The organism is Citrobacter sp. Marseille-Q5395 (genome assembly GCF_947057495.1).
GTDB classification, from domain to species: Bacteria; Pseudomonadota; Gammaproteobacteria; order Enterobacterales; family Enterobacteriaceae; genus Citrobacter; species Citrobacter murliniae.
The window spans coordinates 1-42,493 of sequence record NZ_CAMSEL010000029.1; the positions used below are offsets into that span (position 1 = coordinate 1).

General features: G+C 50.4%; 39 protein-coding genes and 1 other RNA gene. 24 read left to right on the plus strand and 16 right to left on the minus strand.

Features of this window, described 5'->3' with window-relative positions:
* Positions 1 to 47: 47 nt before the first annotated feature.
* The 3 genes from OH663_RS23610 to OH663_RS23620 form a co-directional block, all read right to left on the minus strand.
* Positions 48 to 716, minus strand: a complete 669-nt coding sequence (locus tag OH663_RS23610; protein WP_045442237.1) for a methionine ABC transporter permease — start codon at positions 714 to 716, stop codon at positions 48 to 50.
* Entirely contained in the window at positions 709 to 1,731 is a 1,023-nt protein-coding gene (locus OH663_RS23615) for a methionine ABC transporter ATP-binding protein (protein WP_045442234.1), read from the minus strand. Before OH663_RS23615 ends, OH663_RS23610 begins: the two co-directional genes overlap by 8 nt.
* Before the next feature lie 154 nt (positions 1,732 to 1,885).
* On the minus strand, positions 1,886 to 2,122 hold the full coding sequence (locus OH663_RS23620) for a hypothetical protein (protein WP_045442231.1): 237 nt from the start codon (positions 2,120 to 2,122) through the stop codon (positions 1,886 to 1,888).
* Between OH663_RS23620 and ynhH the strand changes: the two genes are divergently transcribed.
* From ynhH to lpp, 3 genes are all read left to right on the plus strand, one after another.
* On the plus strand, positions 2,069 to 2,299 hold the full coding sequence (gene ynhH / locus OH663_RS26185) for a protein YnhH (protein ID WP_420808585.1): 231 nt from the start codon (positions 2,069 to 2,071) through the stop codon (positions 2,297 to 2,299). The two genes, OH663_RS23620 and ynhH, sit on opposite strands and share 54 nt — an antisense overlap.
* Before the next feature lie 7 nt (positions 2,300 to 2,306).
* A complete protein-coding gene (gene pykF / locus OH663_RS23625) occupies positions 2,307 to 3,719 on the plus strand; it encodes a pyruvate kinase PykF (RefSeq protein WP_045442228.1) in 1,413 nt (470 codons plus the stop codon).
* A gap of 309 nt (positions 3,720 to 4,028) precedes the next feature.
* On the plus strand, positions 4,029 to 4,265 hold the full coding sequence (lpp, locus tag OH663_RS23630; protein ID WP_003029373.1) for a murein lipoprotein Lpp: 237 nt from the start codon (positions 4,029 to 4,031) through the stop codon (positions 4,263 to 4,265).
* A gap of 69 nt (positions 4,266 to 4,334) precedes the next feature.
* Here the strand turns inward: lpp and ldtE are convergent, their stop codons facing one another.
* From ldtE to OH663_RS23670, 8 genes are all read right to left on the minus strand, one after another.
* Positions 4,335 to 5,339: a L,D-transpeptidase LdtE gene (ldtE, locus tag OH663_RS23635; RefSeq protein ID WP_048221573.1), complete on the minus strand. Its 1,005-nt coding sequence runs from the start codon at positions 5,337 to 5,339 to the stop codon at positions 4,335 to 4,337.
* 123 nt (positions 5,340 to 5,462) lie between these two features.
* The gene (sufE, locus tag OH663_RS23640) at positions 5,463 to 5,879 is read right to left on the minus strand and encodes a cysteine desulfuration protein SufE (RefSeq protein ID WP_045442222.1); all 417 of its coding nucleotides are present in this window, start codon (positions 5,877 to 5,879) and stop codon (positions 5,463 to 5,465) included.
* 12 nt (positions 5,880 to 5,891) lie between these two features.
* Positions 5,892 to 7,112 carry a cysteine desulfurase SufS gene (gene sufS / locus OH663_RS23645; protein ID WP_045442219.1) on the minus strand — a complete coding sequence of 407 codons (1,221 nt, stop codon included), beginning with the start codon at positions 7,110 to 7,112 and terminating at the stop codon, positions 5,892 to 5,894.
* Positions 7,109 to 8,380, minus strand: coding sequence for a Fe-S cluster assembly protein SufD (gene sufD, locus OH663_RS23650; protein WP_200011688.1), 1,272 nt, complete (start codon positions 8,378 to 8,380; stop codon positions 7,109 to 7,111). The genes sufS and sufD overlap by 4 nt, the downstream gene beginning before the upstream one ends.
* Positions 8,355 to 9,101 carry a Fe-S cluster assembly ATPase SufC gene (sufC, locus tag OH663_RS23655; RefSeq protein WP_045442214.1) on the minus strand — a complete coding sequence of 249 codons (747 nt, stop codon included), beginning with the start codon at positions 9,099 to 9,101 and terminating at the stop codon, positions 8,355 to 8,357. The genes sufD and sufC overlap by 26 nt, the downstream gene beginning before the upstream one ends.
* A 16-nt stretch (positions 9,102 to 9,117) precedes the next feature.
* Positions 9,118 to 10,605 carry a Fe-S cluster assembly protein SufB gene (gene sufB, locus OH663_RS23660; protein ID WP_045442211.1) on the minus strand — a complete coding sequence of 496 codons (1,488 nt, stop codon included), beginning with the start codon at positions 10,603 to 10,605 and terminating at the stop codon, positions 9,118 to 9,120.
* An 8-nt stretch (positions 10,606 to 10,613) separates the two neighbouring features.
* Positions 10,614 to 10,982 (minus strand): Fe-S cluster assembly scaffold SufA, encoded by a 369-nt coding sequence (gene sufA / locus OH663_RS23665; protein ID WP_048221575.1) that lies wholly within the window; start codon positions 10,980 to 10,982, stop codon positions 10,614 to 10,616.
* 475 nt (positions 10,983 to 11,457) lie between these two features.
* The gene (locus tag OH663_RS23670; protein ID WP_200011686.1) at positions 11,458 to 12,333 is read right to left on the minus strand and encodes a LysR family transcriptional regulator; all 876 of its coding nucleotides are present in this window, start codon (positions 12,331 to 12,333) and stop codon (positions 11,458 to 11,460) included.
* A gap of 124 nt (positions 12,334 to 12,457) precedes the next feature.
* Here OH663_RS23670 and OH663_RS23675 point away from each other — a divergent pair, with 124 nt between their 5' ends.
* Positions 12,458 to 13,309, plus strand: a complete 852-nt coding sequence (locus OH663_RS23675) for a Vmh family MBL fold metallo-hydrolase (RefSeq protein WP_045442202.1) — start codon at positions 12,458 to 12,460, stop codon at positions 13,307 to 13,309.
* Positions 13,310 to 13,376: 67 nt separating this feature from the next.
* Here the strand turns inward: OH663_RS23675 and OH663_RS23680 are convergent, their stop codons facing one another.
* From OH663_RS23680 to ydiJ, 3 genes are all read right to left on the minus strand, one after another.
* Positions 13,377 to 13,565 carry a YdiH family protein gene (locus tag OH663_RS23680; protein WP_045449579.1) on the minus strand — a complete coding sequence of 63 codons (189 nt, stop codon included), beginning with the start codon at positions 13,563 to 13,565 and terminating at the stop codon, positions 13,377 to 13,379.
* Positions 13,566 to 13,642: 77 nt separating this feature from the next.
* Positions 13,643 to 14,053, minus strand: a complete 411-nt coding sequence (menI, locus tag OH663_RS23685) for a 1,4-dihydroxy-2-naphthoyl-CoA hydrolase (protein WP_045442199.1) — start codon at positions 14,051 to 14,053, stop codon at positions 13,643 to 13,645.
* Complete coding sequence (gene ydiJ / locus OH663_RS23690; RefSeq protein WP_200011684.1) at positions 14,050 to 17,106, minus strand: D-2-hydroxyglutarate dehydrogenase YdiJ; 3,057 nt, start codon at positions 17,104 to 17,106, stop codon at positions 14,050 to 14,052. Before ydiJ ends, menI begins: the two co-directional genes overlap by 4 nt.
* Positions 17,107 to 17,317: 211 nt before the next feature.
* Here ydiJ and ydiK point away from each other — a divergent pair, with 211 nt between their 5' ends.
* From ydiK to OH663_RS23735, 9 genes are all read left to right on the plus strand, one after another.
* Positions 17,318 to 18,427: an AI-2E family transporter YdiK gene (ydiK, locus tag OH663_RS23695; RefSeq protein ID WP_045442195.1), complete on the plus strand. Its 1,110-nt coding sequence runs from the start codon at positions 17,318 to 17,320 to the stop codon at positions 18,425 to 18,427.
* A 184-nt stretch (positions 18,428 to 18,611) separates the two neighbouring features.
* Positions 18,612 to 18,719: antisense sRNA RprA (gene rprA / locus OH663_RS23700), an RNA gene on the plus strand.
* Between the two features lie 195 nt (positions 18,720 to 18,914).
* Positions 18,915 to 19,271: a YdiL family protein gene (locus OH663_RS23705; protein ID WP_045442192.1), complete on the plus strand. Its 357-nt coding sequence runs from the start codon at positions 18,915 to 18,917 to the stop codon at positions 19,269 to 19,271.
* A gap of 143 nt (positions 19,272 to 19,414) precedes the next feature.
* Positions 19,415 to 20,635 (plus strand): MFS transporter, encoded by a 1,221-nt coding sequence (locus tag OH663_RS23710; RefSeq protein WP_200011680.1) that lies wholly within the window; start codon positions 19,415 to 19,417, stop codon positions 20,633 to 20,635.
* A 241-nt stretch (positions 20,636 to 20,876) separates the two neighbouring features.
* Positions 20,877 to 22,112 carry an MFS transporter gene (locus tag OH663_RS23715; RefSeq protein ID WP_048221580.1) on the plus strand — a complete coding sequence of 412 codons (1,236 nt, stop codon included), beginning with the start codon at positions 20,877 to 20,879 and terminating at the stop codon, positions 22,110 to 22,112.
* Between the two features lie 21 nt (positions 22,113 to 22,133).
* Positions 22,134 to 23,000 carry a quinate/shikimate dehydrogenase gene (gene ydiB, locus OH663_RS23720; RefSeq protein ID WP_200011675.1) on the plus strand — a complete coding sequence of 289 codons (867 nt, stop codon included), beginning with the start codon at positions 22,134 to 22,136 and terminating at the stop codon, positions 22,998 to 23,000.
* 35 nt (positions 23,001 to 23,035) lie between these two features.
* Entirely contained in the window at positions 23,036 to 23,794 is a 759-nt protein-coding gene (aroD, locus tag OH663_RS23725) for a type I 3-dehydroquinate dehydratase (protein ID WP_045442184.1), read from the plus strand.
* Between the two features lie 278 nt (positions 23,795 to 24,072).
* Complete coding sequence (locus OH663_RS23730) at positions 24,073 to 25,668, plus strand: acyl CoA:acetate/3-ketoacid CoA transferase (RefSeq protein WP_045442181.1); 1,596 nt, start codon at positions 24,073 to 24,075, stop codon at positions 25,666 to 25,668.
* A gap of 13 nt (positions 25,669 to 25,681) precedes the next feature.
* Positions 25,682 to 26,833 carry an acyl-CoA dehydrogenase gene (locus OH663_RS23735; RefSeq protein WP_045442178.1) on the plus strand — a complete coding sequence of 384 codons (1,152 nt, stop codon included), beginning with the start codon at positions 25,682 to 25,684 and terminating at the stop codon, positions 26,831 to 26,833.
* Positions 26,834 to 26,887: 54 nt separating this feature from the next.
* Here the strand turns inward: OH663_RS23735 and OH663_RS23740 are convergent, their stop codons facing one another.
* Positions 26,888 to 27,778: an AraC family transcriptional regulator gene (locus OH663_RS23740; RefSeq protein WP_045442176.1), complete on the minus strand. Its 891-nt coding sequence runs from the start codon at positions 27,776 to 27,778 to the stop codon at positions 26,888 to 26,890.
* A gap of 508 nt (positions 27,779 to 28,286) precedes the next feature.
* Here OH663_RS23740 and OH663_RS23745 point away from each other — a divergent pair.
* The 5 genes from OH663_RS23745 to fadK all read left to right on the plus strand — a co-directional run bounded on the left by OH663_RS23745 (position 28,287) and on the right by fadK (position 33,363).
* On the plus strand, positions 28,287 to 29,051 hold the full coding sequence (locus OH663_RS23745; protein WP_045442173.1) for an electron transfer flavoprotein: 765 nt from the start codon (positions 28,287 to 28,289) through the stop codon (positions 29,049 to 29,051).
* Positions 29,052 to 29,072: 21 nt separating this feature from the next.
* Positions 29,073 to 30,008: an electron transfer flavoprotein subunit alpha gene (locus tag OH663_RS23750; RefSeq protein WP_200011662.1), complete on the plus strand. Its 936-nt coding sequence runs from the start codon at positions 29,073 to 29,075 to the stop codon at positions 30,006 to 30,008.
* A 56-nt stretch (positions 30,009 to 30,064) separates the two neighbouring features.
* Positions 30,065 to 31,354: an FAD-dependent oxidoreductase gene (locus OH663_RS23755; protein WP_045442169.1), complete on the plus strand. Its 1,290-nt coding sequence runs from the start codon at positions 30,065 to 30,067 to the stop codon at positions 31,352 to 31,354.
* A complete protein-coding gene (locus OH663_RS23760) occupies positions 31,351 to 31,644 on the plus strand; it encodes a ferredoxin family protein (RefSeq protein WP_200011659.1) in 294 nt (97 codons plus the stop codon). Before OH663_RS23755 ends, OH663_RS23760 begins: the two co-directional genes overlap by 4 nt.
* 81 nt (positions 31,645 to 31,725) lie before the next feature.
* The gene (gene fadK / locus OH663_RS23765; protein WP_200011657.1) at positions 31,726 to 33,363 is read left to right on the plus strand and encodes a medium-chain fatty-acid--CoA ligase; all 1,638 of its coding nucleotides are present in this window, start codon (positions 31,726 to 31,728) and stop codon (positions 33,361 to 33,363) included.
* A 52-nt stretch (positions 33,364 to 33,415) separates the two neighbouring features.
* On the opposite strand, the gene ppsA is transcribed toward fadK, so the two are convergent.
* Positions 33,416 to 35,794: a phosphoenolpyruvate synthase gene (ppsA, locus tag OH663_RS23770; RefSeq protein ID WP_045442162.1), complete on the minus strand. Its 2,379-nt coding sequence runs from the start codon at positions 35,792 to 35,794 to the stop codon at positions 33,416 to 33,418.
* Between the two features lie 329 nt (positions 35,795 to 36,123).
* On the opposite strand from ppsA, the gene ppsR reads away from it, so the two are divergent.
* From ppsR to OH663_RS23800, 6 genes are all read left to right on the plus strand, one after another.
* Entirely contained in the window at positions 36,124 to 36,957 is an 834-nt protein-coding gene (ppsR, locus tag OH663_RS23775; protein WP_045442159.1) for a posphoenolpyruvate synthetase regulatory kinase/phosphorylase PpsR, read from the plus strand.
* A gap of 126 nt (positions 36,958 to 37,083) precedes the next feature.
* The gene (gene aroH, locus OH663_RS23780) at positions 37,084 to 38,130 is read left to right on the plus strand and encodes a 3-deoxy-7-phosphoheptulonate synthase AroH (RefSeq protein WP_045442157.1); all 1,047 of its coding nucleotides are present in this window, start codon (positions 37,084 to 37,086) and stop codon (positions 38,128 to 38,130) included.
* A gap of 169 nt (positions 38,131 to 38,299) precedes the next feature.
* Positions 38,300 to 38,488, plus strand: coding sequence for a hemin uptake protein HemP (hemP, locus tag OH663_RS23785; protein ID WP_071828921.1), 189 nt, complete (start codon positions 38,300 to 38,302; stop codon positions 38,486 to 38,488).
* Between the two features lie 74 nt (positions 38,489 to 38,562).
* Positions 38,563 to 40,548: a TonB-dependent hemoglobin/transferrin/lactoferrin family receptor gene (locus OH663_RS23790; RefSeq protein WP_045442155.1), complete on the plus strand. Its 1,986-nt coding sequence runs from the start codon at positions 38,563 to 38,565 to the stop codon at positions 40,546 to 40,548.
* Between the two features lie 47 nt (positions 40,549 to 40,595).
* A complete protein-coding gene (gene chuS / locus OH663_RS23795; protein WP_045442153.1) occupies positions 40,596 to 41,627 on the plus strand; it encodes a hematinate-forming heme oxygenase ChuS in 1,032 nt (343 codons plus the stop codon).
* Positions 41,624 to 42,391 (plus strand): ABC transporter substrate-binding protein, encoded by a 768-nt coding sequence (locus tag OH663_RS23800; protein ID WP_263525883.1) that lies wholly within the window; start codon positions 41,624 to 41,626, stop codon positions 42,389 to 42,391. The genes chuS and OH663_RS23800 overlap by 4 nt, the downstream gene beginning before the upstream one ends.
* Positions 42,392 to 42,493: the final 102 nt, after the last annotated feature.

Here is a 42,493-nt window from a genome sequence, read left to right on the forward strand (position 1 = left end):
GCGAGTAATGTCAGTGATTTTTTCATGATTATGGTTTCCGTATTTTATTAGCGTTTATCTAACAGAGAGGTGATCACATCGCCGCAAAGCTGGATAATGAAGACGATGACAAGTATGGTCACCGTCGCCACCAGCGTGACGTCGCTGTGGTTGCGCTGGAATCCTTCCAGATAAGCCAAATTCCCTAAACCACCTGCACCAATCACACCAGCCATCGCGCTGTAACTAACCAACGCAATCAGCGTCACGGTGATCCCGGACACCAGAGCCGGTGATGATTCAGGCAGTAAAACCCGAAAAATAAGCGTACTCAGACGCGCGCCCATCGAGCGGGTCGCTTCAATGACACCCTTGTCCACTTCACGTAGAGCGATTTCGACCAGGCGTGCATAAAACGGCGCAGCGCCAACAATTAGTGCAGGTAACGCGGCATTGGCCCCGAGAATGGTGCCAACCATCGCTTTGGTAAACGGGATCAACAGCACGATCAGAATGATGAACGGGATCGAGCGGAAGATATTCACCACCAGTGAAATGGCGCTGTACACCGCACGGTTCGGAAATAGACCTCCACGAGCCGTCAGAAATAGCGCCAGTCCAAGCGCAATCCCCAGCACAAATGTCGCCACGCCGGACAGCGCGGTCATGTAGAGCGTTTCCTGGGTCGCGGCAAACAGTTGGTCCCATTTCAGATGGGGAAACAGATTTTCAACCATGTTGAATTACCTCCGCGTCGATGTCGCTGTGGCGCAGATCGGCCAGAATATTGCTGAGCTGTTCTTCGGTGGCCACAACGTGCACCCATAGCTGACCAAATGTGCCGTGGGCGGTTTGCGTCATCTTGCCGTGCAAAATGTTAAATGGCAGGCCGTAACGCAGAGTCAGTTCCCCAACAACAGGCCGGTGTGTGCGGTTTCCGGTAAAGGTTAATTTGATTACTACCCCGCCAAGTTCGCTTGCCAGCTGTGGGTTAAACTCATCCTCCTCAGCATACTGACTTACCTGACGGACAAACTGGCGTGTAATCGGCTGCTGCGGATGGGTGAAGACGCTAAGTACATCGCCCTCTTCAACAACTCTGCCGTTCTCCATCACTGCCACGCGATCGCAGATTTTGCGCACCACATGCATTTCATGAGTAATCAGCACAATCGTTAATTTGAAGCGGCGGTTAATATCGAGCAGTAGATCTAAAATCTGATCGGTGGTTTGCGGATCCAGCGCCGATGTGGCTTCGTCACACAGCAGCACGTCCGGATTGTTCGCAAGCGCCCGTGCAATCCCAACGCGCTGCTTTTGACCGCCGCTGAGCTGCGACGGATAAGCATTTTCACGGCCACTCAGCCCAACCAGCGTAATCAGTTCGGCAACCCGTGCTTTAATTTTCGCTTTCGGAGCGCCAGCAATTTGCATCGAGAACGCAATGTTTTCGAAAACGGTTCGCGACCACAGTAAATTGAAATGCTGAAAAACCATGCTGATCTTCAGTCGCGCCTGACGCAGAGATTCTCCGCTTGCTGCTGAGATGTCATGACCATTAATAATCACACTGCCGGATGTCGGTTTTTCGAGTCCATTAAGCAGGCGTATCAGGGTGCTCTTACCGGCTCCACTGTAGCCAATAATTCCGTAAATCTGTCCCTGTTCAACCGTCAGATTGACGTCATCGACAGCGGTTATGGAAAGCCTGCCTGGTGTAAACACTTTTGAAATATTTTTCAGGACAATCATGTCGTTTGGTATCCGCTGCTGCTTATCGTTATCCTGCTAGTGCCTTTAGCTGTTTAGCAGTATGGATGTCCAAACGAGTGTAATCAGTGAAGTTAGCTTTTAAAATGAATTAAAACGAATTTGATATAACTTTTAGAAATATGAAAAAATCACATTACCATGTACAGAAAACAGCCATTTCAGACGACAAATGTAGCTTGTTGCGCAACAAACCACGCCCGTGGGCAACCTCTTTATCCATACCGATGAACAAATGCGTGAATATTTTTTGTGAAACTGCACAGAACTCTTTTGAAACGCTGTTTCCATTTTCCTTTTTGATAATTTTCAGCGTATAATGCGCGCCAATTGTCTCTTGAATGGTTTCAGCACATTGACCTGTAATACTCAACGACTACAAAACTCACCTTCCCGTTGGGCTGAAACGCAAGCACACATTCCTCTGCACGCTTTATTGATGTCACCTATCCTTAGAGCGAGGCATCACAACTTTCGCAACTCAGGTTTAGCTTCCCGGCCGTGCGCGACGGAAGCCAGATTTCCATATCCTTCTCAACTTAAAGACTAAGACTGTCATGAAAAAGACGAAAATTGTTTGCACCATCGGTCCGAAAACCGAATCCGAAGAGATGTTAACCAAAATGCTGGACGCGGGCATGAACGTCATGCGTCTGAACTTCTCCCACGGTGACTACGAAGAACATGGTCAGCGCATCAAGAATTTGCGCAACGTGATGAGCAAAACTGGCAAAAAAGCAGCCATCCTGCTCGACACTAAAGGTCCGGAAATCCGTACCATTAAACTGGAAGGCGGTAATGACGTTTCTCTGAAAGCGGGCCAGACCTTCACTTTTACTACCGACAAATCTGTTGTTGGTAATAACGAAATCGTTGCTGTTACCTACGAAGGCTTCACCAAAGACCTGTCCGTAGGCAACACTGTGCTGGTTGACGACGGTCTGATCGGCATGGAAGTTACCGCTATCGAAGGTAACAAAGTTATTTGTAAAGTGCTGAACAACGGTGATCTGGGCGAAAACAAAGGCGTTAACCTGCCGGGCGTTTCCATCGCACTGCCAGCACTGGCTGAAAAAGATAAACAAGACCTGATCTTTGGTTGCGAGCAAGGCGTTGACTTCGTTGCAGCGTCCTTCATCCGTAAACGTTCTGACGTTATCGAAATCCGTGAGCACCTGAAAGCGCACGGCGGCGAAAACATCCAGATCATCTCCAAAATCGAAAACCAGGAAGGTCTGAACAACTTCGACGAAATCCTCGAAGCATCTGACGGTATCATGGTTGCTCGTGGCGACATGGGCGTTGAGATCCCTGTAGAAGAAGTTATCTTCGCACAGAAAATGATCATCGAAAAATGTATCCGCGCGCGCAAAGTCGTTATCACTGCGACCCAGATGCTGGACTCCATGATCAAAAACCCACGTCCGACCCGTGCTGAAGCTGGCGACGTAGCGAACGCCATCCTCGACGGTACCGATGCAGTAATGCTGTCCGGTGAATCCGCTAAAGGTAAGTACCCGCTGGAAGCTGTGACCATCATGGCTACCATCTGTGAACGTACCGACCGCGTAATGACCAGCCGTCTGGACTTCAACAACGACAGCCGCAAACTGCGCATTACTGAAGCCGTTTGCCGTGGCGCAGTTGAAACTGCTGAAAAACTGGACGCTCCGCTGATCGTAGTGGCTACCCAGGGCGGTAAATCTGCACGCGCAGTACGTAAATACTTCCCGGATGCCACCATCCTGGCGCTGACCACCAACGAAACTACCGCCCGTCAGCTGGTGCTGAGCAAAGGCGTAGTTGCACAGGTAGTGAAAGAAATCAGCTCTACCGATGATTTCTACCGTCTGGGCAAAGAAGTTGCACTAGAAAGCGGTCTGGCACAGAAAGGAGACGTTGTGGTGATGGTTTCCGGCGCGCTGGTACCAAGCGGCACGACCAATACTGCATCTGTTCACGTGCTGTAATAATTCCGACGTGAATTAATTTGCTAAAAAAAGCGCCCTGGTGGCGCTTTTTTTATTTTATCAATAGTCATGATTAATAAAAAATCAAATCGGATTTCACTATCTAATTAGAGATTATCTAAGATGAATCCGATGGAAGCTTTCTGTTTTCACACGGTTTTTTAGCCGTTTTTGCACAATTCGATGCTTCTTTGAGCGAACGATCAAAAATAAGTGCATTCCCATCAAAAAAATATTCTCAACATAAAAAACTTTGTGTAATACTTGTAACGCTACATGGAGATTAACTCAATCTAGAGGGTATTAATAATGAATCGTACTAAACTGGTACTGGGCGCGGTAATCCTGGGTTCTACTCTGCTGGCAGGTTGCTCCAGCAACGCTAAAATCGATCAGCTGTCTTCTGACGTTCAGACTCTGAACGCTAAAGTTGACCAGCTGAGCAACGACGTGAACGCAATGCGTTCCGACGTTCAGGCTGCTAAAGATGACGCAGCTCGCGCTAACCAGCGTCTGGACAACGCAGCTACTAAATACCGTAAGTAATAGTATCTGTGTAATAAAAATGGCGCACATTGTGCGCCATTTTTTTTGCCTTTAATTTACGCTTCCCTGTTACTGCGTTGTGCGCATTTCCTCTCCCGCGCCAGGCATTCCATTCTGCGCAGATTTAACTTCCACCCCGTTGGTGGTCTCTTGCGTCTGTCCGGCCGTTACGGTGACCGGATATCCCGCACGCCGATAAAGCGCGCGTTCCACCAGACTATGATCTACTGCATTACTTTCCTTGAACTGAGTAAAACCAGCCGGCAGCACATACGGCATGGTCTGAACGTTCTGTTCTTCTTCCGGCGATAATGGACGATGCACTTCCACGTACCGCATACCGTTTGGTTCAACGGAATATTTTATCGGCTCATTAATCACTCTGACCGGAGTTCCCGTTCTGACCTGAGCAAACAGGGCTTTGATGTCCGGCGCATTCATGCGGATGCATCCGGAGCTCACGCGCAGGCCAACGCTGTCAGGTGCGCTGGTTCCGTGAATAAGGTATTCACCGTTACCATGCGCCAGACGCAGTGCAAAGCGTCCTAGCGGGTTATTTGGCCCAGCGGGCACCACAGGAGGCAACGTAATACCACGCTCAAGAGAACGCTTACGAATGCCTGGTGTAGGTGTCCAGGTGGGATTAGGTATTTTTTGCCCGACCCGGGTTTCCATCACCGGAGTTTCCAGCCCCTGCAGACCGATGCCAATCGGGAAAACCTGAACAATATTTTCTCCCGGCGGGAAGTAATAGAGACGCAGTTCCGCCAGATTTACAATAATGCCTTCACGCGGGGCATCCGGTAACAGCAGTTGCGAAGGAATAGTAATCAGGGTTCCGGGTTTCGGTACGGGAGCGATGGTGTTATTGGCTTCGAGGATCAGCATCGCCGCGGTGTCGAACCGACGGGCTATTGCCTGTAAGTTCTTATCGCTCTCCTGCACGGTATAGGTTTGATTCTGCCCAACAAGACGACTGTTTGCCTGGGGCAAAGGATAATCGACCGCCCAGGCGGCCTGTATAGCGCTGTAAGCGCCGATCAGCATTAGAGTAATAATAGACGCGCGTTTCATACTCACTCACCCCCCTGGCGTTATTGCCGGATACCGGTGAATACCTTATCCGGCCTACGAGTCACTGCGTTGCTCTGTAAATAATCATCCGGGTCAACCTGAAGGATGATATGTTTTATCAGTTTAGCTAAGAGTTGCAGCTTTCGTGCGAATAGCGCGAATCATCGCTTCAAGCCCCTGTGAACGAGACGGTGTGAGATGCTGTGCGAGCGCCATTTTTTCAAACCACGGACGCACGTCAAAATTCACAATATCCTGGGCTGTCATCCGGTTATACAAAATGAATACCACGGCGATTAGCCCTTTCACAATTGCCGCATCACTGTCGCCCTGTAATTCAATAATACCGTCAGCATTCTGACGCATTACTATCCATACCTGACTCTGGCATCCCTGAATGCTGTTTTCCGGACAGCGATCGTCGGTATTTAATTCCGGCAAACGCTGACCCAATTCAATAATATACAGGTACTTCTCTTCCCAATTAGCGCAACGCAGAAAATTACGCAACAATTTTTCTTTATCCGGTAGCGCAGCCATAACGCCTCTCTATTAACCCAGTAAGTGATGAATACGTTTCAGTCCCGTCACCAGACGGTCCACTTCTTCATGGGTGTTGTACATGGCAATCGAAGCCCGACACATTGCGGGAACGTTATAGTACGCCATCAACGGCATGGCGCAGTGATGTCCCGTCCGCACGGCAATCCCGTAGTTATCAAGAAAACTGCCGACGTCGTACGCGTGATGCTTACCAAGATTAAACGCAATGACGCCCAGTCGGTCTTTAGGTCCATAGAGGATCAGGTCCGGGACGCTCGCCAGTTGCTCAAGCGCATAGCTCATCATGAACTGCTCATACTCGCTGATTTCCTCGAGCCCTAACGCACTGACATACTCGATAGCGGCTCCCAGACCGATAATCCCCCCGGTGTTAGGTGTTCCAGCCTCAAAGCGCCAGGGGGCTTTAGCCCATGTCGTCCCCTGGGTCAGGCTAACTGTCGCTATCATCGATCCCCCGCCTTCCCACGGCGGCATCTCTTGCAGCAGAGATTCCCTGGCATACAGCACGCCAATGCCGGTTGGGCCGTAAAGTTTATGCCCGGAAAAGACATAAAAGTCGCAATCCAGCGCCTGTACATCCACTTTGTGGTGCATCACAGCCTGCGCGCCATCCACCAGCACTTTCGCGCCGTGCTCATGCGCCAGCGCAATCATCTCCGACAACGGGTTTTCTGTCCCCAGCACGTTTGATACATGGGTAATAGCCAGCAGTTTGCTGCGGTCATCGAACAGCGTCGGTAGCAGATCCAGTTGCAACGTGCCATCAGTATTGAGAGGAATAATGCGCAGCTCTGCGCCTACGCGGGCGCACAACATCTGCCACGGAACAATGTTGGCATGGTGCTCCATCTCGCTAATGATAATGTTATCACCTGCCCGCACATTGCTACTGCCCCAACTGTTGGCTACCAGGTTAATACCCTCCGTCGTACCACGCACAAACACCAGTTCTTCGGCTGAACGGGCGTTAATAAACAGAGAAGCCAGCTTACGCACATTCTCCATTTTCTCCGTGGCCTGGGCGCTGAGCGTATGAATACCCCGGTGGACGGCAGCATAACTATGGCGGTAAAACTCAGCCTCGGCATCAATCACTTGATTCGGCTTTTGTGCACTGGCGGCGCTGTCCAGGTAGGCCAACGGCAAACCGTTCACTTCACGCGTCAGGACAGGAAAGTCAGCCCGCACTTTTTCAATCGGAAATGTCATGCTACGCCTCCCGGCAGGCGTTGAGCGATCCGCGCCAGAACCTGTTGTTTCAGCGTTTCATCGCGCAGGGCTTCTGTTAGCTCAGCGGCAAACGCATAGAGAATCATCTGTTGAGCATCCTGCTGGCCGATCCCGCGGGATCGGAGATAGAACATCTGTTCATCGTCGATCCGCCCTACCGTCGCACCATGACTACATTTCACGTCATCAGCGTATATTTCCAGTTGCGGCTTGGTGTCCACTTCCGCCAGTTTACCAAGCAGCAAATTATTGTTGGTCATTTGCCCGTCGGTTTTGATGGCATGCTGCGCCACATTGATCAGGCCATTGAACACTGCCCGACCTTTATCGCTGACGATCGTCTTATGTAGCTGACGACTATTGCAATAGCCCTTGTTATGCTCCAGCCACGTACGGGTATCGCAGACTTCATTTTTTACCGGCATCGCCAGACTGTTAATCCGCAGCGTGGTATTTTCGCCGTTCAGTTGAGTGCTGGTGTTGTGACGCAATACCGCATCGCCGAGCAAAAAGCTGTAGCTTATGGCCGTCGCATCCGCCCCTAACTGCATGTCGTTATGAGCAAAGTGATGACTGACCGGGTTTTCAAACGCCAGCTTGATGTGATGCAAATGGGCGTTTGCCGCCACGTTCATTGTTAAGCGTGCACCCGTAAAATGACGCGCATCGTTGAGGCTGACGTAATGTTCAACGACAGTGGCTTCCGCGCCTTCCGCCAGTTCAAGATGGTGACGATAATGCGCTGTATTGATCTCATCTCCCGCCAGTCCCTGGGTAATGTGCATGAGTAATAGCGGTTTCGTCGGGCGCTGATTACGCTTGACGTGAATGTGTGTCACGCTACGAGACAGGCTTTCAGTCAGATGCAGAAACACTTCAGGCTGAATCGGCGCCGGTAGCCCCAGGCGTGTGTCGTCAATACTCACGTCGAAACCGCTGCCGTCCACGCTGTCGCTGAGCGTCGGGCAAAACTGTCCATCGACAAAAACCAGACGGATGGCATCAATACCTGTCGACAACGCCTCGCACTGTGTCGAACTAATTTCTGAAAAACGACTGACAAACTGTCCGGTGGTTAATCCTTCCAGCGGGGTATATTTCCAGTCCTCATGTTTGCGCGTAGGCAGCCCCAGACGCAGCATCTGTTGCAGGTGCTGTTGCGCGTGTTGCGAACGATTTTCGCCCTGCGCCTCAAACAGATGGTGCCACTGTTGTAGCACATTACTGCTGTTCACTAAGCCAGCCATATCCTTGCTCCTCCAGCTGTTTGACCAGTGTGAAATCACCGGACTTCACAATTCGCCCCTGGTAGAGAACGTGAACGTAATCGGGTTTGATATAGTCCAGGATGCGCTGATAGTGGGTGACGATAATGAACGACCGCTTGCCGTCCCGTAGCGAGTTCACGCCATCCGCGACAATCTTCAACGCGTCAATATCCAGCCCGGAGTCGGACTCATCGAGAATGCACAGCTCCGGCTCCAGTACCGCCATTTGCAGAATATCGTTACGCTTTTTCTCACCGCCAGAGAAGCCCACGTTCACCGAACGGGTGAGCAAATCTTCCGGCATCTTTAACAACTCAATTTTTTCTTCCATCAAATCCTGGAAGTCAAAGCGGTCCAGAACCTCTTCCCCGCGGTAGCTACGCACCGCATTAAGTGCCGTTTGCAGGAAAAACTGATTGCTGACGCCCGGGATTTCCACCGGATACTGAAACGCCATAAATATGCCTTCTCCGGCGCGGTCTTCAGGTGACAGTTCCAGCAAATCCTTTCCGTTGAATTCAACCGTGCCACCGGTCACTTCATAATCTTCACGCCCGGCGAGCGTCGCAGACAGCGTACTTTTCCCTGAACCGTTTGGTCCCATAATGGCGTGCACTTCGCCGGGGCGAATCTCAAGGCTAAGCCCACGCAGAATCGCCTTATCTTCCACACTGACCTGTAAATCTTTAATACTTAACATGTGCTTTCCTTAAATTTTAGCCGACGCTGTGTTCAAGACTAATGGCGAGAAGTTTTTGCGCTTCCACAGCAAATTCCAGCGGCAGTTCAGAGAACACGTCTTTACAAAAACCGTTGACGATCATTGAGATGGCATCTTCTTCGCTGATACCGCGCTGCAGGCAATAGAACAACTGATCTTCACCGATGCGTGAGGTTGTAGCTTCGTGTTCAAGCTGGGCGCTGTTGTTACGACACTCGACATACGGGAAGGTGTGCGCCCCGCAGTCCGCACCAATCAGCATGGAGTCACATTGGGTGTAGTTACGGGCGTTGGTGGCGGTCGGCATGATTTTCACCAGACCGCGATAGCTGTTCTGGCTGTGCCCGGCGGAAATTCCCTTCGATATGATGGTTGATTTGGTGTTCTTGCCAATGTGTATCATTTTGGTGCCGGTATCAGCCTGCTGATACCCACTGGTCAGCGCGACGGAATAGAACTCACCGATAGAATTGTCACCGCGCAAAATACAGCTCGGGTATTTCCAGGTGATAGCCGAGCCGGTTTCCGACTGCGTCCAGGACATCTTGCTGTTCTCACCTTCACACAGCGCACGTTTGGTGACGAAGTTCAGGATGCCGCCTGTATTTCCATCTCCGGGGAACCAGTTTTGTACCGTCGAGTACTTCACTTCAGCATCTTTATGGATGATAACTTCCACCACCGCCGCATGCAGTTGGTAGCTGTCACGCACTGGTGCCGAACAACCTTCGATATAGCTGACGTAACTGCCCTCATCCGCCACCAGAATCGTGCGTTCAAACTGCCCGGTTTTTTCCGCATTAATACGGAAATACGTGGAAAGCTCCATCGGACAGCGCACGCCTTTCGGCACATAAATGAACGTACCGTCTGAAGCTACCGCCGCATTTAACGCGGCAAAGAAATTGTCATTACCCGGAACGACAGTACCGAGATACTGCCTCACGAGATCCGGGTGATCGTGAATGGCCTCACCGAACGAACAGAAAATAATACCCTGCTCTGCCAGCTTGTCGCGGTAGGTCGTAGCAACCGATACCGAGTCAAAAATGGCATCTACCGCCACTTCTTTACCTTCGCGGACCGGCACGCCAAGCTGTTCAAACGCGTCCTCAACTTCTTTGCTTAAAAACGCATTCGCGCCCGTCTGTTGCACCGCTCCCGGCTCCGACGCGCAGGTTTCATCACAATTACCGCAAGAAGGTGCAGAGTAATAGCTGTAATCCTGATAATTCAGTTTTTCGTAATGCGCTTTTAGCCAGTGCGGCTCTTCCATCGTCAGCCACGCTCGGAACGCGTTAAGACGAAATTCGAGCATCCACTCAGGCTCGTTGCGCTTCGCGGAAATCGCGCGAACCACCTCTTCGTTGATTCCTTTCGCGAGTTCATCGGTTTTTAGTTGGGTGAAGAACCCCTCTTTGTAATTGAGGTGCCCGCCAGACCAGGTGTTGACATCGTCAGTTGCTTCAGTGTTACGAGACATAGTACCGCCTATACCCCAAAACTTTCGCCACAGCCGCATTCGTTCTGTGCTTTCGGGTTATGAAATTTAAATAACTGATTTAATCCTTCACGAACAAAATCGACTTCAGTTCCGTCGATAAACGGCATCGCCTGTAACGCTACGTAGAGTCTGGCGCCATCCGTTTCAAATAGCAGGTCGTCTTTATCCGGTTGACTGACGGTGCCCAGCACATAGCCGAATCCCGCACATCCCGTTTGCTTCACGCCTAATCGGACGCCCAACATATCGGGCTGTTTTGCCACCAGCTCGCGAATATGTGCCGCAGCAGCGGGCGTTAACGTCAATCCACGCCATGCAAAGTCGTCCGGATCAAATGTTCCTGAATGCAATTCCATAGGGTTACCTCGAGTAATTAGCCTTCAAGCTATAACATCATGTTAGTGATAATGATTATCACTTCAACCCCTCAACAGCAGGGGCATTCGGGTTAACCGCCCTTTTTGGCTACTTTTATTAAGCATAGACCCTGCGGCGAGGGTTCACAGAGATGGATTATTTTGTTCAATGCATTGATAAATAATAGATTATGAAAACCAAATCGTTCAGGCAGGTCAAACACGAAAAGATGTATAGATAATGTCTATTTAAGGAATAGGAGAAGAATTGGATGCGGGTAAACACAGGCAATAAAAAACCCTTAAGGCTGCTGGTTAGCAGGCTTAAGGGTTCCGGCCCCATCCGGCGCTTATCTCCGGCACTCACGATGGCTTAGCTCTTGAAGGGGCGTTAGGAATAGTCTCATATCCCGGTGAGCCATTTTTAACACAAACTGCGATTCGCCTGTTTTATAATCTGGCTCACTTCACATTTTTAATTTTGTGTCTGATTGAGGGCATCCAGCAACAGACGCAGCCCTGCAGGCTGATGCTCACGCGAAAGGTATAATCCGTAAATCGGCAAGCGTCTCGGCTGCAACTGTGGCAGTAGTCGCACCAATTGTCCCTGCGCCAGGCCTTCTCTCGCCTCCTGCTCTGGTACCAGCGCGATCCCCATTCCCGCCAGCGCCGACTCGCATAAAAGCGAAGAGATACCCGCGCTCAAATTCCCTTTTATTGCCACAGAGACAACCTCGGCGTTCTCATTCTGAAAATGCCATGATTTTCCGGCAAATCCGCTGTAGTAGAGGCAATTATGTTGTGCGAGTTCTGCAACCGTGTGGGGAGTACCATGCAGACGAAGATAATCAGCAGAGGCACATAGCACCGACTCACAGTCTCCTAACCGACGGGCGATGTTTCCTGGCTCGGGATTGTCCGTGATACGGATCGCCACATCAATACGTTCCCCCACAAGGCTAACCGGTTGATTATTAATTTCAACCTCAATACGGAGTTCAGGATAACGCGCCAGAAAAGCGGGCAGCACCGGGGCAAGAATATGCATAGCGGTGAAATGTGCGCAGGCCACCCGTAACGTACCGGAAGGAACTTCGGTCACACTGGCGGCACCAATATCCAGCGACAATTGCGCCAGCGAGCGGGTTTTCACCAACGCCTCCTCACCGGCAGGCGTGATCGTTAACCGACGAGATGAACGGTGGATCAACCGTGCACCGGCCCATTTCTCCATCTCATCGAGATAGCGACTGACCATCGGTCTGGAAAGACCCAGCGCTCGTGCGGCGGCACTCAGACTGCCCAAATCACAAATATGATTAAATACTGTTGCCGCCATGACTCTGTCCATCGCATCCCATCCGATCGTTTTATGAAACTCAGCATGTCCTGATAGAGGAATTCTAACAGATCCGAATTTCCTTAAAATAAGAGACGTGCAAAAGACAATTTCATCTGCAAAAGGTTATTCCATTATGAAAGTTAAAAACCTGGCCCTGCTGTTGCCACTGTTCGCCTCCCCGGTATTTGCTGCCCCACTCCAGCTTGATGTTTACAACCCGCAGGAAAAGGCTATTTTCCCTGTCTCCTCAACGTTGGTGTCTGGTCCGAAAGAGGCCATTTTGTTTGATGCGCAATTCAGCACCAAAGATGGCGAAAAGCTGGTGCAGATGATCCACGCCAGCGGAAAAAAACTCAAAGCTATCGTAATTACCTCCGGCGATCCGGATTTCTATTTTGGCCTTGAACCGATTGTAAAAGCGTTCCCTGACGTAAAAATACTGGCAACGCCTCACGTGGTGGATCATATTCGCGCCACTAAAGAGGCCAAACTGCAATTCTGGGGCCCCCAGATGAAAGACGGTGCGCCAGCGTCTCTCACCGTACCGCAAGCCACAACACAAACGCGTTTTACCGTTGATGGTGAAACCCTGGAACTCCGCCATCCTGATGATTATGCCGCTTACGTCTGGATCCCAGCCAATCGCGCAATCCTCGGTGGAACCGGTGTAGCTTCTGGTATTCATGTCTGGACGGCGGATACTCAGTCCTCTGAACAACGTGCGCAATGGCGTAATGTACTCAGTGAAATGCAGGCTTTGCAGCCAACTCAGGTCATTCCAGGCCATTACATTGGCGAACTGCCGGCGGGCGATAAAGCGATTCGCTTCACCCAGGATTACTTACAGTCGTTTGAACAGGCACTTGGAGCTAAAAAAGGCTCAGACTACGTGATTAAAACGATGACTGCCGCCTGGCCCGGCCTTGCGGATGCCAGCTCTCTGGAATTGAGTGCGAAAGTAAATACAGGTGAGATGAAGTGGTAAACAAGATTTAACGCAAAAAATAACCCCGAACAGGTGTCGGGGTTTTATCACGATTAGCATACTGGAATCAATGAACGCCCAGGCGCCAGGCAAAATAGATCTCTTCTTTCAGTTCAGTCGAAGAGAGCGTCAGTAAATCGGCAAACTCCAGCTCCAGTTGTTTCAGTCTTTTCAAATACTGAGCAGGTGAAAGATCGGTTTTATCACGACGTAAAAATTCTATTGCCAGTAGGGCCGGGTCTAATTGGGTAGACATATCATCCTCGCTTGTGTTCAAAACCTGCACAGTATAGCACCTTCCTCTGCACACATTATGACCAAAAGCAAAATGCGTCACAGTATCGCTGTCGTCAGACGCGAAGTGCAGCACAATCTCCCCTGTTCATCGAAGATTTCGATTTGCCAGACCTGGTGACGAGAACCGGTATGCAGAGCGCTACAAACGCCTCTGACGCGTCCTTCACGCGCAGAACGAATGTGGTTGGCGTTCACTTCCAGTCCCACCACTTTTTGATCACCCTGAGTGCAAAGATATCCGGCGACCGATCCAATACTCTCAGCCAGCACCACGGAGGCTCCTCCATGTAACAGGCCAAATGGTTGTTTCGTGCGATGATCCACCGGCATTGTCGCTTCCAGAGTATCGTCACCGATGTGCACAAAACGAATATCAAGCAACCCAACCATGTTCCCCTCACCCATGGCATTCAGGGCCTCGAGTGTGACTTCACGTTTCCAGATCATCCTATAATCTCCAGCAGTGCCTGTAATGGATGGCGAACGCCCGTGCCTTCAACGCGTTTAACCTGGCTGCGGCAAGAATATCCTGCGGCCAGACAGCGGTTACGCGGCAATCGCTGCATTGCCTGGTGCCATGATAGCTCATAGATCCCCAGTGAGTTCTGGTGATTCTTCACTTCGTGACCATACGTCCCCGCCATCCCACAACAACCTACGCTGACATTTTCCAGTTTTGCCCCAAATCGGGCAAAAATGGCCGCCCACTGTGCAGGTGAGCCGGGTAAAGCCGTCACTTCGGTGCAATGTCCAAAGAAGTACCACGATTCACCGCCGAGGGCAGTCGGTTGCTGCGATTCAAGAACAGTCGACAGCCATTCGTTAACCAACTGTACATGGAAATCACCCCGCTGCTCGCCCAGTGCCAGTTTGTACTCGTCGCGATAGCACAGCACCAACGCCGGATCGACGCCAACCATCGGGATTTTCAGCTTCGCCACACGATTAAGGAATTCGGATGTCTTTTTCGCGGTTTTAGCAAAACGGTTTAAAAAGCCCTTAATATGCTGCGCTTTGCCATTGGGCGAGAACGGCAGAAGTACCGGCTGTAACCCTAGTTTTTCCACCAGGCGGATGAAATCCGCCACCACCTGCGCATCGTAGTAGCTGGTAAACGGATCCTGCACCACCAGTACCGTGCGAGCCTTCTGTTCCGGACTCAATACCTCAAGCTGCTCCAGCGTCATGTTGGCGGAACGGTGTCCTACCAGTTGGCGTTGTAACGACGGAGCTGACAGCAATGGTAAATCCACCATACCGATATGCTTTTTAGCCAGATTGCGCACCAGCGGTTGGTTGATGAAAAAGTTAAATGTTTTCGGAGCGCGCGCCATTAACGGCGCATAGCTTTCGACGGTCGCCACCATATGATCGCGTAGCGGGCGCAGATAGCGCGTGTGGTACAACTGCAGGAAGCGCGAGCGGAATTCCGGTACGTCAATTTTAATCGGACACTGCGTGGAACATGCCTTGCAGGCCAGACACCCGGACATCGCCTCTTTCACTTCATGTGAGAAATCATACTCGCCCTTGCGCGCATGCCAGCTGTTGCGGGTTCGGGCAATCAGGGTACGCAAACTGGCACGTTTCTCCGGTAACTCTTTTTCCAGCTTAACAGGATCGATCCCGCGATCGGCCAGCAGACGCAGCCATTCACGTACCAGCGTTGCCCGCCCTTTTGGCGAGTGAATACGGTTGAGGCTGATTTTCATCGACGGGCACATTGGGCTTTTCGCATCAAAGTTAAAACATAACCCGTTGCCATTACACTCCATTGCTCCACGCCATTCCTGCCTTACGGCCAGCGGGATCTGGCGGTCATAAGTGCCGCGTTTAACCGCATCCACTTTCATCATCGGCGCATTAACGCCCTCTGGTGGACAGATTTTGCCAGGATTCAGACGGTTTTGCGGGTCAAACACCGCCTTCACTTTGCGCAGTTCGCTATACAGTTCATCACCGAAAAACGCCGGGCTGTATTCTGCCCGGAACCCTTTTCCGTGCTCACCCCACAGCAGACCGCCGTATTTTGCCGTCAGTGCCACTACATCATCAGAGATGCGTTTCATCAGCACTTCCTGCTGCGGATCACACATATCCAGCGCCGGTCTGACGTGCAGTACACCCGCATCCACGTGACCAAACATGCCATAGCTCAGGCCATGGCTGTCGAGTAATGCGCGGAACTCGGCAATATAATCAGCCAGATGTTCTGGCGGTACGCAGGTATCCTCCGCAAACGGAATCGGTTTTGCGGAGCCTTTTGCATTACCCAGCAGACCAACCGCTTTTTTTCGCATCGCGTAAATACGCTCAACACCTGCCAGTTCGGTACACAACTGCCAGCCAATCACGCCGGCCTCCTGGCGGGCGATTAACCCGTCAATGCGCTCGCAAAGGGCACTAACCTGCGTATCAATCAAAGCTTCGTCGTCACCCGCAAACTCCACGATGTTCAGACCCAGCATCTCTTTATTCGGTACATCGGTAATCAGTTCACTAACGGAGTGCCAGACAATGTCTTCACGCGCCAGATTAAGAACTTTGGAGTCGACGGTTTCCACCGACAACGCACGCGCTTCAACCATCACTGGCGCATTACGCAGCGCCGAATCAAAAGAGTCGTATTTGACGTTTACCAGGCGTCGAACTTTCGGCAACGGCGTGATATCCAGGCGGGCTTCGGTGATAAACGCCAGCGTGCCTTCAGAGCCGGTGAGGATGCGGGTTAAATCAAACTCGGTCATCTCGTCGTTAAAAACGTGCCGCAGATCGTAGCCGGTTAAAAAGCGATTGAGCTTAGGAAATTTATCGATGATCAACTGGCGCTTTTCGCGACAGCGCTGGTATACCGTCTTATAGATGCGACCAATGGAGGTATTCGTGTTGCCGAGCATTTCAGCAAGTTCAACCGGCATGGGTTGGGTATCAAGAATGTCGCCGCCCATTAGCACCGCACGTACACCCAGTACGTGATCGGAGGTCTTACCGTAAACCAGCGACCCTTGCCCGGACGCATCGGTGTTGATCATCCCGCCAAGCGTCGCCCGGTTACTGGTGGACAATTCTGGTGCGAAGAAATAGCCGTAGGGTTTCAGATACTGATTGAGCTGGTCTTTTATCACCCCGGCTTCCACCCGCACCCACCCCTCTTGCGGATTAATTTCAATAATGCGGCTCATATAGCGGGACATATCGACGATGATGCCCTGATTCAGAGCCTGACCGTTTGTTCCTGTCCCGCCGCCGCGAGGGGTAAAAATCAACGAGGAAAAAAGAGGTTCAGCCGCCAGGCGGGCGATAAGCGCCACATCTGCCGTCGAACGCGGAAAAACCACGGCATCTGGAAGAAGCTGATAGATACTGTTATCCGTCGACATTGTCAGACGATCGGCATAGCTCGTTGCCGTATCGCCCGTGAATCCTTGCTGCTCCAGCGCTTGCAAAAAATTGAGCACCAGTTGAACAACACCGGGTGCCTGAGAAATTTGTGGAATCATTATAGTGACCCTTTCCTGCGGTCTGTATTGTGAAGTTATCGTTTGCGTGTTGCGTTGTTTGTTGTATCACATTTTTTTCTAATACGCCCAACACAATTACAGGCAGAATCGGCCTGTTAAAAACCGCTGAAATTGCTCATCATTATAGGGTGTGATTTAAGTGTTCACGTCGCGTCAACGGTCTGACGCACAAAAAAGGTGAAAAGTATTTATGGTAAATTTTCGTCAGCCCAGCAATATCGCGCAAGTGATGCTATCGGTGCTGTTTTTGGCCATCATGATTGTGGCATGTCTGTGGATTGTGCAGCCCTTTATTCTCGGTTTTGCGTGGGCGGGAACAGTCGTTATTGCAACCTGGCCCATTTTACTACGCATACAGAAACTGTTGTGGGGACGCCGTTCGCTGGCCGTCCTGGTAATGACCCTGCTGTTGGTTCTTTTGTTTATCATCCCCATCGCGTTATTGGTGAATAGCATCGTTGATGGAAGTGGACCGTTAATCCATGCCGTGACAGCAGGAGATATGACACTGCCGGACCTTGCATGGCTGAACAGTATTCCGTTGGTTGGCGCAAAAATTTATGCCGCATGGCACAGCCTGCTTGATATGGGCGGTTCGGCCATTATGGCCAAAGTTCGTCCTTATATTGGCACCACCACCACCTGGTTTGTCGGTCAGGCCGCGCATATTGGTCGCTTTATGATGCATTGTGGCCTGATGTTGTTGTTCAGCGCCCTGCTGTACTGGCGAGGTGAGCAGGTTGCGTTAGGTATTCGCCATTTCGCGTGCCGTCTGGCATCTAAACGCGGCGATGCTGCCGTCCTGCTGGCTGCACAAGCAATCCGTGCGGTAGCGTTGGGCGTTGTTGTTACCGCTCTGGTACAGGCTGTCCTCGGCGGTATTGGTCTGGCGGTGACAGGTGTGCCATACGCGACGCTGTTGGCGGTACTGATGATCCTTTCCTGCCTGGTACAGTTGGGTCCCTTACCAGTACTGATCCCGGCCATTATCTGGCTTTACTGGTCGGGTGATTCAACCTGGGGCACAGTGCTGCTGGTATGGAGCGGCGTGGTGGGTACACTGGATAACGTTATCCGTCCAATGCTGATTCGTATGGGGGCTGATTTACCGCTGATCCTCATTCTCTCCGGCGTTATCGGCGGGTTGATTGCCTTCGGCATGATTGGCTTGTTTATCGGCCCGGTTGTACTGGCTGTCTCCTGGCGTCTGTTCTCAGCCTGGGTGAACGAAGCCCCGGTACCCGGCAACGACCCGGATGAGATCCTCGAAGAAATCGCCGAAATAGAAGATAAAAAATAACCCCAGCTCAGGCGGCGCTGCCGCCTGATTGTTTAACATTGCTAATCAATTCCGTATTTCCTGTTATCTGAATTCAACATATTCCGTCTTCACAGACACATTTGCGTCGCAAATTCTTCACGGCCTTTAAACTATTGAGATGAATCCGATCGACGTAAAAAACCAGCATGCCTACTATTAGCTCAAGGCTTTAGATCAACACATTGATTTATAAGCATGGAAATCCCCTGAGTGAAACAACGAATTGCTGTGTGTAGTCTTTGCCCATCTCCCACGATGGGCTTTTTTTTATTCTTCAAACAACACCACCTGAAGTACAGCTCCTCCTTCAACCACCCGGCCCTTTTATACGCCATCCGCTTGGTTAAATGCGCCCATTCACTCATTATTAACAAATAATATTGCACAAGATACTGTGACTCTCTTCAAGCCGAAATATCCACAGTAATGCTATTACTATTCCACCGTCTTTTAAGGTGATGAAATTATGAACGCATTTGAATTGCAGGCATTCCGGCATGTTTTTGCTATGACGATTGAAGAAAGCGCAACTTATATCGCTGCGGATGGCAACGTTACCGCCTGGCAACAATGGGAAAATGGCGAACACGAAATCCCGGAGAACATCTCTCGTCAATGTTCAGAAATGTTAGCAAAACGAAAGTTAAGAATTAACGCGATCATTGAAAAAATAAACAACCGTATCGGTAATAACACCATGCGTTTTTTTCCTAACCTCGCCTCTTTTCAGGCGGTTTATAACAGTGAAAATTTTCTCGAATGGAAACTCTATCAATCGACTGCTGTTGAACTCTATGCGCACGATCTTGAGCGTTTGTGTTAGGAGAAAATCTGACCATTATAACTTTGTACTATTAGTAACTGACATAATGCCCACGCTGATGCGAATACGGCATATTGCTATGGCCTGTACACTCGACTCGAAATACAAAATTTCCATTTAGCCTCTTCGCTGAGTAACACATTATGAAAAACGCCTATTTCTCCACTGCGATAGGGCTGTACCTTAATTACCTTGTACACGGCATGGGGGTTATTCTGATAAGCCTCAACATGTCCTCGCTTGAACAACAGTGGCAAACCGATGCAGCAGGTGTGTCAATTGTCATCTCATCTCTCGGCATCGGTCGATTAAGCGTCTTATTACTGGCGGGCTTACTTTCCGATCGCTATGGCCGTAGACCATTCGTCATTTTCGGCATGCTCTGCTATCTGCTCTTCTTTTTTGGCATTATCAATACTCACAGTATTTTCATAGCCTACGCATTTGGCTTTTTGGCGGGTATGTCTAACAGTTTTCTTGATGCCGGGACCTATCCCAGCCTGATGGAGGCGTTTCCCCGCACCCCTGGCACCGCCAATATTTTGATTAAAGCTTTTGTGTCCGGCGGGCAGTTTCTGTTACCGATGGTCATTAGTGTACTGGTGTGGGCTGAGCTTTGGTTTGGCTGGTCATTCCTGTTCGCTGCGGGGATTATGATTGTCAACGGCATGTTTTTATTTCGCTGCCAATTCCCGGCACATCCCGGGCCTAAACCTTTCGTCAGGACATCACCTCCCGCACAGGAAGGCCCTCTACCTAAACATCGGTGTTCCATTATCGACCTGGTCAGCTACACCCTGTATGGCTACATTGCTATGGCGACATTTTACCTGATCAGCCAGTGGCTGGCTCAGTATGGTCAGTTCGTCGCCGGAATGCCGTACACCTCGGCGATTAAGCTGTTGAGTATCTACACCTGCGGTTCGCTACTGTGCGTGCTGATCACCGCGCCGCTTGCGAGGAAACCAGACCGCGCGACACCGCTGTTGATGCTTTACACGTTAATTTCATTTATTGCCCTGCTGACGGTTTGTCTGCACCCCACCCCTTACGTGGTGGTCGTATTTGCGTTTGTTATCGGGTTTTCTTCCGCCGGCGGCGTCGTACAAATTGGCTTAACGTTAATGGCGGCCCGTTTTCCGCATGCAAAAGGAAAAGCAACCGGCATTTATTACAGCGCGGGCAGCATTGCTACCTTCACGATCCCACTGATCACGGCAAAGCTTTCGCAAACCAGCATTGCCCACATCATGTGGTTTGATACCGGTATAGCCGCCATTGGTTTCGTGCTGGCGCTGTTTATTGGCTATCGCAGCCGTGTTGAGTCCAGATATCAGTTAAAAATGGCATCGCTGGTGGAATAGCACCACTGCAATATTGTTCATACCTGCTGCAAAATAATTGGGTTAATTTTTAAAACATCAGTAAAACAACGGCAGTAAGAATTGGGTTTCACAAATTAGCATGCAATATACCTGGTAACTAAAACGCCATGCTATGTGGGTGAAATGACACCCTCTCGGTATATTAATAACATGAACGCCGTCATTTAAATCATAGCGACGACAATATAATAATTTTAACATCCGCAAGGAGTTGTGAAAAATGTCTCAACACAAGGCCTTTAATACGCCATTTCTTCTGGCGATAACCTGTATTTATTTAAGCTACTTTTTACACGGCATTAGTGTCATTACGCTGGCGCAAAACATGACATCCCTGGCAGAAAAATTCTCAACAGATAATGCAGGCATTGCCTATTTGATTTCGGGAATTGGCCTTGGGCGACTGGTCAGCATTCTATTTTTTGGCGTTCTCTCAGATAAATTTGGTCGTCGGGCCATCATCCTGTTGGGCGCTATTCTGTATATGTTCTTCTTCTTCGGTATTCCTGCCAGCCCAAATTTAATGATTGCATTTATTCTGGCTGTTTGTGTCGGCGTGGCAAACTCAGCCCTCGATACAGGCGGCTATCCGGCGTTAATGGAATGTTTTCCCAAAGCATCAGGTTCAGCCGTTATTCTGGTGAAAGCCATGGTGTCATTTGGACAGATGATCTACCCCATCATCGTCAGTACCCTGCTGCTTAATCATATCTGGTACGGCTATGCGGTTATTATCCCCGGCGTATTGTTCGTCCTGATTACCCTAATGCTATTAAAAAGCCGCTTCCCGAGTCAGATAGTGGATGCGGGCGTCGCGAAAGATTTGCCGCAAATGAACAGCAAGCCACTGGTCTGGCTGGAGGGAGTGGCATCCGTGATGTTTGGGGTTGCCGCATTTTCAACGTTTTATGTCATCGTGGTCTGGATGCCCAAATACGCCATGGCGTTTGCCGGTATGGCGGAAGCCGACGCGCTGAAAACTATCTCCTACTACAGTATGGGGTCGCTGGTCTGCGTCTTTATTTTTGCTGCGCTACTGAAGAAAATGGTTCGTCCTATCTGGGCCAACGTTTTTAACGCGGGTCTGGCAACCATTACGGCGGCGGTTATCTATCTGTACCCCTCACCGCTGGTGTGTAATGCAGGCTCATTTCTCATCGGATTCTCTGCGGCAGGCGGTATTTTACAGCTCGGTGTTTCCGTGATGTCAGAGTTTTTCCCCAAGAGCAAAGCCAAAGTCACCAGTGTTTATATGATGATGGGAGGTGTCGCCAACTTTATTATCCCACTGATCACCGGATACCTTTCTAACATTGGTCTGCAATACATTATTTTGCTGGACCTCGCATTTGCTCTGCTGGCATTTATCACTGCCATTATCGTCTTTGTCCGTTACTACCGCGTATTCAATATTCCCCAAAACGATGTGCGCCTGGGCGAACGTTATTTTCAATAAACAGTTTAATAGGAGTTTCAAATGGACGTAACTGCAAAATATGAACTGATCGGTCTGATGGCCTATCCTATCAGGCACAGTCTGTCGCCCGAAATGCAGAATAAAGCATTAGAAAAAGCAGGATTACCGTTTACCTACATGGCATTTGAAGTTGATAATTCAACGTTTGCCAATGCGATTGCCGGGTTGAAAGCATTAAAAATGCGCGGTACTGGGGTATCTATGCCCAACAAGCAGCTGGCATGTGAGTATGTTGATGAATTAACCCCCGCCGCCAAACTGGTGGGCGCGATCAATACCATCGTCAATGATGACGGCTACCTTCGTGGCTACAACACGGACGGTACCGGACATATTCGCGCAATTAAAGAAAGCGGCTTCGATATTAAAGGTAAAACCATGGTACTGTTGGGCGCAGGTGGCGCATCTACGGCTATCGGTGCGCAAGCGGCAATTGAAGGTATAAAAGAGATTAAACTCTTTAACCGTAAAGATGAGTTTTTCGCAAAAGCGGTTGAGTTCGCCAAACGCGTGAATGAAAACACTGACTGCGTGGTGACCGTTATCGATCTCGCTGACCAGCGGGCGTTTGCAGAAGCGTTGGCCAGTGCGGATATTTTGACTAATGGCACTAAAGTCGGCATGAAGCCACTGGAAAATGAATCCATCGTCACCGACGTCTCTTTGCTACGTCCGGATCTGTTGGTAACCGAATGCGTCTATAACCCGCATATGACCAAATTGCTGCAACAGGCACAACTTGCAGGTTGCAAAACGATTGACGGTTACGGCATGTTGTTATGGCAAGGAGCTGAGCAGTTCAAGCTCTGGACAGGAAAAGATTTCCCGCTGGAGTACGTTAAACAGGTTATGGGGTTTGCAGCCTGACGGGCAAGTATCAGTAAATATTTAAAGGGTAATCAATGAAAACCGTAACCGTAAGAAACCTCGTTATTGGCGAGGGTGCGCCGAAGATCATTGTCTCGCTGATGGGTAAAGACATCTCAACGGTAAAAAGCGAAGCGCTGGCCTATCGTGAAGCAGACTTCGACATTCTGGAGTGGCGCGTTGACCATTTTGCGGATGTTTCATCAATTGACGCCGTACTGGAAGCCGCTCGCGCAATCCGCGATGTGATGACCGACAAACCGCTGTTATTTACCTTCCGCAGCGCGAAAGAAGGTGGCGAACAGGCGCTGTCTGTAGAAGAGTACCTTGCGCTTAACCGTGCGGCAGTAGACAGCGGTCTGGTGGATATGATCGATCTGGAACTTTTCACCGGCGATGAGCAGGTTAAAGCAACCGTCGAACACGCGCATGCGAAAAATGTCTTTGTGATTATGTCTAATCATGATTTCCATAAAACACCGGCGGCAGAAGAGATTATTCAGCGTCTGCGCAAAATGCAGGAACTTGGCGCAGATATTCCTAAAATTGCGCTGATGCCGCAAAGTAAAACGGATGTTCTGACGTTACTCAGCGCCACGCTGGAGATGCAGGAACGCTACGCCGATCGCCCGGTGATTACTATGTCAATGGCCAAAACTGGCGTTATTTCACGTCTGGCAGGTGAAGTCTTTGGCTCAGCTGCAACCTTTGGCGCAGTAAAAAAAGCTTCAGCCCCGGGGCAGATCTCCGTTACCGATCTGCGTACCGTACTGACAATATTACATCAGGCTTAATAACAAAATATTTCCACGATACACAAAATCATTCAAGTTGCATCAAGGCAGTAAATAAGCGAATCCCGATGAGCTTACTTAAGGTAAGTGATTCGGGTGGGAGCGTGCAGCCAACGCAGAAGCAGCTTGCAGGATCACGGGTATAAATATAAATAACTCGCTGGCTCAGATATCCGTTTAACAGCGTATATCTGGCAATCAGCTAAGCATTATTAAAGTGAATACTATTTTATCGAATATATCGATAGGTATTCGCACACATATAATCTGGAGTTTATATGAAACTTAAAAGACCTGAACGTATTCAAGGTCGTGTACCGGTATTATCGGCAGCGGACGCAGTGAATTATATTCCTGATGAAGCGACACTTTGCGTATTAGGTGCAGGTGGTGGTATTCTTGAAGCCACCAAATTAATTACTGCATTGGCTGATAAATATAAAAACAACCAGTCCCCGCGTAATTTATCACTGATCAGTCCGACAGGATTAGGAGATCGGGCCGACCGGGGGATTAGCCCGCTGGCGCAGGAAGGTTTAGTTAAATGGGCGCTTTGCGGGCATTGGGGACAATCACCACGGATCTCCGATTTAGCCGAACAGAACAAAATCGCTGCGTACAACTACCCACAGGGGGTATTAACTCAAACGCTACGCGCCTGCGCGGCCCACCAGCCAGGTATTTTAAGCGATATCGGCCTTGGCACATTTGTTGACCCTCGCCAACAGGGTGGCAAGCTGAATGAAGTGACCACTGAAGATTTAATTAAACTGGTGGAGATCGATAACAAAGAGTACCTCTACTATAAGGCCATCGCGCCAAATATCGCCTTTATTCGCGCGACTACCTGTGACAGCGAAGGCTACGCCACCTTTGAAGATGAAGTGATGTATCTCGATGCGCTGGTCATTGCCCAGGCCGTTCACAACAACGGTGGCATCGTCATGATGCAGGTGCAAAAGATGGTTAAGAAAGCCACCCTGCATCCTAAAGCGGTTCGTATTCCGGGCTATCTGGTGGACATTGTGGTGGTTGATCCCGATCAGACTCAGCTGTACGGCGGTGCGCCAGTTAACCGCTTTATTTCAGGTGATTTTGTCCTTGATGACAGCCACCAGACCGCCCTGCCACTCAACCAGCGTAAGCTTGTTGCCAGACGCGCTCTCTTCGAAATGCGCAAAGGCGCTGTCGGTAACGTTGGTGTAGGTATTGCCGATGGTATTGGCCTTGTCGCTCGCGAAGAAGGATGTGCCGACGACTTTATTCTGACGGTCGAAACCGGCCCGGTTGGTGGCATTACCTCTCAAGGCATTGCCTTTGGTGCTAACGTTAATACCCGTGCCATTATGGATATGACCTCCCAGTTTGATTTCTACCACGGTGGCGGACTGGATGTGTGCTATTTAAGTTTTGCTGAGGTGGATCGGCATGGCAACGTTGGCGTACATAAATTTAATGGCAAGATTATGGGCACTGGCGGTTTTATCGATATTAGCGCCACCTCGAAGAAAATTATTTTCTGCGGCACATTAACCGCCGGCAGTCTGAAAACAGAAGTGACCGATGGTAAATTAAATATCGTGCAGGAAGGTCGGGTGAAGAAATTCGTTAATGAATTACCCGAAATAACTTTCAGCGGAAAAATTGCCCTCGAACGCGGACTTGATGTGCGTTATATCACTGAACGCGCCGTGTTTACGTTAAAAGAAGACGGCCTCCATTTAGTTGAGATTGCACCAGGAGTCTCTCTGCAAGAAGATATTCTGGACAAAATGGATTTCACACCCGTTATTTCTCCGAACCTGAAACTGATGGACGAAAGATTATTTATTGATTCTTCGATGGGTTTTGTATTGCCCGACGCCGCCAATTAAAAGGAGTACCCAGATGGACTTTTCATTAACTGAAGAACAAGAGCTGCTGCTTGCCAGTATTCGGGATCTGATTACCAGTAATTTCCCGGAAGAGTATTTCCGTACCTGCGATCAGACCGCCACCTACCCCAGAGAATTTATGCGTGCCCTTGCGGATAACGGTATTTCGATGCTGGGTGTACCGGAAGAGTTTGGCGGTATACCGGCTGACTATGTCACACAGATGCTGGCTCTGATGGAAGTGTCAAAATGTGGAGCTCCCGCATTTTTAATTACCAACGGTCAGTGCATTCACAGCATGCGTCGTTTTGGTTCAGCCGAGCAACTGCGTAAAACAGCAGAAAGCACAATGGAAACGGGCGATCCAGCGTATGCGTTGGCATTGACCGAACCTGGCGCCGGGTCCGACAACAACAGTGCCACGACCAGCTATACGCGTAAAAATGGCAAGGTGTACCTGAACGGACAAAAAACGTTCATTACCGGAGCCAAAGAGTATCCATACATGCTGGTACTGGCGCGTGATCCGGAGCCTAAAGATCCGAAGAAAGCCTTTACGCTGTGGTGGGTTGACTCCAGTAAACCCGGCATCAAGATTAACCCGTTACACAAAATCGGCTGGCACATGTTAAGTACCTGCGAAGTCTATCTCGACGATGTCGAAGTTGACGAAAGCGACATGGTCGGTGAAGAAGGCATGGGCTTCCTCAACGTGATGTATAACTTTGAAATGGAACGGTTGATCAACGCTGCGCGCAGCACCGGTTTTGCGGAGTGTGCCTTCGAAGACGCAGCACGTTACGCCAACCAGCGCATTGCATTCGGCAAGCCCATTGGGCATAACCAGATGATCCAGGAGAAACTGGCACTCATGGCGGTTAAAATCGAGAACATGCGCAATATGGTATTGAAAGTCGCCTGGCAGGCCGACCAGGAGCAATCGCTGCGTACCAGCGCAGCACTGGCAAAACTCTACTGTGCTCGCACTGCGATGGAAGTGATCGACGACGCAATTCAGATTATGGGTGGTCTGGGTTATACCGATGAAGCGCGCGTTTCCCGATTCTGGCGAGACGTACGTTGCGAACGTATTGGTGGCGGCACCGATGAGATCATGATTTACGTAGCTGGTCGTCAGATCCTGAAAGATTATCAAAACAAATAAGTGATGGTGGCAACCCGGATAGCGTATAAATGCTATCCGGGCTTATGCCAGGGATCAGACTTCCGGTAGCAGGCATTCCTGCTCAATCAGATTGTTTTTAAACTGCTTACGATAGTCGCTGGGTGAACACCCCACATGCCGTTGAAAGAGTTTGGCAAAATGATCGACATTTTCATATCCCACCCGCCACGAAATCTCACCTAACGAAGCCTCAGTATTTGTCAGGGAGAATTTCGCCTCTGTCATCCGTCGCTGAATAACATAGTTAATCGGTGAAATACGATACTCTTTGGTAAATTCATGGCAGATATAACTGACGCTGGCACGAAATTTTTTGGACAACTGATCCAGCGTTATTTTTTCGCGGAAATTGTTATTTAAATAAACCAGTACATCTTTAATTAAGATATCTTTTTTAATATACCCTTGCTCCGAACGATAAGCATTTTTAAAGTTTTCATAAAATAAAACGGTTAAGGCATAAGCGAAAGCATCATAAGCCGCGGAGGTCAGATTATTTTTGCTCTGCGGGAGCATGATGCTAAGTTCATTAAAGATACTTTTAATGACCTCCTTTCCTTGCCCGGCGCTGATGACCGGACATGAATGCCCTTGCAATAGCTGATTCTCCTGCCAGCCTTCAAAACGGAAGCCGTACAATGCACAGGTATAAGTGGTCGCAGGCGAGCTGCTGTCAGAGGCGACAGCATGGAGCCGCCCTTGTTCTATCACGACAATATCGCCGGCATGCGCGACATACAGTGAAGAATCAATAATTAATCTGGCGACCCCTTTTTTGACATAAATGAGCTCTGTTTCATTGTCATGAACATGGTGGCCAGACTCCCAGTTAGGATCATCACTAATGACGAAGCGTGAAAATCTGGGCGTTTTCCCCTGCTCAAAAAGGGTTTCCATCGCATTATCAAAACATCGTTGATACATGACAACCTCCACCTTAAGACAGTAATTTTAGGAACATTTAATAATGACAAATTAAAGCGATGAGCCATGTTATACAATGATAATCCATACTAGCGAAACAAAATTATTTGTGCCAACTGCAAGATGATACTCCCGATTGGAGTGAATTATCCCCACTATTTATTTGCATTTTAAATTTATTGAAAAGGATAAATGTTATTTCTTTAGAGGCAATAATTTACATAACGGAAACAAATATCGCTCAATAGTGAATAAAAACATGATTCACTTCGCAAAGATCTCCTACAGTTTGCCTGCTCCAATTATTTCTTCCACAATCCGTTTTCCTTCCATTCTGATCAACGTTGCACTCTGATCTCATTTTTTTTTGCAAGATTGTTAGGAATGAAAACAGATTGCCCCGTCGAAAACACATTACATCTACCGCACACTATTTTCAGTCAAATTTTACCTACTGCCGATGATGACGCACTCCGTCATCATCCGAACGTGACCCACTGGAGATACCATGAAAATAATAACCTGCTTTAAGTTGGTACCTGAAGAACAGGACATTGTTGTTACCCAGGAGCGCTCGCTTAACTTTGACCGGGCCGAAGCCAAAATCAGCCAGTTTGATTTGAACGCGATGGAAGCCGCTGCACAACTAACCGCTGAGGGTGATGAGATCGTCGCCTTAACGGTCGGAGGTTCATTGTTACAGAACTCTAAAGTGCGGAAAGACGTGTTGTCCCGCGGTCCGGATAGTCTGTTTCTGGTACAGGATGCGCAACTGGAACATTCACTGCCCAGAGACACTGCTCAGGCCCTGGCCTGCGCCGCGAAAAGTATTGGATTTGACCTGATGATATTTGGTGAAGGATCAGGCGATCTCTACGCGCAGCAGGTGGGCTTGCTGGTGGGAGAATTGCTACAACTTCCCATTATTAACGCAGTAAGCAGCATTCAACGTAACGGCGGCCATGTTCTGGTTGAGCGCGCGCTTGAAGATGAAATTGAAGTCATCGACCTCCCCCTTCCCGCCGTGCTTTGCGTCACGTCAGATATCAATACACCGCGTATTCCTTCGATGAAAGCCATTCTTGGCGCGGGTAAAAAACCCGTTACGCAGTGGCAGGCCAGTGATATTGGCTGGACACCAACGCCACCATTAGCAGAGCTGGTTGAGATCGTGGTTCCGCCGCAAGCCGAGCGCAAGCGCATCATTCTGGAAAACGACTCGCCAGAAGCCATTGCCGAACTGGCTGAGCATCTGAAAAAAGCCCTGAACTAAACCCAACGGAGAGAGATTATCATGAGTAAATTAGCCAACGTCTGGGTGTTCAGCGATAACATAGAACGCTATGCAGAGTTAATGACCGGAGCTCGCCAATGGGGTGAGCAGGTGCACATCATTGTGCAAGGTAGCGAACAGGCAAGCAGGGCTAAGCGGCTGGGTGCCGATGAAATAATCGTCCTCGAACAAATCTCCCCCTTGCAGCGTATTGAAAACTATGCGGAGACCCTCGTCGCCCTGATAAAAGAGCACTCTGGCCTGTTGCTGATGCCTGCCACCAAACGCGCCAAGGCCCTCGGTGCGCGTCTGAGTATTCAACTCAATGCAGCGATGGTGAACGATGCCACATCGGTAAGTCTTGATGCCGGGGCACTTTTCGCTGAGCACCGCATGTATGGCGGTCTCGCATTCGGCAAAGAAAAACTCAACAGTGCTCTGGCGATTATCACAATCGCCGCCGGAGTGCTGGAGCCGGTAGAAGAGAATCAGGAAAACAGCTGTCCGGTTACTTCCGCAACGTATATCACTCCGCACCATGAAGTTATCTGCCAGGAGCGTCGCACCAAACCACTTAGCAGTGTTGATCTCAGTAAAGCCAAACGCGTCGTGGGTGTTGGTCGTGGCCTGGTTGCACAGGACGACTTACAAATGGTGCATAACCTGGCTGCTGTACTGGGCGCTGAGGTGGGATGCTCACGACCGATTGCTGAAGGTGAAAACTGGATGGAGCGCGAACGCTATATTGGCGTTTCAGGCGTATTGCTGAAATCTGATCTTTACCTGACGCTGGGCATCTCAGGGCAAATTCAACATATGGTCGGCGGAAACGGTGCGAAAATTATCGTCGCCATCAACAAAGACAAAAAAGCCCCCATCTTTAATTACGCCGATTACGGTCTGGTGGGCGATATCTACAAAGTTGTTCCAGCCCTTATCGAACAGCTAAGCCGCTAACCCCCTATTTAACGCACAGATCCCGCCGCCCTCGCGGCGGGAAGGGAGCATAAAGCATGTCAGATGAAAAATTTGATGCCATTGTGGTCGGTGCTGGCGTGGCCGGTGCGGTAGCAGGCTATGTGATGGCAAGTGCAGGACTGGACGTGTTGGTTATTGAGCGTGGAAACAGCGCTGGCAGTAAAAATATGACCGGTGGCCGGCTCTACGCACATAGCCTTGAAAGCATCATGCCTGGATTCGCTCAGCAAGCGCCCATCGAACGTAAAGTGACCCGCGAAAAAATCTCATTCCTGACCGAAGAAAGTGCCGTGACCCTGGACTTTCACCGTGAAAAAACCGATGCCCCAGCGCAGGAGTCGTATACCGTTTTGCGCAACCGTCTTGATCCCTGGCTGATGGAAAAAGCCGAACAAGCAGGCGCGCAGTTCATTCCTGGCGTTCGCGTCGATGCGCTGATCCGCGAGGGCAATAAAGTTACCGGTGTACAGGCTGGTGACGATATCCTCGAAGCCAATATTGTCATCCTTGCCGACGGTGTTAATTCCATGCTGGGCCGCTCACTGGGCTTAGTCCCCGCCTCCTCAGCACATCATTATGCCGTCGGTGTAAAAGAACTGATCGGCTTGTCTCCCTCTGTTATTGCAGATCGTTTCAATCTTTCGGGCAATGAAGGTGCGGCCTGGCTGTTTGCCGGCTCGCCATCTAACGGACTCATGGGCGGTGGTTTTCTGTATACCAACCATGACTCTGTTTCTCTGGGGCTGGTGTGCGGCCTGGGGGACATAGACCACGCCACAAAAAGTATTCCGCAAATGCTGGAAGATTTTAAGCAGCATCCCACTATTCGCCCGCTGATTGAAGGCGGTGAATTGCGGGAATACTCGGCACATATGGTGCCTGAAGGTGGTCTGGCAATGGTGCCCAGACTGTTCGATGATGGCGTGATGATCGTCGGCGATGCCGCCGGTTTCTGTCTGAATTTGGGGTATACGGTACGCGGCATGGATTTAGCCATTGCTTCTGCGGAGGCGGCAGCTAAAACAGCGATTGCCGCGAAAGAACGGCAAGATTACTCCGCCAACAGCCTGATGGACTACAAGCACGCTCTCGAACAGAGTTGCGTAATGCGCGATTTACAGCATTTTCGCAAGATCCCGGCGCTGATGGAAAACCCGCGTCTGTTTACCCAATACCCACGCATGGTGGCAGATATCATGAGCGATATGTTCACCGTTGACGGACGTCCGAATCAACCGGTTCGCAAGATATTTATGTCCCATGCAAAACAGATTGGGTTAATGAACTTACTCAAAGACGGCATTAAGGGAGCAACAGCGCTATGAGTCAGGACAATTCCGTTAACGTTGACGTCAAACTGGGCGTCAACAAATTCAATGTCGATGAAGGCCATCCGCATATTATTCTGACCGATCATCCTGACGTTAATGAATTTCGCAAATTACTGAAAGCCTGCCCCGCCGGACTGTATAAGCAGGACGAAAGCGGAAATATTCATTTTGATTCTGCAGGGTGTCTGGAGTGTGGGACTTGTCGGGTACTTTGCGGTGAAACAATCCTCGAACAATGGGAATACCCGGCAGGGACATTTGGTGTGGAGTTTCGCTACGGCTAACGGATTTTGCATTTTACAGGCCGGATCGGATGCTACTGCCGTCCGGCAAGAAGTATGCCGAAAATAATCCAGGGACAAACAATGAAAGTCACGCTAAAGTTTAATGCCGAGCGTAGAAAAACATACCGACAGCAGGGATTTTGGGGGGATGCCTCACTCGGCGACTACTGGCACCAAACTGCTCAGGCCGTGCCGGACAAAATCGCTGTAGTCGATAATCAGGGCGATTCATATACCTATGCCGCACTCGACAGTGCAGCCAACAGCCTGGCATCCTGGTTTTTATCCTGCGGGATCCAACCTGGCGATCGTATTGCTTTTCAACTGCCGGGCTGGTGCGAATTTACTCTTATTTATCTGGCCTGTCTGAAAACGGGGGCCGTTTCCGTTCCTCTGTTACCCGCCTGGCGCGAGGCAGAACTGGTGTGGGTACTGAACAAATGTAAAGCGAAGATCTTTTTCGCGCCGACCCTGTTTAAGCAGACCCGACCGGTCGATCTGATCCTGCCCCTACAAAATCAGTTACCGCATCTGCAACAGATTGTCGCCGTAGATAAACTGGCCCCTGCAACGGCATCATTGGCGCTCAGTCAGCTACTTACGACCCCACCGTTAACCAAAGCGATTAGCGTTCATGCCGACGAACTGGCCGCAGTGCTTTTTACCTCCGGTACTGAAGGGATGCCGAAAGGCGTGATGCTGACCCATAACAACATCCTTGCCAGCGAGCGCGCTTACTGCGCCCGCCTCAACCTCAACTGGCAGGATGTGTTTTTAATGCCTGCTCCGCTTGGGCACGCCACCGGTTTTCTGCATGGCGTAACAGCGCCGTTTTTAATTGGTGCGCGCAGCGTGCTGCTGGATATTTTTACCCCAACAGCCTGCCTCGAACTGTTGCAGCAACAGCGTTGTACCTGCGTACTCGGCGCAACGCCCTTCGTCTATGACATCCTGTGCTGTGTCGAAAAGCAACCTTACGATCTCTCATCACTGCGCTTCTTCTTATGCGGTGGCACAACTATTCCAAGAAAAATTGCCCGCGACTGTCAGCAGCTCGGCATCAAACTGTTAAGCGTCTATGGCTCGACGGAAAGTTCACCGCATGCAGTAGTAAACCTTGATGACTCACTTTCTCGCATGATGAATACCGACGGCTACGCCGCCGCTGGCGTCGAAATAAAAGTGGTCGATGAAGCGCGAAAAACGCTGCCACCAGGCACAGAAGGTGAAGAAGCTTCGCGCGGGCCCAACGTCTTTATGGGCTACCTTGATGAGCCAGAAATGACTGCCAGAGCGCTGGATAGCGACGGTTGGTACTACAGTGGTGATTTGTGCCGAATGGACGACGCGGGATACATAAAAATTACCGGACGTAAGAAAGATATTATCGTGCGAGGTGGCGAGAATATCAGTAGTCGTGAGGTTGAAGACATTCTATTGCAGCATCCGCGCATACATGATGCCTGTGTTGTTGCCATGCCAGACGATCGATTAGGGGAAAGGTCGTGCGCCTACGTAGTGCTCAAGTCCCCGCATCACTCGCTTTCGCTGGAATCTGTGGTGGCTTTTTTTAGTCGTAAACGGGTGGCAAAGTACAAATATCCGGAACATCTTGTGGTGATCGAAAAATTACCCAGAACGGCGTCCGGTAAAATTCAGAAGTTCTTGTTACGTCAGGATATTATTCAGCGCCTGCAGGCTGAATGTGTTGAGGTATGAGTGTGGCAGAGATGACAGGATGGCGACGCGAACGCCGCCATCCTGGTTGATATTACTTTTTCAGTTCAGCCAGACTCAGCCATGTCTGTACAACGGTATCCGGGTTCAACGACAGGCTGTCGATCCCCTCTTCCATCAGCCAGGCAGCGAAGTCTTCGTGGTCAGATGGACCCTGACCGCAAATACCAACGTATTTACCCTGTTTCTTGGCAGCGCGAATCGCCATCGACAGCAGTGCTTTCACCGCGTCGTTACGCTCATCAAACAGCTCAGAAACAACGCCAGAGTCACGGTCCAGACCCAACGCCAGCTGCGTCATGTCGTTAGAGCCAATAGAGAAGCCGTCGAAGTGCTCAAGGAACTGCTCAGCCAGCAAGGCGTTGGATGGGATCTCACACATCATGATGATCTTCAGCCCGTTCTCGCCACGTTTCAGCCCCTGGCGCGCCAGCTCATCCACCACCGCTTTTGCCTGGGCCACAGTTCGTACGAACGGTACCATCACTTCAACGTTCGTCAGTCCCATTTCGTTGCGCACGCGTTTCACCGCGTCACATTCGAGGGCAAAACAGTCGCGGAAGCTATCTGAAACATAACGACCCGCGCCACGGAAGCCCAACATCGGGTTCTCTTCATGCGGTTCATAACGCTCGCCGCCGACCAGGTTGGCGTATTCGTTGGACTTAAAGTCCGACATACGGACAATGACACGTTTTGGATAAAACGCCGCACCCAAGGTCGCGATCCCTTCGGTCAGACGACCAACATAGAATTCGCGAGGGGAGTCGAACCCTTTCATCATTGAACGGATTTCTTTTTGCAGCTCAGGCGTCTGATCATCAAATTCCAGCAGTGCGCGAGGATGCACGCCAATCATGCGGTTGATGATAAATTCCAGACGCGCCAGTCCAACGCCTTCGTTCGGCAGACAGGCGAAATCGAAAGCCCGGTCCGGGTTGCCGACGTTCATCATCACCTTCAACGGCAGATCCGGCATGGTCTCCACGCTGGAACTTTTCACGCTGAAGTCGAGCATGTCAGCATACACATAGCCGGTATCGCCTTCGGCGCAGGAGACAGTCACCTTCTCGCCATCTTTCATGCGCTCGGTAGCATCACCACAACCTACGACAGCCGGGATCCCCAGCTCGCGTGCGATGATCGCCGCGTGACAGGTACGACCGCCGCGGTTGGTGACAATCGCTGCCGCTTTTTTCATGATCGGCTCCCAGTCTGGGTCGGTCATGTCGGTGACTAGTACGTCGCCTGGGTCAATGCGGTTCATTTCGCTGATGTCGTGAATCACCTTCACCGGACCCGCGCCAATGCGATGACCGATAGCACGGCCTTCAGCAATGATTTTACCCTGAGCATGCAGCGTATAACGCTCCATCACCTGGCCGCGAGAACGTACGGTTTCCGGACGAGCCTGCACAATGAACAGCTTGCCGGTGTGACCATCTTTAGCCCATTCGATGTCCATAGGACGACCGTAGTGCTTCTCGATCTGTACCGCCTGCTTCGCCAGTTCCTGCACTTCCTCGTTCGTCAGCGAGAAAATATCACGTTGATCTTGCGGAACATCTTCAATCGTAACCTGTTTACCGTGTTCCTGCGTCGGCGCATAAATCATGCGGATTTTTTTCGAACCCATCGTGCGACGCACAATTGCCGGGCGGTTAGCGGCCAGCGTCGGTTTGTGCACGTAGAATTCATCAGGGTTGACAGCGCCCTGCACGACCATTTCTCCCAGGCCCCAGGCTGAGGTGATAAACACCACCTGGTCGAAACCGGATTCGGTATCAATGGAGAACATCACGCCGGAAGACGCAAGGTCAGAGCGCACCATACGCTGGACACCCGCAGAGAGCGCCACCCCACGGTGGTCATAACCCTGGTGAACACGGTAGGAGATCGCCCGGTCGTTAAACAGCGAAGCAAATACGTGTTTTATTGCCACCAGCACCGCATCAAAACCCTGGACGTTGAGGAAAGTTTCCTGCTGACCGGCAAATGAAGCATCTGGCATATCTTCTGCGGTTGCAGAAGAACGCACGGCAAAAGAGGCATTAGCATCATCCGCGGAAAGCTGCGCGTAGGCATCGCGGACGGCATTTTCCAGCTCAGGCTGGAAAGGAGTGTCGATAATCCACTGGCGGATCTGCGCACCGGCTTTCGCAAGCGCGGTAACATCGTCAATATCCGTTTTATCCAGCAGCTCATAAATGCGCTGGTTTACACCGCTCTGGTCCAGAAACTGGTTAAACGCATCGGCGGTCGTTGCAAAACCATTCGGTACGGAAACACCCATACCGGAAAGGTTAGTAATCATTTCACCCAGGGAGGCATTTTTGCCCCCAACTCTGTCTACATCATTCATGCCGAGTTGGTTATACCAAAGCACCAGCGGTGACGAGCCATTGTTGGACATCGAACAATCCTTATATATGAACGAGGTTAGGAAACTCAATTTTGCGTAATTATCTTTGCATATTTACTTCAGCGAAAAAAACGGTGAATCGTTCAAGCAACTTTATTTTTTATTTTTTAAGATTGTTTACGCATTTGCGCAAACCCGCGAGCGGCACGGGATCACCACAAAAACTGTCGGTATAAACATTTGTTCCGAAAAATGAAATGTACTTTTCATTAAATATAAAAATACCGTTTCATTTTATAAAATAAGTATCGTTATATTCGCTTCTGGCGAATTTTAATTTATGCTTTCAGAGAATTATGTCAGCCCCCAGGATGAGCAAAATGGATAATGCTGTTGATCGTCATGTATTTTATATTTCTGATGGTACGGCCATCACCGCAGAGGTATTAGGCCACGCGGTAATGTCGCAGTTTCCAGTTACGATCAGCAGTATCACGCTGCCGTTTGTGGAAAATGAGAGTCGGGCCCGCGCGGTAAAAGACCAGATAGACGCCATTTATCAACAAACTGGCGTGCGCCCTCTGGTGTTTTACTCCATCGTGTTGCCGGAAATCCGCTCTATTATTTTGCAAAGTGAAGGGTTCTGCCAGGATATCGTGCAGGCACTGGTCGCTCCCCTGCAACATGAGATGAAGCTCGACCCCACTCCGATTGCCCATCGCACGCACGGTCTTAATCCGGGTAATCTCATCAAGTACGACGCACGCATCGCGGCGATTGATTATACGCTCGCTCATGACGACGGTATTTCGTTGCGCAACCTCGATCAGGCTCAGGTGATCCTGCTCGGCGTTTCCCGCTGCGGTAAAACCCCTACCAGCCTGTATCTGGCGATGCAGTTTGGGATCCGGGCGGCCAACTACCCCTTTATTGCCGATGATATGGATAATCTCGTGCTACCGGCATCACTGAAACCGTTACAGCATAAATTATTTGGCCTGACGATCGACCCTGAACGCCTGACGGCGATCCGTGAAGAGCGCCGGGAAAATAGCCGTTACGCATCACTGCGCCAGTGCCGGATGGAGGTGGCAGAAGTAGAAGCGCTGTACCGGAAGAATCAGATCCCGTGGTTAAACAGTACTAATTATTCGGTAGAAGAAATTGCCACTAAGATCCTCGATATTATGGGGCTGAATCGCCGAATGTACTAGAACGCTAGTGCATTGGTTCAATTTTTTGTTATTATGCTCGCCAGTAGGCAGGATGAGTGTGTTATTGTGATGTACATCACTTCCCGGTAGTCCTGCCGTTGAAGCAACAAATTTCTGAGACAAGTAATGAACAGAACCGATGAACTCCGTACTGCGCGTATTGACAACCTGGTCACTCCAGCAGAGCTTGCGCAGCGGCATCCTGTTTCGTCCTCCGTCGCCCGTCATGTGACGGATTCCCGACGCCGGATAGAAAAAATATTGAATGGTGAAGATCCCCGTTTACTGGTGATCGTTGGGCCCTGCTCGATTCACGATCTTGACGCAGCTATGGAGTACGCCACTCGTTTACAGACGTTGCGTACCAGGCACCAGGCGCGTCTGGAAATCGTGATGCGTACCTATTTTGAAAAGCCGCGCACCGTTGTTGGCTGGAAAGGCTTAATTTCTGACCCGGATTTAAACGGCAGCTACCGCGTCAACCACGGTATTGAGCTGGCGCGTAAATTACTGCTGCAGGTTAACGAGCTTGGGGTGCCAACGGCAACGGAATTCCTCGATATGGTTACCGGCCAGTTTATTGCCGATTTAATCAGTTGGGGGGCCATTGGCGCGCGTACAACTGAAAGCCAGATCCACCGAGAGATGGCCTCTGCGCTCTCCTGTCCGGTAGGGTTTAAAAACGGGACGGATGGTAATACACGTATTGCCGTCGATGCTATTCGCGCTTCCCGAGCCAGTCATATGTTCCTCTCTCCGGATAAAACCGGGCAGATGACCATCTATCAGACCAGCGGTAACCCGTATGGACATATCATCATGCGCGGAGGTAAAAAGCCGAATTACTCTGCAGCTGATATCGCCGCCGCCTGTGATACCCTGCATGAGTTCTCCTTACCGGAGCATCTGGTAGTCGATTTTAGTCACGGCAATTGCCAGAAGCAGCACCGTCGTCAGTTAGAGGTTTGCGATGATGTTTGTCAGCAAATTCGCAATGGCTCGACGGCTATCGCCGGGATTATGGCGGAAAGTTTCTTGCGTGAAGGCACGCAAAAAATCGTCAGTGGTCAACCGCTGGTCTACGGTCAGTCGATCACCGACCCATGTCTGAACTGGGAAGATACTGAACTGCTGGTCGAAAAACTCGCCTCTGCCGTTGATAGTCGTTTCTGACCTTTTCACCGGGTGGAATAACTTCGCCCGGTGACAATCCCTTGTTTTTCCCTTCATTTTTGCTCAAAAATTATTCTCGTCACAATTTTTTCACAAAAAGGCTTGCCGCAAAATTTTAGTTTGTTGATAATGATTATCATTGTTACATTGATTGTTATTTTTAAACACTATGTCACGTATGGATAACACCACGGCAACACCCGTAAAAGACAATACACCACCCTCTCCCGTTCAAACTGAGCGTCGAATTGACAGCAAAAGTCTGCTCGGAAACGAGGGGCGGGTGATTATCGAGCATGACGGACAGCATTACCTGCTGAGACAAACGCATGCCGGAAAACTGATTCTGACTAAATAAACAACACATTTCGCCAGCCACCCAGGTGATCCCCAGGCAGCCAGCGCTTTTCGATTTCCTAATGGAGAGTTGCTATGCCATACCTGCACACCGCGGCTTTGCGCCCATCACTTTTGGCGCTGGCGATCATGAGTCATCTGTCCGCAACCGCTTATGCCGCGACTGATGATATTACCGTTACCGCCACCGGCAATGCCCGTAGCGCCTTTGAAGCGCCGATGATGGTCAGCGTCATCGACGCCAGCGCACCGGAAAACCAAACCGCCAGCTCGGCTGCCGATCTGTTACGTAAAGTACCTGGTCTGACTCTGGACGGTACGGGGCGCACTAATGGACAGGACGTTAATCTGCGCGGTTACGACCGACGCGGCGTTCTGGTCCTGGTTGATGGTGTACGTCAGGGTACCGATACCGGGCACCTGAATAGCACCTTCCTCGACCCTGCTCTCATCAAACGAATTGAAGTGGTTCGCGGCCCGTCTGCTCTGCTGTATGGCAGCGGTGCGCTGGGTGGCGTGATCGCGTACGAAACCGCAGATGCTAAAGATCTGCTGGAAGTCGGCAAAAACAGCGGCTACCGCGTATTTGGTACCGCAGCAACGGGCGATCACAGCCTCGGAATGGGAGCCAGCGCATATGGTCGCAGCGATACGCTGGACGGACTGCTCGCCTGGTCCAGCCGTGACCGTGGTGATTTGCGTCAGAGCAACGGAACCACCGCGCCGAACGACGAAACGATTAACAATATGTTGGCAAAAGGCAGTTGGAAACTTGACAGCGCCCAGACACTGGCAGGTTCGCTACGTTATTACAACAATGATGCGCAGGAACCTAAAAATCCACAGGCCAGTGATGCGGATAGCAGCAGTAATCCTATGACCGATCGTTCGACTATCCAGCGTGATGCCCAACTGACGTATACCCTCGCACCAGCGGATAATGACTGGCTGAATGCTGATGCTCGCATTTACTGGTCTGAAGCACGCATTAACGCGCAGAACCCCGATGCAACCAACGAGTTTCGCAAACAAACGACCAAAGGCGGGAAAATTGATAACCGCAGTCGCCTGTTTACCGATTCCCCTGGCTCTCATCTGTTGACCTATGGCGGTGAGTATTATCGCCAGGAGCAACGTCCAGGTGGCTCGACCACAGGTTTCCCGCAGGCAAAAATTGATTTCAGCTCCGGCTGGCTACAGGACGAGATCACCTTGCGAGACCTGCCGATAACGATACTGGGTGGCACTCGTTATGACTCTTACCGCGGCAGCAGTGAGGGTTATGCGGATGTTGATGCAGATAAATGGTCCTCTCGCGCGGGAATGACCGTTACGCCTGCTGACTGGTTGATGCTGTTTGGCTCCTGGGCGCAAGCCTTCCGCGCACCGACTATGGGTGAGATGTATAACGATGCGAAACACTTCTCCATCGGTCGGTTTTACACCAACTACTGGGTGCCAAACCCTAACCTGCGCCCGGAAACCAACGAAACCCAGGAGTATGGTTTTGGCCTGCGCTTTGATGATCTGATGCTGGCGAACGACGCCCTCGAATTTAAAGCCAGCTATTTTGATACCAAAGCAAAAGATTACATCTCCACCAGCGTCGATTTTGCCGCTGCGACAACGATGTCCTACAACGTACCCAACGCCAAAATTTGGGGCTGGGACGTCATGACGAAATACACCACCGACCTGTTCAGTCTGGATCTGGCCTATAACCGTACGCGCGGCAAAGATACTGACACCGGTGAATACATTTCCAGCATTAACCCGGACACGGTCACCAGCAAACTAAACATTCCTGTAGCACACAGCGGCTTCTCAGTCGGCTGGCTCGGTACCTTTGCCGATCGCTCCACTCATATCAGCAGTAGCTACACTAAACAACCAGGCTATGCGGTAAATGACTTCTATGTGAGCTATCAGGGCCAACAGGCACTGAAAGGCGTGACCACTACGCTGGTTCTGGGTAACGCCTTCGACAAAGAATACTGGTCTCCGCAGGGCATTCCGCAGGATGGTCGTAACGGCAAAATTTTCGTGAGTTATCAGTGGTAATCACCCTGCCCCGGCTCGCCGGGGCAGCAATCTGGAAGGAAGAGGCAATGAATCATTACACACGCTGGCTGGAACTGAAAAAAGAAAATCCTGGAAAATATGCGCGTGACATCGCGGGTCTGATGAACATCAGTGAAGCTGAGCTGACCTTTGCACGCGTCGGTCATGACGCATGGCGTTTACGTGGCGAAGTACGCGAGATCCTGGGCGCACTGGAAGCCGTAGGGGAAACTAAATGTATATGCCGTAACGAATACGCCGTTCATGAGCAAGTTGGCGCATTCACCAATCAGCACCTTAATGGACATGCCGGACTGGTGCTGAATCCCCGCGCCCTCGACCTGCGGTTGTTTCTGAACCAGTGGGCAAGTGCGTTTCATATCAGCGAAGCGACCGCCCGCGGAGAGCGCCAGAGCATTCAATTTTTTGATAATCAGGGTGATGCGCTGTTAAAAGTCTACACCACGGAGAATACCGACGTCGCGGAATGGGGCTCGCTGCTGACCCGCTTCATCTTCGCCGAAAACCCGCCGCTGGAGTTGCAATCCATTGAGAATGCTGCCCCTGCCGCGGTTACCGTAGACGCTGAAACCGTTGATAAAGAGTGGCGCGCCATGACCGATGTGCATCAGTTCTTCGGCTTGTTGAAACGTCACAACCTTACGCGTCAACAGGCATTTAGCCTGGTGGGCGACGATCTGGCCTGTAAAGTCACCAATGGGGCACTGGCACAACTGCTGGAAACAGCACGTCAGGATGGTAACGAAATTATGGTATTTGTTGGCAACCGCGGCTGCGTGCAGATTTTTACCGGTGTTGTAGAAAAACTGGTGCCAATGAAAGGCTGGCTGAATATTTTCAATCCAACCTTTACCCTGCATCTGCTGGAAGAGACCATTGCAGAAACCTGGGTAACGCGCAAACCCACTGCGGATGGCCACGTGACCAGTCTGGAACTGTTTGCCGCAGACGGGACGCAAATCGCTCAGCTCTATGGTCAGCGTACAGAAGGCGAACCAGAGCAGAAGCAATGGCGTGCGCAAATTGACGCATTAACGCCAAAAGGGCTGGCCGCATGAAAAAACTGCTCGTCCTGATTGCACTCCTGCCTGCGGCGGCGCTGGCTACACCCGAGGAAAAAATAGTTTCTCTTGGCGGTGATGTCACTGAGATTGTGTATGCGCTGGGTGCACAGTCATCCCTCGTTGCACGAGACAGCACCAGCCAATGGCCTGAAGAAGTAACCGCATTACCTGATGTGGGTTATTTACGCCAACTCAACGCCGAAGGGATCCTTGCAACTCGCCCAACGCTGGTCCTTGCCAGCGCGCAGGCACAGCCGTCTCTGGTGCTTAAACAGGTCGGGCAAAGCAAAGTCCGTGTTGTCACGGTGCCTGCAAGTAACGAACTGAGCGTGATTGATGAGAAAGTTCAGGTAATTGCGCAGGCTACACATCGCGAGTCACAAGGCGAAGCGCTGCGTCAAACCTTGCGTCAGGAACTGGCGATGCTGCCATCATCGACACTCAATAAACGCGTACTGTTCATTCTCAATCACGGTGGGATGACCGCGATGGCCGCCGGGCAACAAACCGGAGCTGACGCTGCCGACGATACGCCGTGCGTAACTCCTCGTCGTGGCCGTGTAGATGGTATGGAAGCACACGGTAACAGCCAAATCGTTCGTGCTTACGTTCCACTTGCTGAAATGTTCGGTTACGCAACAGTTCTTCGTTCTGCATCTCAAGGACGTGGTACATTCATGATGGTATTTGACCACTACGAAGATGTACCTAAGTCAGTACAAGAAGAAATCATTAAGAAAAACAAAGGTGAAGGCTAATCAGTCCTCGCTCTAGAAGGAAGTCACTTAGTGGCTTCCTTTTGTCTTTAGAAAATACCTCTAAATATGGTAAAATAGTAGGAGAATAATGTGAGGAAAATG

What these genes read in the sequence shown, in the direction of transcription:
- OH663_RS23610 (WP_045442237.1), bottom strand. Translation starts at nt 716, where the DNA reads ATGGTTGAAAATCTGTTTCCCCATCTGAAATGGGACCAACTGTTTGCC.
- OH663_RS23615 (WP_045442234.1), bottom strand. Translation starts at nt 1,731, where the DNA reads ATGATTGTCCTGAAAAATATTTCAAAAGTGTTTACACCAGGCAGGCTT.
- ynhH (WP_420808585.1), top strand. Translation starts at nt 2,069, where the DNA reads ATGCGCGCCAATTGTCTCTTGAATGGTTTCAGCACATTGACCTGTAAT.
- pykF (WP_045442228.1), top strand. Translation starts at nt 2,307, where the DNA reads ATGAAAAAGACGAAAATTGTTTGCACCATCGGTCCGAAAACCGAATCC.
- lpp (WP_003029373.1), top strand. Translation starts at nt 4,029, where the DNA reads ATGAATCGTACTAAACTGGTACTGGGCGCGGTAATCCTGGGTTCTACT.
- ldtE (WP_048221573.1), bottom strand. Translation starts at nt 5,339, where the DNA reads ATGAAACGCGCGTCTATTATTACTCTAATGCTGATCGGCGCTTACAGC.
- sufE (WP_045442222.1), bottom strand. Translation starts at nt 5,879, where the DNA reads ATGGCTGCGCTACCGGATAAAGAAAAATTGTTGCGTAATTTTCTGCGT.
- sufS (WP_045442219.1), bottom strand. Translation starts at nt 7,112, where the DNA reads ATGACATTTCCGATTGAAAAAGTGCGGGCTGACTTTCCTGTCCTGACG.
- sufD (WP_200011688.1), bottom strand. Translation starts at nt 8,380, where the DNA reads ATGGCTGGCTTAGTGAACAGCAGTAATGTGCTACAACAGTGGCACCAT.
- sufC (WP_045442214.1), bottom strand. Translation starts at nt 9,101, where the DNA reads ATGTTAAGTATTAAAGATTTACAGGTCAGTGTGGAAGATAAGGCGATT.
- sufB (WP_045442211.1), bottom strand. Translation starts at nt 10,605, where the DNA reads ATGTCTCGTAACACTGAAGCAACTGACGATGTCAACACCTGGTCTGGC.
- sufA (WP_048221575.1), bottom strand. Translation starts at nt 10,982, where the DNA reads ATGGAATTGCATTCAGGAACATTTGATCCGGACGACTTTGCATGGCGT.
- OH663_RS23670 (WP_200011686.1), bottom strand. Translation starts at nt 12,333, where the DNA reads ATGGACAGAGTCATGGCGGCAACAGTATTTAATCATATTTGTGATTTG.
- OH663_RS23675 (WP_045442202.1), top strand. Translation starts at nt 12,458, where the DNA reads ATGAAAGTTAAAAACCTGGCCCTGCTGTTGCCACTGTTCGCCTCCCCG.
- OH663_RS23680 (WP_045449579.1), bottom strand. Translation starts at nt 13,565, where the DNA reads ATGTCTACCCAATTAGACCCGGCCCTACTGGCAATAGAATTTTTACGT.
- menI (WP_045442199.1), bottom strand. Translation starts at nt 14,053, where the DNA reads ATGATCTGGAAACGTGAAGTCACACTCGAGGCCCTGAATGCCATGGGT.
- ydiJ (WP_200011684.1), bottom strand. Translation starts at nt 17,106, where the DNA reads ATGATTCCACAAATTTCTCAGGCACCCGGTGTTGTTCAACTGGTGCTC.
- ydiK (WP_045442195.1), top strand. Translation starts at nt 17,318, where the DNA reads ATGGTAAATTTTCGTCAGCCCAGCAATATCGCGCAAGTGATGCTATCG.
- OH663_RS23705 (WP_045442192.1), top strand. Translation starts at nt 18,915, where the DNA reads ATGAACGCATTTGAATTGCAGGCATTCCGGCATGTTTTTGCTATGACG.
- OH663_RS23710 (WP_200011680.1), top strand. Translation starts at nt 19,415, where the DNA reads ATGAAAAACGCCTATTTCTCCACTGCGATAGGGCTGTACCTTAATTAC.
- OH663_RS23715 (WP_048221580.1), top strand. Translation starts at nt 20,877, where the DNA reads ATGTCTCAACACAAGGCCTTTAATACGCCATTTCTTCTGGCGATAACC.
- ydiB (WP_200011675.1), top strand. Translation starts at nt 22,134, where the DNA reads ATGGACGTAACTGCAAAATATGAACTGATCGGTCTGATGGCCTATCCT.
- aroD (WP_045442184.1), top strand. Translation starts at nt 23,036, where the DNA reads ATGAAAACCGTAACCGTAAGAAACCTCGTTATTGGCGAGGGTGCGCCG.
- OH663_RS23730 (WP_045442181.1), top strand. Translation starts at nt 24,073, where the DNA reads ATGAAACTTAAAAGACCTGAACGTATTCAAGGTCGTGTACCGGTATTA.
- OH663_RS23735 (WP_045442178.1), top strand. Translation starts at nt 25,682, where the DNA reads ATGGACTTTTCATTAACTGAAGAACAAGAGCTGCTGCTTGCCAGTATT.
- OH663_RS23740 (WP_045442176.1), bottom strand. Translation starts at nt 27,778, where the DNA reads ATGTATCAACGATGTTTTGATAATGCGATGGAAACCCTTTTTGAGCAG.
- OH663_RS23745 (WP_045442173.1), top strand. Translation starts at nt 28,287, where the DNA reads ATGAAAATAATAACCTGCTTTAAGTTGGTACCTGAAGAACAGGACATT.
- OH663_RS23750 (WP_200011662.1), top strand. Translation starts at nt 29,073, where the DNA reads ATGAGTAAATTAGCCAACGTCTGGGTGTTCAGCGATAACATAGAACGC.
- OH663_RS23755 (WP_045442169.1), top strand. Translation starts at nt 30,065, where the DNA reads ATGTCAGATGAAAAATTTGATGCCATTGTGGTCGGTGCTGGCGTGGCC.
- OH663_RS23760 (WP_200011659.1), top strand. Translation starts at nt 31,351, where the DNA reads ATGAGTCAGGACAATTCCGTTAACGTTGACGTCAAACTGGGCGTCAAC.
- fadK (WP_200011657.1), top strand. Translation starts at nt 31,726, where the DNA reads ATGAAAGTCACGCTAAAGTTTAATGCCGAGCGTAGAAAAACATACCGA.
- ppsA (WP_045442162.1), bottom strand. Translation starts at nt 35,794, where the DNA reads ATGTCCAACAATGGCTCGTCACCGCTGGTGCTTTGGTATAACCAACTC.
- ppsR (WP_045442159.1), top strand. Translation starts at nt 36,124, where the DNA reads ATGGATAATGCTGTTGATCGTCATGTATTTTATATTTCTGATGGTACG.
- aroH (WP_045442157.1), top strand. Translation starts at nt 37,084, where the DNA reads ATGAACAGAACCGATGAACTCCGTACTGCGCGTATTGACAACCTGGTC.
- hemP (WP_071828921.1), top strand. Translation starts at nt 38,300, where the DNA reads ATGTCACGTATGGATAACACCACGGCAACACCCGTAAAAGACAATACA.
- OH663_RS23790 (WP_045442155.1), top strand. Translation starts at nt 38,563, where the DNA reads ATGCCATACCTGCACACCGCGGCTTTGCGCCCATCACTTTTGGCGCTG.
- chuS (WP_045442153.1), top strand. Translation starts at nt 40,596, where the DNA reads ATGAATCATTACACACGCTGGCTGGAACTGAAAAAAGAAAATCCTGGA.
- OH663_RS23800 (WP_263525883.1), top strand. Translation starts at nt 41,624, where the DNA reads ATGAAAAAACTGCTCGTCCTGATTGCACTCCTGCCTGCGGCGGCGCTG.